Genomic DNA, 57,671 nt, shown 5'->3' with positions numbered 1-57,671 from the left:
ATAAAATCACTCTCACCACCGGTGATTTGAAACTCGACATTTTCCTTTCGGCATGCAGCAACAATTCCTATTATTGCATTGTAACTCAATTCCCCTGTGGTAAAAATGACCTCTTCAATCCCCTTTTCCCTGATAACCCTGATAATATTGTCCAGACTCCCGATTACCTCAAAACCTTCTATTCTCTCTCCGATTTGCAGCCTTTTTGTCCCGATCAGCCCCGCAATACGCGAATATTCACCCTTCTTCTTCTGCAGTTTTTTTGCGAGTTTGATGGCTTCTTCACCTGTCCCGACCACAACTGCCCTTTTCCTCAGAGAAATATCACCTGATGCCCCGGCTTTAAACCACAATTTGGCAAAAATTCTCCACCCGCCGAGGGTAAAAGGAAGTGTAAAGTAGAGAATAAGCACTACACCTCTTGAAAAAGCATAATCCTTGAAGAAAAAAGTGAGTGAGGTGATAACAAAGAACCCTGCTATCACCGCTCCAAGAGTCCGTAACACCGACAGGCGGTCTTTTTTGTAAACCGAGAGCACGGCCGAAGTGAGAATATGCACCAGAACCGGTATCGAATAAATTACAGGTATTCCATAGGAGGGGATACCAGACTCCCAGTCCCGGTAATTTGTATAAATCTTTACAGCCAGGAACATAGTGAGATTGTAAAACAGCAAATCCATCAAAACGGAAACGAAAACCAGTTTTTTCTTCCCCAAAAATGCAAGCATCTCCCTTGCAAGTATTGCAGTACGAAGGAAAAGAAGCAGAAAAAATGATCCTGCATAATATTTCTTTACGAAAATGTGCATAGCCTCATAGAAGACCTTCACCTCGTTCAGATTGCTTCTTTTGGTGCTCTCACCTTTATAATGGATGATTTCGGTAGTATGAACATAATAAACTTTGTAACCGGCTTTGTTCACCCTGTAACAAAGATCGAGATCCTCACCATACATAAAAAATGTTTCGTCGAGTCCGCCAATTTTTTCATATACTTCCCTCCTGATCATCATAAATGCACCCGAAATGGCATCGACCGCGTAGGTCTCGTTCTCATCGAGATATGTCAGATTGTATCGGGCAAAAAGAGGGCTGCGGGGGAATAAAGTAGAAAGTCCGGTCACTTTTGTGAACGATGCCCACGGACCGGGGAAACCGCGTCTGCATGCAAGTTGAAGTGTGCCATCGGTGTTGAGCAGTTTACAACCCGCCATACCGGCGTCGGGAGTTGCTTCAAAAAATGATATCATCTTTTCGAATGTATCTTCCTTGACCAAAGTGTCAGGATTCAACAGAAGAAGGAATTTCCCTTTTGCAATTTTAAGTCCGAGGTTATTGGCTTTGCTAAACCCGAGATTCCTGCTGTTCTCTATCAAAGTAACTTCGGGATACTTCTGCCTGATTAATTCGATACTTCCGTCATCAGATGCATTATCAACTACAATCACTTCAGTGCTTATATTCCTTGAAGCACTTTTGATCGATTCCAGGAGATTCTGAATGAACTCCTTTACATTGTAGTTAACAATTATTATCGACAGATCGATCACAGCTACCGTGCCCTACAACGAGCCAAAAATACTTCCAAGTCTGAGTTTCCAGACCATGAAAACTGCTTCCTTAACTATCTTGTTCGACATTTTTGATGTTCCCTGAAAACGGTCGAAGAAAATAATTGGTATTTCAGCCAGCCGGAAACCTTTTTTCCACGCTTTGAAATTCATCTCTATCTGGAAGGCATATCCATTCGATTTTATGTTGTCAAGGTTGATTGATTTAAGTACTTCAACCCGAAAACACTTATAACCACCCGTGGCATCTTTTATCGGCAGACCTGTTATAACTCTAGTATAAAAATTCGCAAAGTAGCTCAACAACAGCCTTTTCATTGGCCAGTTGATCACATTCACACCGGTAAGATATCTGCTTCCGATCACGAGATCGGCATCAGCAATTTTTTCCAGAAACTTTGGAACAACCTTCGGATCATGAGAGAAATCGGCATCCATTTCAAAAACGAAATCATAACCGTTATTGATTGCATATTTGAAACCGTCGCAATAAGCGGTACCCAAGCCCATTTTACCCGGTCGTCGGAGGATGTGTATCCGTTCATCCTTTTGGGACAGTTTCTCCACATAGTCACCCGTACCATCCGGTGAATTATCATCGACCACAAGAACATCCAGACCCTCTATTCCAAGCTCAAACAGCACGGGAATGAGTTTTTGGATATTATCCATCTCATTGTAGGTAGGCACTATTATTAATGTTTTTTTATCCATACCACTTTCCATGTTTCGGGATTAATCGTAATGTCCTTTTCCGAACAGTACTACAAAAACTGTCCGGAACAATATTTTAATATCTGTTTTTAGCGACATGTTCTCAATGTAAAAAAGATCGAACTGAAGCTTTGTCTTCACATCTTCAATATTTTCATCATATTTATGTTTTACCTGAGCCCACCCTGTAATTCCGGGTCTCACCCTCAGTCGCCTTTTATAATAAGGTATCTCTTTTGCCAGTTGTTCAACAAAAAACGGTCTTTCGGGACGGGGACCAACAAGGCTCATTTCCCCCTTAAAAACATTCCATATCTGTGGCAGCTCATCTATTCTAACCCGCCTTATGAATTTCCCCACACGGGTAATTCTGGGATCATCTTTTTGCGACCAGACGGGTCCCGTCCTCTTTTCAGCATCCTGATACATCGAACGGAACTTGTAAACCTTGAAAACTTTTCCATTCAACCCGCTTCTTTCCTGTTTATAGATAACGGGTCCTTTGCTGTCAATTTTAATCGCAACCGCCGCTGCGAGAATTATCGGGGAAGCCAACAGTAAAATGATAAATGAAACAACAACATCTATCACCCTTTTTGCTCCCCTCTCCCATTCAGACATTAACTGCGGATTAATGTCAATAAGTGGAAATCCGTAAAGCTGCATCGTTTTTGCCTGACCACTTAGAATTTCGTAAAGATCAGGAATGATTTTCAGCCTTACTTCCTTGGTCTCACAACGGGAAATTATCTCTATTAGCAGGTCATCGTGGTTCCTGCTCACCGAAAGGATCACCTCTTTTATTCCGAGGCGGTCAATAATATCCTCAATCTCATTCACCCTTCCTACAACCGAAACCCCGTTATACTCCTTACCAATATTCTCTTCCTTTATGGCAACATAACCTGTTATGTCGAGTCCGAGTGCAGGATGAGAATTAATCTGGTCATGTATCTCCATTGCCCGCTCATTGAATCCGACTATAAGAGCCTTCTTCCTGCCAATACCTTGAATCAACAATTTCCTTTGAATCGATCTGAGGAGAAGGCGTCCGGTTACGGTCAACGAAACCATAAGTCCCCAATAGATAAATATCAGGAATCTGTTCCCTGTATTCTCGCCCGTCCCCGAATCGTCAATAAAAATCGCAAAAAAGAGGATGAATGTCCCCCAGAAGGTGGTTTTTACGAGTGTGAATATCTCATCGAATCGTGAGAGTGCAAACCATGTCCTGTACATTCCGAAAAATACAAAGAGCATAAACCAGTAGAAAAATATCACCAGCATCGGTATTAGAAATCCGGGCTCTGTAAATTGTGCAAACATCCCCGACTCGTTCCGGATATAAAAATATATTACCCAGGCGAGATTAATCGTTATAAAGTCAGCAGCAATTAATAGAAATTTTTCTTGTTTTTTGTTCAATTTGCTTAATATTACAGGTTTTTGTTTATTAAAGGTCTGCTTTCGTCAAGCTTCCAAATTTTTGTCATATATGCGAGTCCGGAAAAATAACCACTCCATATCGCTTTGAGAGTTCTTCCTTTTTCCGTGGCACCTTTAATTATTGCAAGCGATTTCAGAATCGTTATTGCCGTGGAATAAAGGAACACATAAAGTTTTTCGAAGAGATTATGATCTCTGAAAATAAGGAACCTGTTCCTTGTAAAGTAATAATGGTACAGTTTTGAGTACTGTTCAAATGATTTGCCTGCCCCCGACTGATGATACATCACTGCGTTGGGAGTAAACATAATTTTGAATTTTTTATTTACCCTCAGTGAGTATTCAAGGTCTTCAAAATACATGAAAAAGAACTCACTCATGAAGCCAGACTTCTCAAAAACCTCTCTTTTTATCAGCAGACAGGCCCCCTCTGCGTGTGTTATTTCCATCTCTGAATTACAGTTTTCGGAAGCTTTTGTTCCTTTCCCCAGTGAAACATTTCCACACCGCCAAAAAATGTAACGGCTGCCGGCACAGTATATTTTATCCCTCTCATCAAGGTAGAGAACCTTCGGAGATACTATCCCGATGGCAGAATCCCTTTCTGCTACTTTAACCATCTCCGAAATTGTATTATCCCCAAATTCGGTATCATTGTTTACATATAAAACAAAATCGGCACCATGGGAGAGAGCGTATCGGGCACCTGTATTCATTCCTCCGGCATATCCCGTGTTCTCTTCGTTCAGGATCACAGGCAGACTGGTAATTTCCGAAAAAAGCCTCTTGCCGCTGCCGTCTGGTGAGTTGTTGTCAACGATGACAGGGTACAACTCTTTGTAGTTTTCCCTTTGAAGACTTTTCAGACAATTCAGAGTATCATCATATCCATTATAATTAAGAATTACTGCAAATACTTTTTTCAATCGTCAGCCTTCAAGAATTCCTGTCAGGTTGGGTCCCCGTCCAGAACCCAGATTATGGGCGAAATAATCGTTCAACGCCGCCCGGGCTACTTTTGCAAAAGGTTTGTTTGTAAAAGACCAGACAACTATTTTCAACGATATCACAGCAAAAAAATAGATTGCTGATATTAGACGGACGATACCACTGTTCATCTTGTTATTAAGTAAAAAACGGTTCCTGACTGAATAATAAAGTTTTAAAGGACTCTCTCTTTCGCCTAAAACTTTGTGATAGATTACCGCAGCAGGTTGATATAAAAGCTTGAAACCATATTTTTTCAACCTCGCGGAAAATTCTATATCGTCAAGGTACATGAAAAAATCTTCATCTTCCAACCCGGCTTTTGCGAGATGATCGGTTCTGAAAAGGATCATGCAACCGGTAAGGAAATCAGTCTCTGTTACTTGATTGTGTGATTTCTTCTCTACGGGTAACCCTTTGTCTAAATGAATCGCAAGTCCCCGCCACTTTATCATTTTACCATTTCCAAACCAGATGGTTTTTCTGTCGTGTTCGGCAAGTATGAGCCCTCCCGCTGCGGCTGCCTGCGGATCTGATTCCATCGCATTTACAAGTTCAGAGAGAAAATTTGGCTCAACAATGGTATCATTGTTCAATACCAGCATATACTTAGGTCCAAATTTGGAAGCCTCCCTGAATCCTCTGTTTATTCCCCCCGTATATCCTAGATTTTTTTCGGTAACATAAAGATCAAGTGCAGGGAACCTCTCTCTGAAAACCTCGACAGAATTATCAGTTGAGCAATTGTCAACTATAAGAATTCTGTAGTTTTCATAGTCTATTCGTTGCACAGATTCAATACATTCCACCGTGTCTTTTGCCCCGTTATAATTCAGCATGATAACTACGGTAAGGGGTTGTGCCATCTTTCTCTTCAAAAATAATTATTTGTAAACTTTAAATATACTGAATTCCGTGAAGTCTTTAAGTCGGACCGGAATATCTTGAAATAGTGCGTCCGGTAGAATTGTCGGAAATTTTGCAACTGCCGCTGATAGTCAGATCAGATTAAAGAATATAATCCCTCCTGTTTTGTAAATTGCACACTCAAAAAAAAGAATTTACCAAGTTTGAAAAAAACATCGCTGTTCCTTTTTATTCTCTATATGCTCTTCCCGGCCGGAGTATTCTCACAGGGATTTGTAGTCGTGCTTTCTTCGGATGCGAACAGAAATGCACTGACTGAAAAATATGAAGAAGCAGTACATGATGGATTGAACCCTGAAATCCTCGATTTTAAGTTAAAATCGGGAATCGTTTACAGAGTATGTACAGGATTTTTTGATGATGTGAATTCTGCAGTAAATCTCTGGGACGATCTCAGACAAAAAGAGAAGTACAAAGATGTTTGGGTTCTTCCCGTTCCACCCGCTTTGATGACCAAAATGCCTGAAATAGACAAGGAAGAGTTTTCACGCATTTACGCTAACATTGCTCTGATGATCAACACCAAAGATTATCAAGGTCTCAACAGATACATCAATCCTGCATATGGATTCTATGTAATGATTAATCCCGGGTCCTCCTTTCTGCCTGTCCACCTCGACTCCATACCGACAAATCTGGAGGACATTTTTGCAACCGGAATTTTCATCTACTTTGATGACCAAATCAAACTGCAACCTGACAATATGACATTTGGTGAAGTTCCCGCCTACAATTGTGAAACAGGAGACTGGTCAAAGGAGGGGTGCTTCGTCCAGGGTGTGCGTTCATACAGCAGAATCTCCCGCTGGGAATATTCACTTCTTGAATACGATGACTGGGATGATGCTTCAGTTCAAAAATTGAGACTTGCAGAAAGCAAAATTGTCCTCAGAACAATAAACACACAAGGTTTCGAGATCGATTTCGCGTATGAAAACGGAAAGTGGTACATCGCCGCATTTGATCTCGCAACAGATTGTAATCAATAGTTTTAACGGATTTAATCATGACATTTAATTCTAATCTCAACCTCCTGAAAGCCATTGGCAGAACCCCGTGTGTCAAGCTGGAGAATATTTCAAAACTCACAAATCATGAAGTGTGGGCCAAACTTGAGTTCATGAATCCAGGCGGCAGCATCAAAGACCGCATCGCGATGTACATGATCGAAAAAGCGGAAAAAGAGGGAAAAATTAAACCGGGAGACACGATAATCGAAAACTCCTCGGGAAATACTGCGATGGGGCTGGCGATCGTCTGCAAACAGAAAGGCTACAAATTAAAGATCGTTATCAGAAACACCACTTCAAAAGAAAAAATTAAAATGCTCGAAATCATGGGTGTGGATGTAATTAAAGTAGATGCATCCCTTCCCCCTGAACATCCGGAGTCATACAACAATTTCGCTGCAAAACTCGCTTCTGAAGACCCAAATGTTTTTTATATCGATCAACACAACAACCTTGACAACAATGAGGCTCACTATATGTCAACCGGTCCCGAAATCTGGCAGCAAATGAACGGAAGAATCGACTATTTCGTTGCAGGTGTGGGAACTGGTGGAACATGCACAGGTGCCGGAAGATATCTGAAAGAGAAAAATCCCGACATAAAGGTTGTGGGCGTCGATCCAGTCGGTTCAATATTTTATGAATACTTTAAAACCAAAAAAATCGGGACTCCCTCCCGATACCTCATCGAAGGCCTTGGTGACGAGTTTCTTATTCAAACCGCCCAGCTCCATGTACTCGATGACATGATTCAGGTGACCGATAAGCAGGCTATAGAATATACTTTTCTGCTCGTGGCTGAAGAGGGAATTTTATCCGGTGGGTCATCGGGTGCGAACATTTTCGGTGTCTTGTCACTCGCAAAACAACTGAAGGAGCCCTCAGTCATCTGTACCGTCATCTGCGACTCAGGCTATAAGTATCTCTCCACCGTATATAACGATGACTGGCTAACTGCGAATAACCTGATATAATTCGTGTTTTTTTGCTTTAAAGCAAAAATGTTCGCGTGTTTTTTTGCTTTAAAGCAAAAATGTTCGTATTTGCAGAGGGATTAATTTAGAGCATGAAATCAGCCACCGCACTCGTCTAAGAACAAAAGATTATTGCATTACTGCATTATTGGATTATTGGATTATTGGATTATTGCATTCCCTCAATCTTCAAACGAGCTGATATCCCCGGCTCCTTCTCTGATAATTACGGGTTCATCACCACTTAGGTCAATAACACTTGAGGGCTGGTTTGGGACATAACCTGCTGAAAGCATAACATCGACTGCAAACCCCAAAACTGATTCAATCTCCTCAGGTCGTGTAAGAATGTCACCTCTTCTGTTGGTTGTGGAGGTACTGACGATCGGATGTCCGAGTTCCCTGGCGAGTTCAATCGCTATTGCATGATCGGGAACCCTGATACCCACTGTTTTTCTTTTCGACCACAATCTTTTTGGCACTTCCCTTGCCGCAGGAAGGATGAATGTGTATGGACCCGGAAGCAATTTTCTCATCTTTTTGTAAGCAAAATCGGAGACTCGGGCATGTGTGGATATGTCTTTGAGATCGGGAACAATAAAACTGAACAGCTTGTCCCTCGTTTCATTCTTGATCGAGAAAAGGCGCTCAAGTGCCCCTTTGGCATAAATACTGCACCCCATTCCGTAATATGTGTCAGTCGGAAATATCACTATTTCCCCTGCACGGAGAGACTCGGCAGCTTTTGTGATAAATCTCTTCTGCGGTGTTATCGGATGAAGCTCGTACAATTCCATCGGTTTCTGTTCCAAAAATCAAAAAAATGAAGAACAAATTAATGCAATTATTCAATAATGCAGAAATCCTGTAATTTTGAGCAGGAAAAATCCAGCTTTATAATAAAAAAGGCCACCCTTTCGAGCAGCCTTAAACACTAAATCTAAATCACTATCAGCTCATAGTTCATAGCTAACAGATCATAGCTAAATAAATCAGGTTCCTGCTGAATAATCGTCCATGTATTCAATCTGTTCCGGTGTCAATTTGTCGATTGAGTAACCAAGAGTAGAAAGTTTGATTCCGGCGATTTCCTGATCCTGAGCTTCAGGAATGTCATAAACTTTGTTGTCAAGTTTATTGCCATTCTTGTGTTCAGTTGCGAGGCGAACCTGTGACATGAACTGATTGGCAAATGACATATCCATAACTTCAGAGGGATGTCCTTCAGCAGCGGCGAGATTTACAAGTCTGCCCTGTGCAAGAAGATATATTTTTCTTCCGTCAGCAAGGGTGTACTCTTCGTTGTTTGGACGAACAGTTCTTTTCTTCACAGCGATTGCTTCGAGATCGTTGATATTGATTTCGCAGTCATAATGACCGGTGTTGCAGATAATTGCGCCATCTTTCATTACTTCGAAGTGTCTCTTTACAATGATATCTTTGATACCGGTAGCTGTAATGAATACATCGCCGATAGCTGCAGCCTGATCCATTGTCATGACGCGCATACCTTCGAGTGTAGCTTTGAGAGCTGCAGTAGGTTTAACTTCGGTAGCTATAACATTTGCACCCATTCCTTGGGCTCTCTTTGCAACACCACTTCCGCAGTGACCGTAACCGGCTACCACGAAGTTTTTACCTGCAAGCAGAATTGATGTAGCTCTGAGAATACCATCGATTGATGACTGACCTGTTCCGAACACATTATCAAAATCCCATTTTGTTTCAGCATCATTTACTGCAATTACAGGATATTTCAATGCACCTGCATCTGCCATTGCTCTAAGTCTGTGAACACCGGTTGTAGTCTCTTCTGTACCACCAATTATGGTAGGAATGAGTTCAGGGAATTTGTTGTGAACTGTGAAGATAAGATCAGCGCCATCATCGAGTGTAAGGTTTGGTTTCATGTCGAGTGTGCGTTCGATGCACCAGTAGAATTCTTCAACATTCATTCCGTGCCATGCATAAATTTCGGTTCCATTGGCGGCAAGAGCTGCTGCAATGTCATCCTGAGTAGAAAGTGGATTGCATCCGCTCCATGAAACTTTTGCACCTGCTGCAGAAAGGGTTTCGATGAGAACTGCAGTTTCTTTTGTAACATGAAGACAGCCGGCGATTTTGTAACCTGCCAACGGTTTTGTGACTTCAACTTCTTTTCTGATTTTCATCATTACGGGCATTCTTGACTCTGCCCACTCTATTTTCATTCTTCCCGCTTCAGCGAGGGAAATGTCTCTAACTTTGTAGTGACCTTGTTTGTGATCCATTAAATAAGACTCCTGATTTTCATATAATCGAGTGTATAAAACAAATTAATTAGCGTATTTCTTGAAAGTATCTACCAGGTCGAGTTTCTCCCAGGTAAATCCGTCTCCACTTCTGCCAAAGTGACCGTATGCTGCGGTTGCTCTGTAAACGGGTCTCCTGAGTTGAAGTCTTTCAATAATTCCTTTTGGTGTAAGATCAACTTCTTTTTCGATCATTTTTGCAATCGCTTTGTCTTCAATCTTTCCGGTACCATAGGTGTTAACAAATATCGAAACAGGCTGAGCGACACCGATCGCGTAAGCAACCTGAATCAGGCATTCTTTCGCAAGTCCTGCAGCAACTACATTCTTTGCGATGTGACGGGCTGCGTAAGTGGCACTTCTGTCAACTTTGGAAGGATCTTTTCCCGAAAATGCACCACCACCATGAGGAGCCCATCCACCGTAGGTGTCAACAATGATTTTTCTGCCTGTAAGACCTGTATCTCCGTGTGGTCCGCCAATTTCAAATCTTCCGGTCGGATTGATGTGGAATTTGGTGTTTTCATCGAGAAGATTTGCAGGTATCACCGTCTTTATTACATTTTCAATAACTTCATTTTTGATGGTCTCTTGATCGACATCTGCATCGTGCTGAGTGGAAATTACCACTGCATCAACGCGAAGCGGGGTTTTGTCATCAGAATATTCAACTGTGACCTGTGATTTTGAGTCGGGTCTCAACCATTTCATCAAACCATTGTTGGATTTTCTGATCTCTGCAAGTTTTGCCACCAGTTTGTGTGAAAGAACTATCGGCAAAGGCATCAATTCTTCTGTCTGATCGCATGCAAATCCAAACATAATACCCTGATCTCCGGCACCGCCTGTATCAACTCCCATTGCAATGTCTCTTGACTGTTCATGCATTACATTGACAATACCAACACTTTCAGCAGCAAATTTATATTCTGATTTGGTATAGCCGATCTCTTCGATTGTTTGTCTTACTACTTTATTAAGATCGATGTATGCATTTGTGGTTATCTCGCCACCTACTACAACAAGTCCGGTAGTGGCATAGGTTTCGCAAGCTACTCTAGAGTTGGGGTCCTGCTCGTATATGGCATCAAGAACCGCATCGGAAATAGCATCGCACAATTTATCGGGGTGTCCTTCAGACACCGATTCAGATGTGAAATAAAATGACATCTTGGTTTTTTCCTCGTTTAGACTGTTTAATTAAAATCAATTTCTGATGAATCACCGGTATTTACCCGGGTGTATTTTCCCCGCAAAAATGAATTTGCACCGATCAGAGAATCTTCAAAGATACATCTCTCCACCTCGGCATGGGGTCCTATAATAGAATTTTTTACTACCGACTCCGAAATTTTTACCCCCTCTGAAATGGTAACAAAGGGTCCGACAACGGAATTTATAATTACTGCGCTGGGATGTATGTAGCATGGCGGGTTAATAACAACTTTGCCACTCCCGTTTGAATCATGGTGCTTCGATAATAAAAACCTGTTTGTCTCCAATAAAGTTTCAGGTTTACCGCAATCATACCAGCCATCCACAGTGAATGGCACCATTTTCTCTCCCTGATCGAGCATCATCTGAAGTGCGTCCGTCAACTGGAATTCACCACGGGTGCGGATATCTTTGTCGATGTTGTGCTTGAGACACTCTGCAAGTTTTTCCGAATTCCTTATGTAATACAAACCCACAATAGCCATGTTTGAAGGTGGAACTTCCGGCTTTTCAACAAGCTGTTTAATTTCTCCGTCCTCAATTATTGCGACACCAAACCTGCGGGGGTCGTCTACATATTTAAGCCCTAATGCACTTGCTCCCAATGAGAAAACCTTATCCAGATCGACATCAAATATTGTATCACCGAGAATTATAAATATTTCATCGTTGCCAAAAGTATGCGCAGCCTGATATATCGCGTGACCGAGACCCTCCTGCTTCTTTTGCTCAACGAAGATAGAATCAATCATCGGAAAGTTTTTCTCGACATAATGTTTTATCATTCCGCCGAGATGACCCGTAACAAAGGTGGCTTCATGAATCCCTGAATCAAGCAGCTTCTGCAGGATATGACCAAGAATTGGCTTGTCACCTACGGTAAGAAGCACTTTTGGAATCGTATTGGTATGTGGTTTTAATCGGCTGCCGATGCCGGCTACCGGTATTATTGCTCGCATGAAGAATTTTTTTTAAATGAACAACAAAGATATTTATTTTTTTGCTTTGTAACCAAATTTCTGATCGCTATATTCAGGCTTTCTCCTTTTTCGACCAAAATGATATCAGGGGGAAAGACTTGATCATTCCAACTGCAGCAATAATCAGGTAGAAGGGAGTAATCGGCACCTTGAACCTGACACTTCCACCTAAAGGACCAATTATTAAAGTAAAATAGAGAATTGTCAGGAGTAAAAAGAAAAGAATCTCCTTCTGTCCATCTTTGTACATTACCAGGATTCCGCGAAGAACAAACGAATATATAACAGTCATATACAACAAAATAAAGGCACCCGCTACCACCAAAGGAGTTGCCTTTCTCTCAAGAAATTCATCTATATGATTGTAAGCAGGGCTTCCTTTCGGCTGAACGAGAAGCTGATCCTTGATATGCAATATTTCTGCAAGAAGATTAGTTGAAAGTGAGAAGTAAATATTTGTACTGCCAAAAAAGTGATTAACAAGGTACTCCTTCGGATGGGATTTTATAACTTGCCAACCGACTTCTGCCTCGACCTGATCCAAAATAAATGGATTGCTGAGGTCTTTTCCTGATTTTTGAACCCTGTCCTGAAGAATTGCGAGACTTGAATCCTTTGTCATCCCATACTGATTTTCATAGATCGAACTTGCGAATATATATGCGACATTGAATCCACCGTTAGTTGTATGTCCGAAGTAACCGTAAAGCACATAATTTCTTATTAACCAGGGTGAAAGAATAAGTAGCATTACTCCGGCCAAAATTGAAGCCGCCTTCCCCCCCTCCTTCCACTTTTTGCCAAAATGATACAGCAGAAATCCCGCCCAAACAATGACAAGGTAATTTGCTGCGGGTCTGATATAAACACATAATGCCAGGAAAAAAGCCGATAATATCAGTTTGTTGATCTCTGATTTCTCGACATAAAGCAGTAAACAGAAAGCAGAAGCCAATAATAGCGGAATAAACAAATTCTCTGTATAAAACATCTGAGAGTACATTATTTGATGAGGCTCAATCGCCATCAAAAGAGCTACGAGAAGTCCGGTCTTCTTTCCGAAAAACTTTGTTCCCATTTTCTCAAGAAGAAAGACTGAAATTAACCCAATAAAACAATTTAGCATCAAAACAGCCCAAGGTTTTGGACCAAAAATGTGGTAGACCAGGGCAGCAAAAAATGGATAACCAGGCGCCCAAAAAGCGTTTCCCTGATAATGTCCCTCGGTAAGACTTACTGCCAGTGAATGATATTGAGCAGCATCGAATCTGAGAACAACTTCGTTTTGTGTAATCGGGTCCCAAGGCTGAAACGAAAAAAACGCTCCCAACCTCAAAACGAGAGCCAGAACAAGTATCAACCAGATGTAATTATCCTTGTTTTGAAGGAATTTGAGACGCATAAAGAAAGAAGGAATGGAGATCAGTCCGATGATATCCTCGTATTTGAGAATAAATATTATTTTAACTAATAAATTTCGTAAAATTCCTTGAAATAAAATGACAATTCAAACAAACATCACAAAACTTTTTAACATCTCTCTCCCCATAATCTCCGGTGGCATGGTTTGGGTCTCCGGCTGGAAGCTCGCATCCGCAGTATCAGAAAACGGCGGACTCGGTCTCATCGGTGCAGGCTCAATGAAACCTGACCTTCTGAGAGAACATATTCGAAAATGCAGGGCCGCCACTTCAAAACCTTTCGGAGTTAACCTCCCGCAACTCAGAGAGGATATTTCAGCTCTTGTGGATGTGGTGCTTGAAGAAGATGTGAAAATTGTCTTTACTTCTGCGGGTCACCCAGGGCGACATATCGAAAGATTGAAATCAAATGGCGCCAAGGTTATCCATGTGGTTTCTAACATAAAGCAGGGACTCAAATCCCAGGAAGTCGGTTGCGATGCCGTTGTTGGTGAAGGAGTGGAAGCCGGAGGGCACAACGGACCAGATGAAATAACCACTCTCTGCCTGATTCCACAACTGGTTGATGCGTTAAAAATCCCTGTTATCGCTGCAGGGGGAATTGCTGACGGTCGCCAAGTAGCTGCCTGCCTAGCTCTCGGAGCATCCGGTGTGCAAATTGGGACTCTCTTTGCCGCATCACTTGAATCTTCTGCTCATCCTCTTTATAAACAGATGGTGATTGAAGCTTCAGATAACGGAACAATCCTCGGACTCCGAAATGCAGGACTCGCAAGAATGATCAAAAATCCGTTTTCACTGCAGGTTCTCGAACTCGAGAAAAAAGGGGCTACCAAAGAGGAAATCATCGAAGCTCTCGGCAGGAAACGGGAAATGCTGGGAATCTTCGAAGGGAACTACGAAGAAGGACAGTTCGAAGCCGGGCAGAGCTCCGGTTTGGTTAAGGAGATTCTGCCCGTTCATGAAATTTTTCAGAAGCTTTTACAGGAGATTTCTCTCGCCAAAACTTCTCTTGATTACTGCTTAGTTACAAAACCGGAGATATAGTCGGGAAGTCCTGACTTATAATTATGCCTTCCGGTCAGCAGAAAATAAAGAGTTTCGGGGGCAATGTCATAACCGTTGTCCCAACAGATGGTCCCCAAATCCTCATTGACCGAAAATGTCTTAAAATATTCAAAACTTTTCAGACTTTTAGACATTTCGCCTTTCCCAATAAAGATTCTCAGGTCAACAACCCCTGAAGTTCCGTCTTCAAATTCAATGTGAATTTTGTACTCATCAATATATTTGGCAATTTTTACATCGTAATACATGGCTCCTCCTAAACTAATGGGTCGATTCTAAAGACAGGTTTTTCATTTCTAATGTTATCCCAGTTTTCTTGTAGCTTACTTTTATTTTTCTTTGCCCATTCCAACACCATATTAGACGCTCTACTCGGAAAATTTCCTTCAATAATTTCCAAATCTTCGATTGAAATCAGAACAACGTCATCTCCATATCTGGCATGAAAATGTGGGGGATTATGATCATTATAGTACATGGTTATAATGATCCCATAAAAGCGAGAAATTTCAGGCATATTTAGTTACTCCCAATCTACTCCAACCCTCTCGATTTTAGCAGAGCATCAACTTTTGGTTCTCTGCCTCGGAATTTCTTGTAATTTCCCATTAAATCGACACTTCCAAGAGGTTCAAGGATATATTTTCTGTAGTCTGATGCAGTTTTTTGATCAAAGATCCCTTTTTCTTCAAACGCTTCGAAGGCATCTGCATCCAAAACAGCAGCCCAAAGATAACTGTAGTATCCCGCCTCATATCCCCAAACAGCGATATGAAGAAAGTTTGTAGTCATGTATCTTGGAAGAAATTCGGGTAGAATGCCCATTTTTGCCAAAGACTGTTTCTCAAAAGCAGCTACATCTTTTTCAGAAGGATCGGTGAGGGTATGCCAGTCGAGATCAAGAATCGATGCGGCAATATATTCACCTGTTTCAAAGCCCTGATTAAACTTTCCGGCTTTATCAATTTTCGTAATCAGGGAATCCGGTATCGCCTTCCCTGTGGAGTAGTGCTTCGCATACATCCTTAACACCTCAGGTTGAAGAGCCCATTTCTCCATAATCTGTGAAGGCAATTCAACAAAATCAGCAGGAACAGATGAGGAACCCGGATAAGTTACATTCGCAAGAAGGAAATGCAGGGCATGACCAAATTCATGAAACAGCGTCCTGACCTCATCCAGACTGATTAAAGCAGGTTTGTCCGCAGTTGGCTTTGAGAAATTCCCTACATTATAGATAACAGGAGCAATGAAATTCCCGTTAATGTTGCTCTGAAGCCTGAAATTCTCGCACCATGCACCGTTTGTCTTGCTGTCCCTTGGATAGTAATCGGTATATAAAATTCCGATATGCTTTCCCGAGGCTTCCCTTACTTCGAATGCCTTTACTTCAGGATGATACACTTCAATATCAGGTCTTGGTACAAACTGAATTCCAAAAAGCTTTGTGGAAACAGCGAATACGCCATTGAGAACATTTTCCAGTTTGAAGTAGGGCCTCAGCATTTCCTCATCGAGATCATATTTGGCTTTTTTTACATTCTCGGCATAAAACCACCAGTCCCATGGCTGAAGTTTGAATTTACCACCTTCTTTGTCGATGATTTTCTGCATTTCATCAACCTCGGACTGAGCCCGTTTCAGCGTCGGTTTCCAAACATCATACAAAAATTTATACGCATTTTCGGGCGTTTTAGCCATTTTCTTCTCGAGAACAAAATCAGCCCAGTTTTTGTAACCGAGGAGGTTTGCTTTCTGCACCCTGAGCGAAACAATTCTGGAGAGCACTTTCTTGTTGTCGAGTTCGTCGTTATTGTTTCCTCTGTTCACATAGGCTTTATACATCTTTTCGCGTAAATCCCTGTTTTGGGAAAACTGAAGAAAAGGGAGAAGTGTCGGTTTGTCAATCGTAAATACCCATTTCCCCTTCAATCCCTTGGCATTTGCTTTTTCAGATGCAGCGGAAATCATATCCTGTGACAAACCAGCCAGATCAGCTTCTTTATCAACAGTCAGGTTAAACTTGCCATTCTCTTTTCTGACATTGTCACCGTAAAGTACATTTAGTTTTGAAAGCTCCTCGTTGATCGCTCTTAGTTTTGTCTTCTGGGCTTCATTGAGGTTGGCACCACCTCTTAGAAAATCGAGGTAATAATTTTTAAGGAGGATCGATTGCTCTTCAGTCAGCTTTTCTTTATCGCGATTGTCATAAACAGTCTTGATTCTCTTGAAAAGTTTATCATTCAGATAAATATCATCCCTGTGTTTTGCAAGCATAATCGCAAACTTCTCCGATAACACCTGCATTTCCGCATTTGTAATCACTGAGACGAGATTTTGAAACACACGGTCAACTTTGGAAAGAAGTGAACCTGAAAGCTCCATAGCCTCGATTGTGTTCTTAAAAACAGGTGTTTCCCTGTTGGATACAATCTTCTCAATTTCAATCGTTTGTTGTTTTATCCCCTCCTCATAAGCGGGAAGGTAATGTTCGAGTTTTATCTCTGTAAAAGGTGGAGTGCCAAAAGGGGTTTTCCACTCTTTGAAAAAAGGGTTGTCCGCGTTATTCAAATTGTTTTTCTGTCCATTATTTGTTTGAAACATCATAATCAGTATTGCCAGACTTAAAATTGCTGTTTTCATTTTATTGCTGTCGAATTGTTTTGGAATCTGTCTGCAATCAGCAAACCTTAACCTCAAATATATCAATTTTTCTTCACCTGAATTATCCGAATCGACTTCACACACTGAATGCATGAGATATATAAAATTTAATTGGAGTCGCACCAATTCACTCAACCAAATCATACATCATAACTAATAATTAATAAGTCCCGTTTTCCCTCTTTGCAGTTTATTCCCCCTGATTTCATTAATTTTAATGTTGATATTTTTTAAATTCTATATAACACAGGCACAGCCACAATGAAGACATTTGAAATTTTCGATAAATTTGAAAAACGACATATCGGACCCAATGAACATGAAATAAAATTGATGTTGGATGAAACAGGAGTTGAATCAGTTGACCAGTTGATTGATGAAACCATCCCCGCTCATATCAGACTAAAAGAACCACTTCCCCACTTTGATGCCCTGACTGAAAACGGATACCTTGAGTACTTAAGAAATGCAGGTAAAAAGAACATAATTGCAAAATCATACATTGGTATGGGATACTATCCGACTGTAACTCCCGCGGTTATTTTAAGAAATATCCTCGAAAATCCGGGCTGGTACACACAATATACTCCATATCAGGCTGAAATCGCACAGGGCAGACTCGAAGCTCTAATGAATTTTCAGACAATGGTCTCAGATTTAACAGCTCTCCCGATTGCTAACGCTTCATTATTGGATGAGGGAACTGCAGCATCCGAAGCTATGCTGATGCTTTTTGCCAACAAAACAAACAAATCCGCGACTAAATTCTTTGTCGATATCGACATATTTCCACAGACTCTCGAGGTTTTAAGAACTCGTGCAATTCCAAAGAACATCGAACTCGTAAGCGGTGATTTTGCTTCAACTTCTCTCGATGATTCTTATTTTGGATTGATACTCCAGTACCCTTCAGGTAAAGGTGAAGTGAAGGATTACTCAGATTTTATCAGTAAAGCAAAAGCTCTGAATATCTCTTCTGTCGTAGCAACCGATCTGATGTCCCTCGCACTACTGACACCTCCCGGTGAATTTGGAGCCGATGTAGCTGTGGGTTCGTCTCAAAGATTTGGCGTTCCGATGGGTTTTGGTGGTCCACACGCAGCTTTCTTTGCCTGTTCAGACAAGTATAAGAGAGTAATCCCCGGTAGAATTATCGGTGCATCCACTGACTCAGCCGGAAACCTCGCCTTCAGAATGGCGTTGCAAACAAGAGAACAGCATATCAGAAGAGAAAAAGCAACAAGCAACATCTGCACAGCTCAGGTTCTTCTCGCCATAACTGCTTCGATGTATGCTGTTTATCACGGAGCTGAAGGCATTCGCCAGATCGCTTCAAGGATACACAGCTTTACGGGTTTGCTGGATCTTGCGCTAAAGGATCTCGGATTCAAACAAACCAATACAACCTATTTCGATACACTACATATCGAAATGACCCCGGCTCAGGCTGCGAAACTTAGAACTGAATCAGAAAGCCTCAATCTGAATTTCCGCTGGTTTGAAAATGGAAATGTAGGTATCTCTCTACATCAGACCACCAAAATTATGGATCTGATAGAGATTATCTCCGCTTTCACAACAGCTTTCGAAATGAACGATTTCAAACTCAATCTTTCTGAATTGAAGGATCTGGTACCTGAAGAATACTCTGCTCCGTTCGCAAGAACTTCAGAGTACCTAACTCATCCTGTATTCAAAAAATATCATTCGGAAACTGAGTTTCTTCGCTATGTAAAAAAACTCGAAAACAAAGACCTTTCCCTCGCTCATTCGATGATTCCACTCGGATCATGCACGATGAAACTGAATGCAACAAGTGAAATGATCGGAATAACTTTGCCTGAATTTGCATCGATTCACCCGTTTGCTCCGGCTTATCAGGTGGAAGGTTACAGGCAAATCATAGATGATCTTTCCGCTCATCTTGCAGATATTACAGGCTTCCCGGGCGTTTCGCTTCAACCAAATTCGGGTGCACAAGGCGAATATGCCGGACTCATGGTCATCAGGGAATATCATCTAAGCAGAGGCGATTTACAAAGAAATGTGGTACTCATTCCTTCCTCAGCCCACGGTACAAACCCCGCAAGCGCTGTAATGGCAGGCATGAGTGTTGTCGTAGTAAATTGCGATGATCACGGCAACATCGAAATGGAAGACCTGAAAGCCAAAGCTGAACAAAACAAGGATGTGCTGGCTGCACTCATGGTTACCTACCCCTCGACGCACGGCGTATTTGAGGAATCGATTATCGAAATTTGCGAAGTGATTCATAAATTTGGCGGTCAGGTTTACATGGACGGTGCAAACATGAATGCACAAGTGGGACTGACTTCACCAGCAACCATCGGTGCTGATGTATGTCATCTGAACCTGCATAAAACATTTGCCATTCCTCACGGTGGCGGTGGTCCCGGTGTCGGACCTATCTGCTGTGCAGAGCAACTGAAACCCTTCCTTCCCTCCCATTCTGTCGTCAAGACAGGCGGAGAGAACGGCGTAACGGCAATTTCTGCAGCTCCATTTGGAAGTGCACTTATACTCGTAATTTCTCTCGGATATATAAAGATGCTCGGTTCCGAGGGTATCACAAATGCGACAAAAATCGCAATTCTGAACGCCAATTATATCAAATCGAAACTTGACGGTTACTACAAAACCCTCTATTCAGGCAAAAACGGAAGAGTCGCCCATGAGATGATCCTCGATATGAGGGAGTTCAAACACTCAGCACATATTGAAGTGGAGGACATGGCTAAAAGACTGATGGACTATAGCTTCCACGCACCGACTGTTTCCTTCCCTGTAGCCGGTACTCTTATGGTTGAACCTACGGAAAGTGAGTCACTCTACGAACTCGACAGATTCATCAACGCGATGATCGCCATCCGTGAAGAAATAGCGGAAATCGAAAAAGGCATCGCTGATGTTAACGACAATGTTCTGAAGAACTCTCCTCACACCCAACTGGAATTGATGACTGACGATTGGAACCATTCATACAGCAGAGAAAAAGCTGCCTTCCCGATTCCGTCTCTGAAAGCGGGAAAATTCTGGCCAACCGTAAAAAGGATAAACTCCGCCCTCGGTGACAGAAACCTTGTTTGCACATGTACACCGATTGAAGAATACATGTAATCTCTTATGAAGCACTTTAGAAGGCTGTCTCAAAAAGGCAGCCTTCTTCTTTTTAATAAGAAAAACTCATAACCAATAACTCATAATTCACAACTCTCTTTTCTGTTAACAACTATTTACACCTCTTTAATGATCCACAATTATTATATTTGGATTTTAATTAATGGTGAAGCTAATGGATATCTGTAATCTTCTTAAGACATCAAAACACATCTGCATAGTCGGAATCTCCGACAAACCGGGAAGAGACAGCGGACGCATAGCGCTTATGCTGAAAAACGAAGGCTACCATGTCTCCGGAGTCCATCCGCATTTGAAAGAGATGGCAGGAATAAAAGTCTACCCTTCTCTCACGGATGTCCCGGGTGATATCGATATCGTGGATGTTTTTATGAATTCGAACAGAATCCCTGAAATCATGGATGATGTCCTTGCCGTAAAACCGAAAGCTCTTTGGCTACAGCTTGGAATCAGAAACGACGAGGCAGTTGCCCCTGCAGCGGAAGCCGGTATCATAACGATACAGGATCAATGTATAGCTATAGAATATCGTTTTTGCAAAAGCAATCAAAAAGTTGTGCAATCATTTGGTGCTATCGGTTGATTAAAGCCTCGCTGACACTTTTTTTTGTTTTCCTCTTTTCCGGGTCCCTGTTAAGTCAGGATACTTCGGCCACAGGTATCTTCAGAGTTGATTCCATTTCAATTACAGGAAATGATATCACCGACGACGATATCATCCTCGCCGAACTCGGGTTTGGTCCCGGAGATGAAATTGATTCCCTGATACTGGAGTACAACCGGAAACGAATATACAGCCTGCAGCTCTTCACTTCCGTTGACATGATTCTGACAAAACAGGATTCCCTAAATCTCCTCACAATTGCAGTGAAAGAGAGCTGGTATATCTACCCGATCCCTTTTGTCGACAGAAACGACAAAGACTGGACAAAACTCTCTTTCGGTCTCGATGTAAAGATTTTCAATTTCAGGGGAAGAAACGAACTCCTCTCGGGCAGGGCTAAACTTGGCTATGACCCCGGTTATTCGCTCAACTACAATATCCCTTATTTTCTTCGCGATCAGCAGATTTCCCTCCAAACGGATGTCAGTTATACCACAAGAAAAAACAAAAGCGATGTTGCGGAAATTGTCTATGGCGAGTCCTTTAAACAACAGGTGCTTAGAGCTGCAGTTTCTCTTGGTAAAAGATTCTCTCTTTTTCACAGGGTTTCAGTCACCGCAGGTTACAATTATATCGAAACCCCTCTTTATATACCAGGAATAAACGCCTCCTCTTCCAACATTGACCGTTACGGATTCATCTCCTTCAGATATAATTATGACACCCGAAACCTGAATATCGCCCCGACGAGTGGTTTATGGTTTGGTACCGATTTCACTTATAAAGGAATCGGCAACAGTGAAGTCGATTACAGTATCCTTTCTTTCGATGTAAGAAATTACAGACATCTAAGCGGAATTTTCTACGGGAAGTTGCGGCTGGCGATGAGGGAAGCATTCGGGAAAAACATCCCGTTTTACGATATCTCTATTCTTGGTGTCGATGACCGGGTCCGCGGTCACTACAATGACCATCTTGAAGGAAACGGACTGATAACCGGCTCTTTCGAAACCTGGTTCAATGTTCTCGAGGATTTTCCGATTGAGTTCAAACTGCCCGTTATACCCAAGAGCCTGACCCGTTACAGAGTCAGCGTTGGTTTTCAGGCATTTGTAGATCTTGGAATATCCCGACCCTCCGGAAGCGGATATCTGCTCGACAGAATGCAAAAAGGGTACGGTTTCGGTGTCACCATCTCGGTGCTTCCTTATAATGTCGCTAGAGCTGAAATAGCTTTCGATGAAAATGGTAAATCACAACTGATACTCGACATTGGACTCTCTTTTTAACAAATCGCACCCTTACGATGAAATCCTCCTCGCAAAATGTGATGAGATCGCGGCACTTCTTGCCCTCGAAATTGAGGATATGGATTTGCCTGTAACCCTGTCGTCCGGACTGAATCCCAAAAACATCTATCACGCCTTTCTAACTCTGGAATCAGGTGGAAAAAGAATCGGCGGCGTAAGCATCTGGTTCAGCCCTAAAAAAGGGACATTCAAAATTACAACCGACAAAACTTCTGACCCCCTTGCTAATCAACTCTACCAAACGATTATTGAACCGCAGTTGAATGAAGAAGTGGTACCCGATCTTGCAGGCTGGCACATCTATACAGACGGCTCTTTCAATGGTACTTCTGCTGCCTGGGCATATGTTATTCTGCAGAACGGGGAGAAAAAATTTGAAGCCGCCGGGCTCGTAACAAATGAGGAACATACATCCTCATGGCAGATAATCGGTGAATTTACTGCTGTGATTCATGCACTTGTCAAATGCGACTCAATGAACATCAGTGAGGCAACACTTCATTATGATCTTGATCTCATCGGGAAAATAGCTACAGGCAGATACAACGCCAAAGCCCCTGTCTCACAGTTTTATCTCCAGTCACTCAGTAAGACAAAAGTTGCCGTGAACTGGAATAAAGTAAAAGCTCATTCGGGCGTCAAATGGAATGAGTATGTGGATAAACTTGCAACAAAAGCCCTCACAAAAAAATCAGACCTGGACCTGGACTCCCTCTTCCTCATAGAGTTCAGCCAATAGTTTTTTACCCTGATTTAAATCTCCCTGATTTTTTGGGAACTTTTTCCCATCTTATTTGGTCTAATACATTACAGACCGTACGAGTGATGTGACAGAACTAACATTTATGTGTTACAACTTCTTTTTTTCGCCAAATATTTTGGTAAATTGAAAAAAAGCCGTATTTTGCAAGAGAAAAATTTGGAGCCTTTATAATTTCTTAGCTACACCTTTAATTAATAACGACAGGACTGCCACACCAGGCGTTGATTGTTACTTTTTGCGTTTATTAATATTTATTCACTAATTCATTGGAGTAGCGATGAAAAGCGTAGTTGCAAAAATCGAAAACCCGTTATCTGATCTTATCTCAGACGAAATTTACGAACTCCTTTCGAGCCACAGCTTGATTGATGAAAAATCGGTTCGCGATTATCAGATCAGAAAGAAATTTAAACAACTTAGAGCTGGTAAAGTTTCTGCCGGTGATGCTATCGATACCATCCGTGAGGAATACCCTTACTTGCAATTCGATACCATCCGTAAAATAGTTTATCAGATCACTAAATAAGCTGTAATTAAATAGTTTGCATAGTTACCCCAACTTGCATATATTTCCGGGGCAATTAGAATTATTTATCTAACGGATTTGTTCACCAGTTCTTCCCCTGACTGGTGAACCAGTTAAGTTGCCCGGCGATCCCCCTTGCCGGGCTTTTTATAATTTAGGATTCAATCATGGCAAAAAAAATTCAAGGAAAATCTACTTCAAGCAGATCTTCTTCAAGGCAGGTTCCTTTATGGAAAAGCCCTTCCCCCTTTAACATCTATTTCGATACCGTCAACTATCTCCTTCTCGCATCAGGTATTGTGGCTCTTATTATAGGTTTTGTCCTCCTTTCACAAAAACCGTGGGATAATCCTGCTTCTCTCGTCTCTGCTCCCCTTATCCTCGTGGCAGCTTATGTTCTTATTCTTCCCGTTGCCATTCTTTTTCGCAAAAAGGGCAAAGCAGAGAACGAAGTTAAAGAGTAGCCCTTAGATGTTCCTCGCAAAGGTTCATGGAAATGTAGTCTCTTCAGTTAAAAATAAGGAACTGACGGGTCAAAAACTCCTCCTTGTCCGTAAAATTGACCTCGAGGGGAACTTCATGGACAACAAAGACATCATCGCCATCGATTATGTTTCTGCCGGTCCCGGTGATATCGTGATGGTCACTCAGGAAGGCGATGCTGTACAGCAAATTATTAACAATAAAAAATCCCCCGTCCACACGATAATCGTTGGTGTTGTCGATAAAATCTCCGTAACAGTTTGACACAATAATGAAATCAATCCCGATTGAAGAATTCATTGCTCTTCGAAGGTTGCTCAACTGCAAACAAATCGGGATCGTTACTGTAAAGGCGATGCTCGATATCTATGGCACCGGAGTAAAAACAATAGAAAGCCCTGCTAAAGAAGTTGCCAAAAGCGTCAAACTCTCCGATTCAGCTTATAAAGGTTTTCTGGAAGGTGTAAAAACCGGCGATTTCGATTCCGGTTACAAAAAAGATTACGATTATGTAACTTCATTCGGCTGGATAGCAGCTTACGGCTCAGAGTCGTATCCTCAGCAGCTTGTTAATATTTACGATTCTCCAATTCTTATATATGTAATCGGCGAAATTCTCGAGCAGGATAAAAAATCCCTCGGTATTGTCGGCACAAGAACCCCAACCCCTTACGGTTTAAAGGCAACATCTGACATTTCAAAAGGTATCGTGAAGGAAGGTTTTACCGTGGTCAGCGGTCTTGCACGGGGAATCGATACCACTTCCCATAAATCCGCCCTTTCGGCAGGCGGAAGAACAATCGCTGTCCTCGGAAGTGGATTCAAAAACATCTATCCCGCAGAAAACAAAAAACTTGCGAAAGAAATCGCCTCATCAGGTGCGATAATAACCGAATATGCCCCCGATACTAAGCCCGATGCCATCAACTTCCCCGCAAGAAACCGTATTATCAGCGGTTTTTCACTCGGTACTCTCGTCGTCGAGGCTGCCGAAAAAGGGGGAGCACTCCTTACCGCTGAATTTGCCATTGATCAGGGAAAAGCAGTTTTCGCAATCCCCGGCAATATCAACTCTGCCAAGTCGGGTGGAACTAACCGCTTGATCCAACGGGGTGAAGCCAAACTTGTAATCGAAGTCAAAGACATCCTTGACGAATTAAACATAAAACCCCTCAACGCAGCGGTAACGCCAAAGAGTGAACCTGTTTTGGAGGAACTCTCGATGTTTGAAGAGAAACTCTACAGTTCTATCGAATTCCAGCCGCTCCATATTGATGAAATTGCATCCCTTACAGGCTTGAATGTTTCAGAATGCCTAATTAACCTGCTGCAACTCGAATTCAAGGGATTGATCAGGCAGTTACCCGGCAAAAATTTTGTCAGAATATGAAGTACAACCATGATTGAGCTCGACAATATTTACAAGAATTTCGGTGACAACCAGGTTTTGAAGGGACTTAGCCTCAAGATCAACAAAGGAGAGGCACTCGCAATTATCGGCAGGTCAGGGTGTGGAAAATCAGTACTGCTCAAACACATTATTGGACTCTTGAAACCCGATTCAGGCACCGTGACTGTCGAAGGCTACGATATTAATAAAATCAAAGAAAAAGAACTTTACGAACTCCGCAAAAAGTTCGGCTTCCTTTTCCAGGGTGCTGCCCTTTTTGATTCAATGACCGTTGGTGAAAATGTCTCCCTCCCGCTCATCGAAGGAAACAGAAAATATACAAAAGCTCAGGTCGACGACCTTGTTGCAGAAAAACTCGAACTTGTCGGCTTGCCCGGAATAGAAGCACAAAAACCCGCGGAACTCTCCGGTGGCATGCGAAAAAGAGTCGGACTTGCCCGTGCCCTCATCACTAATCCTGAATATATCCTTTACGACGAACCCACAACCGGACTCGACCCCATCATGAGCGAGTCAATCGACAACCTCATCAAAGACCTCAGCGTAAAACTGAATGTAACCTCCATCGTCGTCACCCACGATATGATCAGTGTAAGAATCGTCGCCGAGCGCGTCGCGATGGCACACGAAGGCAAAATCTACTTCACCGGCACTCCCGCCGAGCTCCTTGCCTCCGATGACGAGATCATTAAAGAGTTTATAGCAAGAACGCTATAGTAGAACTTCAGAGATTCAGAACTTCAGTACCTCAGAGTCGCCGAGGTTCCGAAGTTCCGAAGCTCCTCAAAGAAAAGATTTATTTTTCTTTTTGCGTTTCTCGTTTCTATCCCGTATATTACCAAACTGTTTTTCAATTTTTATGAGCAAGAGCCAGGAGTCTATAGTTATGTCAAGAACATGCCAGGTTACCGGAATAAAACCAAAGTACGGCAGCAGCATTTCGCACGCTCACAATCACACCAAAAGAAGATTCCTTCCAAATCTCCAGAAAAAGAGAATTTGGGTTCAGGAACTTAACAGGTTTGTTACAGTGAAGCTCACCGCTAAAGCAATCAAAACCATTGCAAAAAATGGTACTGCTGTTATCGCACAGCTTGTCAGAGAGAAAAAAATCGCTGTAAGATAATTTCTCTTTTAAGAGTTTTAAAAGGCTGGATCGCAAGATTCAGCCTTTTTTGTTTGTTTTTGTGCCCCCGGATTTAAATCTAAAAAATAGTGTAAATAATAAATGTCGTTATCATATATTTATTGCATTTTAATCTAACCGATTTTCCATTATATTATACATCGTAAAACAAATTAATCTTAAGAAATTTTAATTTGACCTTTTACAAAATAAAGATTACCTTTTTAGACTGAATATTTTTATTTTTTCGAGATAAAATGAAGAGTATCGTACATACAAAGTGGTATCAAATCCTGCTGTTTTTCCTTATGGCTTATGTAATTGTTGCAGGAATTACATTTCCGATAGTTGCAAAACCCTCAGCGTGGTATGAATTCCCGTTCATTATGGGTCTTGGTGAAAATGCCAAGATAATTTTCTTCCATGTACCGAGTTCGTGGCTTTCGGTGGTTGCGTTTTTAATGGCAACCATTTACAGTATAAAATATCTTCGCAAGAAGAATATCGAAGACGATATGAAAGCTTACACTTCGATTCAGATCGGGATGGTTTTTGTAATTCTCGCTACGATAACCGGATCCGTCTGGGCAAAATTTGCATGGGGTTCGTTTTGGCACTGGGATCCCCGTGAGACCAGTATTTTCGCCCTCCTGCTTATCTATGGTGCCCTGTTTGCCCTTCGTTCGGCAATCGATAATGAAGAAAAGCGGGCAACACTTTCAGCCGTTTACAATCTGATTGTGTTTGTTACCGTTCCTTTTTTCATCTTCATTATGCCACGAATTATGGCAGGTCTTCACCCCGGAAGTGCTGACGATGACAACGCCGGTCCGGTAATCAACTTCAAGATGAATCAGAACATGCAGGTTGTCTTCTACATCTCACTCACAGCTTTCAGCATGCTTTATGCCTGGATGTGGGGAGTTGGCTCCAGAAGCATGATTTTACTCGACAAGATTAAAAAACAGAAACTTTACTAAGGATTTTTGGATATGGAATTTCTTGAAAAAAATGCAATTTATATCGTACTTATTATAGTAATGCTTACCTGGGGAGGGATTTTCTCTTACCTGTATGCATTGGACAAAAGATTAAAAGAACTTAAAAAAGAAGTTGAGGAGAAATAATATGTCAGACCAGACATTTATGCAAAAAAACGGCAGGTTCGTCATCGGTGGTGCAATCATCGTGGTGTTCCTCGCTTTCATGGGCTACTTCTTTACCCAGAGCAGTATCGGGTATGAAGAAAGCCTCGCAAAAGTGAAAGAATCGGGTAAAATGATCCGCGCAACCGGTTCATGGGTTAAAGAGAAAAATTATGTCTATAAAGACAAAATTTTCACTTTCTACATGAAAGACGCTCAGGGAAACGAAATGAAGGTGCTCTATCGCGGTGCAATCCCCAACAATTTTGAATCCGCTACAAGTGTAGTGGTCACCGGAAAATATGTTGGTGATGTTTTTGAAGCTAAAGACATCCTTACCAAATGTCCTTCAAAATATCAGGAAGGTGCCCCCGAAGGTGCCACTCACCCTGACGGTGTAAAGAAAAAAGATTCCTGATAATTAAATTTTGATGAACCCTGTGAAAGGAGACCCACTATGGCCGGAAGTATAGTACTGACTCTCGCCCTGGTATTTTCTCTCTTCTCGATGACCATGTTCTACTTTGGTTACAGAAGAGGGGAACAAGTGACATTCCTGAAATATGCCCGTTTGGGATATCATGCAATGTCAATGATGGTAATAGTTGCCTCAACTTTACTGTTATATATCATTCTTACCCACCAAAACCAATACAGCTATGTCTTCAACTACAGCAACGACGACCTTCCTCTCGGCTTGCTCCTCTCAACTTTTTGGGCAGGACAGGAAGGCAGCTTCATGCTCTGGATATTGATGACTGTACTTATTGGTATCGGTCTGCAATCTTACACCGAAAAAAGAGGTGACCTCGAGCCCCGAGTGATGATGGTTTATACACTTGCCACATCGTTTCTGCTCATGATGGTTTCCCCTCTTATGAAAAATCCCTTTGCCCTAATCTGGCAGGGTGACAATCCTTTTGTTGAATTAAAATACTTCGATATGAACCTGCTTCAGGCGCAGGCAATGGGATTCGTTCAGAATTTCCTTTTTGGAAATGAAGGCGGAAGCCCGACACATATTAAAGTGGATAAAGATTTTGTTGCAAATCTCACAGGCGCAGGTTATCAGCTTTCTGATGTGCTGATTCACGGTAAAGGTCTGAATCCTCTCCTCCAGAACTTCTGGATGCAGATTCATCCTCCGATCCTTTTTGCAGGATTCTCCGCAACTACAGTTCCTTTTGCTTTTGCAATCTCGGCTTTGATAAAAAATGATTACAAGGACTGGGTGAAACAGTCTCTTCCCTGGATTCTCGGTTGTGCAGGCATACTCGGTCTCGGAATTATGCTCGGTGGTTACTGGGCTTATGGTGTTCTCGGCTGGGGTGGTTACTGGGCATGGGATCCCGTTGAAAACTCAAGTCTTGTGCCATGGATTGTCAGCGTAGCCGCAATTCACACAATGCTGGTTCAGATCAGAACCCAAAAGAAAGACCCGAACAGTGGAAGATACCTTATAACAAATATCCTTCTCTCCATTCTGACTTTTGTTCTGGTTGTTTACAGTACATTCCTTACAAGAAGCGGAATTCTCGGTGATTCCTCCGTTCACTCTTTTGCTGAACCCGGAAAAGCCGTTTACATTTTCCTCGTAATTTTTGTAGTATTCTTCACCGCACTTGGCATCGGCATGGTGCTTTTCAGACTGAAATCACTTCTGCAAATATCAAAAACTGGCGAAGAATCGACACTCTCAAGAGAACTCGCCCTTTTCATGGCAGCTTTCTCTCTCGGAATGTCTGCGATTATAGTCTTTGTCGGTACCTCGGCTCCAATCTTTGGGGTGAAGGTTGAAATAGACTTCTACAACACAATGCATGTACCGCTTGCGATAATTCTTCTGGTGATTAACGGATTGAGCATCATCCTGAAGTGGAAAACCACCGATAAAGACATGCTCAGAAAAGATCTGTTAAGAACCGGAGCAATTACCGCTGTAATCAGTGCCGCTGCCATTTTCATCGGCGGCGTCGACAAGGTTATGATGATTATTCTCCTTGTTGCATCCGTCTTCTCACTCGTTGTGAATGCCGAAGTGATGTTCAGAGTGATTAAAGGGAACCAAAGCAAACTCGGTGCCTATGTTGCTCATATCGGTCTGGCACTCTTCGTTCTCGGTGTTATCGGTTCATCCGCTTTCAGTTCTGAAATGGAAATTGACCTCGAAAAAGGAAAAACTGCCAATGTTCTCGGATACGATGTCACATTTGCAGGTCTCGAACCATTCCAGGAAAATGGACACACCAAATATCATTGCAGACTCGATGTGAAATCAGGTTCGGCAACTACAGTTGTAAGACCTGTTATGTACATCGCCGATTTCAATCAGTCCCTGATGAAGGAACCTGATATGAAATACGGTCTTCTTTCCGATTTCTATGTGGCTCCTGTCGGTTTCGACGATGGATCACAGGATGCGGGCGCTGAAGGTATCACCATTTCCGAAGGAAAAGAGATTTCCACTTCGGGTGTGAAGATCAAATATAAAGAGTTCATAAAACCCGATATGTCTGCCATGTCAACCGATGCTGATTTCAGTATGGGCGTCAGAGCAATCGTTTCGAAAGACGGTAAAACCCTCGAAAAGGACCTCCTTTACTCCAGAATTGCCGGTAAAATGCAGGCAAATCCTGTTATCGTCGAGGAATTCGGAGTTACTCTTACCCTGAAAACCGTAAATCCCGGTGACAGAACTGCCACTCTTCTTGTTACAGACCAGAATGGCAATGCAGCCAAAAAGGCTCCAAAAGAGGTTCTTACAATTCACGCATCCATCAAACCGATGATCAATCTGGTTTGGGCAGGTGTTTTGGTTGTGGTTTTCGGTTTCGTTATCTCAACAGTCAGAAGATTAAGAGAAGCTCAACACTGATCTTTCATCCCTTAATTTGATTATTAAAGGCTGCCTCAAAAGGGTGGCCTTTTTTTATGTCCGGTTGTTTTGTATTTTTGGATGTCATGGTCAGGGCAAAATCACTGAATGTGACAATGCGAAGATAAAATCAGGCATCCATTGTTATTAAGAATAATATTACTATTTTGTCTCATCACTTTTAGAAAAGTGTTACTTCAAAACAGCAGGTATTGTTATGTTAAAATACATTTTAACGGCTTTCATCTTTATGGGCAGCTCTGCATTTGCTCAACTTACACCTCTGCAGAGGTTTCAGGATATCCATGCCGTCCGGGCGATCATCGTCTCAAACAGCAGAATTCTGGCTGCAACAGGTCAGAACATACTCCTTACCAGCACTGACTTCGGTGTGACATGGGATGAAATAAGCAACCCTCTCCTGACGGGGATAAACAAACTGACCGTCACCGGCAATTCGCTAATCTTCGGCTGCGGCGAAAACGGTAAAGTTATCCGCTCAACGGACAACGGACTTTCGTGGCACCAGCTTGCCACCGGCACTTCTGCCAACCTCATCTCTATTACGACACTCAATTCAAATACCATTCTCGCGTGCGGTACGGGAGGAACTGTGATAAGGTCAACGGACAATGGCGAGACCTGGAATGTTACGACCCACGGCATCAGTAACCTGAACGACATAAGTTTCTCAAACCAGATGAAAGGGTGGGTGGCTGGAGATAATGCCACACTGCTCGGAACAACCGATGGCGGTAATTCCTGGTCTACCGTACAGGTCTCCACCTCCGGATTCGACATGGCTGTGCTCGCTCTCCACTCCGATACCATGGTCACGGTTTTTGGGAGGAACGGTATGGTGCTTGCTTCCACGAATGGCGGTCTCGATTGGAAAAATGAAGTGCAGGCATATTACATGCAAGGAGATACAGTTATTGCCGCCTGGCACAAGAGCAGGGATTCGGTTCTCTTCGCTGATGATGGCGGTTCGATCGTTCTCTGCGTCATACGGCCCGATACCATTTTCTGTAAAAAATACGGCGGACAAACACCGCCACCCCGGAAATACCTTGCCGCATTTAAATCCGTGGACAACTGGTTCTATGTCGCCGGGGTTGGCCCTTCCATTGCGAGAGCATTCAACAAAAGCGCTGCGTGGGAACAACTGCTGTTGACAACAAAAGGGATCGAGCTGTGGAAAATGCGATTCGCGGATTCTAATGTCGGCATCGTCTGTGGCAAAATACCTGATGTATCATTCTGGACCAAGGGATTCGTATTCACTACCACCGATGGCGGACAAAGGTGGAAACAATCTGCTGATGTCCGGCCCTTGTTGAATGTTCATGCTATCTCGCCACAGAGGTTAACAATGATCGACTTCGCGCTCTGGTTCAGCGACGACAGCGGCAAAACCTGGCAAAGGCAATACTCCGCAGGCACTTATCAAAGTGATGTTGTCTTTCTGGACTCCAACAATGCATATTTGATCAATTATGTTGAATTCCCGGGACCTTACGATATAAAATCCCGGCTTTACCGGTCTACTAACGGAGGTACTTCCTGGACACTGATCAGGCAGACCAGCGAATATTGGTACGATGAGATACTTGTGGGAAGCGGGGGACTGGTGTGGTTATGGGACGGATCCCGTTCACTTCTTATGGTTAGTAAAGACCATGGATACAATATTAACGCCTTGCATATCCTGTATGGTGGAGATTTAGTCGGCGGACTCGCCCTTCAACGGGGCTACATGGCCTTAAGTTCAGGCAGGATCTCTTTTACTTCCGATGCAGGTATAAGCTGGACAACAACCTACAATTCTCCCGGGGCCATTTTAAATGGCGGATCAAAAAGCATCGATGGAAAGTCGATTGTAGTCGGAAACAACGGGAAGATCATCGCAACGACTAATTCGGGCGAAACATGGCAGCAATTGAACAGCGGCATTACTGAACATCTGACCTCGGTTGCTCTTCTCCCCGATTTCTCCTATGTGGTCGGAACGGTTAAAGGAGAGTTTTACAAAGGTAATCCCCCCGAAATTTTCACCGGCATTGAAGATGAAAATATCGAACTTCCCGTTGCTTTCACTCTCGGAAACTACCCGAACCCCTTTAATGGCTCAACTGTTATTCACTTTACACTACCTGAAGATTTCAACTGCCGGTTGGAGGTTTTCTCATCACTCGGATCACTCGTTTTTTCGAACGACATCAAAGGCAGCAGGGGTGAGAACAGATTCAATTACGATGCAGCCGGGCTCGAATCAGGCGTTTATTTCTACCGGATCAAGGCGGGAGGCAAATACCTCACCGGGAAGATGTTACTCTTAAAATAATGCAATAATGAAAAGGCTAAGTATGAATCTCAGATTAATCTCTAAATTATCCGGTTCAACCATTGGGACAAAACCGGGAAAGTTCCCGGGGAACAGTACTTACGTACTCTCCCTCTTATGCTTGATTCTCCTGCCTGCTTTGCTTCATGCTCAAAAGTTCAGGGTGGAACAAACGGAGGTGCATATTAATGAGAGCTGGGTCTCCACGCCCTTCGAAATGATCTCTGACATGGGCTTCATCGACAGTTTGAGGGGATTCATGATTTCAGATTCATACGGCATCCCCCTGGCATTAACAACCGACGGAGGTCGAACATGGAAAACAAAAAATGAACTCTCAGGGCAGGGTCGCGATGCAGAGCTTATAATGTTTTCCTCCGACACACTTTTCTATATCTCAGTCAATAAAAAGATAATCTACACTTACAATGGTGCACAAAGCTGGAGCATCACTGACGATGCCAGAGGAATTTCAGGTGATATTGCCTCTGTTGTGTTTTATGACCGTTTAAGGGGAGTTTGCACAACCACTGATGGTGCAACCCGTCTTACCGTTGATGGTGGCTCCAACTGGACGGTTCTTCCCAATGATTCGGCGGGATTAAACAGCAAGTTAAGAGTCTACGGCGATTATACCATCGGTTACGGAAGCAGATCGGGATTTGTCCTCTCCCCCGACAAAGGAGCCACATGGAGAAAAATCCGGTTTACTGACTCAATCAGCACCCCCAATTTTATGAAAATAATGAACGGGAAAGTGTATATAAGCACGGCCGCAAACAGATGGTATATATCCGGTCTCGATGGTCAAATTTTGCAGCAGGAATACCTCGGGACAGGTCCTGATGTAAAAAGATTCGCGTTTCCTTCGGAAAATGAAATATGGGCTGCTGACTTGTCGCAGGGAGTCAAAATTTCTGTTCCCGGTTCGGGAATTTGGGTTTATTCAGGCTTTCCTGAACAGCGAAGAGTTTCAGGCGTCTATGAATCATATAATGGACTTGTTCTGGTTGGAGTTTATGATGTTGATCAGGGGTGCGCAATGATGCAACAACGGAGTCCCGGTAAACTCTATAGCGTCAGAAACGGCAAACTGCCCGGCAACTTCAGGCTCTCTGCCGTAAAAATTGTTAACCCCGGTCTTACTCTGGTTGGAAGTTATGATGGCATCATTTTCAAATCATCGGACATGGGTTTAACTTGGGAATCCACGACCGGCAACAATATCTATCCGGCAATCACAGACATAACATTTAAGGATGCTTCACTCCTTTTCGCCGGTTGTGATGGAGGTTCGATTCTTAAGTCCACAAATGGGGGTTCTTCCTGGACTCTGATAAAAACCAATATCAGTGAAAAAATTACAGGTATTGAATACAAAAAAGTCGACTCTCTCTTTATTACCACCGAAAGCAAGGTTTACACTACCACCATCTCTAATCCTGCAAATCTTGTACCGCTGAATCTCAATACATCATCTTCCGGGCAACTCTATAAAGTCCAATTTTGGGACAGAAATACCGGATATATTGGTGCAACAAAAAGCAGTTTTTACACAACAAATGGCGGAAAAAGCTGGACTTCATATGGTTCTGCCAGTTTGCCCCGTGGAGATGTCTCAATTCTGCCGGGAGTTGCTTCATACCAAATCTCAGGTAGCACGAAGTTACGGTTTCATCATCAGGTGTTGCCCCTTATTTTTGACGCCGATTTCAGGGGCATCTTTGAACTGATAGATAACGATTCTACTTCCGGCTACATAATCGACACTTATTACGGTTCCATTGTACCGGTCTATCCACTTGAATCCCGGTTCGAATATTTCCTCGCAGGTGGACCGAGGGCTTTGAACGATTTCGACTATTACAACAATGATTATTCGCTTGGAACAGGCGATGCAGGTGAGTTATTGTTCATTTCGCGAAGAAGTTCACAGGAACCTCCCTCAATTTGTTACGGACTCACACCAAATCGCAACTCCACCATATCAGGAAGGGAGATTTCTCTTGACTGGACTGAGCCCAATGTTCTGGTTCCAACCGGTGAGTACCAGGTAGAGATTGCTAAGGGTGATACTTCCAATATTGTCGTCTCGCAAACCGGAATCGACTCAACATGGTTTAGAGTAACCGGACTCGAGGAGGAGAAAACATACCACTGGCGTGTTCGCGGTAGAAACGCATTTGGCTGGGGTAAGTTTACCGATTGGGTGACATTTTTCCTCGGCAGGGAAATCTATACCTTCAACCAGTACCAGCTTCCCGTTTCAGCAACTGTTAATTCGATCGCTGAATCTTCAAATGGTATCCTTTTTGCTGTGGGCAATTCCGGTTTTATTGCAAAATCCTTTGATTTCGGAATATCATGGCAAGTGCTGTCCGTCCCCTTTTCAGATGATTTAAAATATTGCACAGTAAATCCTTTTTCAAATACAGTTTTCGTCGCCTCGGCTACAGGCGACCTGCTTTCCTCTTCCGACAATGGAAATTCATGGCAAAGGACTCCGGCAATTCTAACAGGCTCGATAATTAAAGCTGTTACTTTCCCCAATGCAATGGACGGATATTTATGCGGTTCCAATGGCCTTATAGCCCGTACCTCTGACGGTGGTGCAACATGGTGGCTTTCAAGTATCCCGGTCTCTTCCGGTAATATGAATGCCTTACATGCAGAAAATGGAGGACTGGTACTCGTGGCTTCAGATAATGGCAAATTGTTCAGATCCGAAGACTTTGGATACTATTTTGACTACATTGAAATCTTTACAGGTGACAACTACAAAGCTATCTTTAAATTCAACAATAAATTGATTATGCTTACAGAATCGGGTTCAGGACTGACCTCAACCGATAGCGGCATAAGCTGGAGTGAGCTGAATTTGCACTTGAATGGTACTCCCCGGGTGACGGATGTTTCCGGCGGAAGATTCAGAATTCTGTCCTTTGGTAACGCCCTTTTCACATCCACTAAGGATGGTTCTGCACTCTCATACCAGCTTTTGCCCGGAACTAACTCAAAGAATGCAGTATATTTGACTTCGACCGGCAATCTCATTGTTGCGGGTAGCGGATCCAATATTTTTGTGGGAAGGGATACCTCCACTGTTTATACTTCCCTTGCCGGTGATGAAACCGGTACTACCCCGGGAAGCCATCAACTCTTCCAAAATTATCCGAATCCCTTCAACGGCTCCACGGTTATCCCGATTTACTTGAAAACGGAAACTGAAGTGTTGGTTGATCTCTATAATTTGCTCGGCGAAAAGGTTTTATCTATATATAATGGTGTTTTGGGTGAAGGCAATCATCTGATTCCGCTGGATGCTTCCGGAATGGTTAGCGGAGTTTATCTGTATCGCCTGAATGCCGGTGGAACCGTGTTTACTAAAAAACTTGTACTGTTAAAGTAGGGAAAATGACGATGAAAAAATATCTGCTCCTTATTCTGTCAATATCATATTTTTTGGCTGAAGCTCAACTGACTCCAACTCAGCCGATGCAAGAAATTAATGCCTTTACATCGGTTATTGCAAACGGACAGTTCATTATTGCCTCCACAGATAAAAATAAAATTGTAAAAAGTACCGATGGAGGTACGACATGGCAAACAGTAACAGGGAATGTACCCGCGGGAATTAATAAACTTTACTCCCCCGCTCCCTCATTAATTTTTGCTTGCGGAAATGGTGGTGTCATAATAGAATCAGACGATTTTGGAGATACATGGTCTCCCGTTAACTCAGGTACCACAGTCGATCTCCTTGACCTCACTTCAGTCAATTCATCCATCCTTTTCGCCTGCGGTAAAGCCGGCACAATTATCAAATCAACTGATGGTGGAAGCTCATGGACTGCCATGAATCCAACACAATTTAACATCAATTCAATAAAATTTGCAAGTCAGCAAACAGGGTGGGCTGCCTGCGATAACGGAATTATTCTGCGTACTCTCGATGCCGGCGCCACCTGGGCAAGGGTTCCGGGAGCAAGTGCACCTTGTGATTTCGGTGTAATCACCCTGCATGGTCTCGACGGTATATTCGTTTTCGGACGGGAGGGACAGGTTGTTGCTTCCACTAACGGGGGAGTTGATTGGAAATATGGAGATGAGACCTACTACATGCAAGGAGATACGGTTATTGCAGCCTGGAATTATGGAAGGGATACCGTCGTATATGCAGATGATCGTGGAGCTCTAAGTTTGGTCATTATGAAACCTGACAGACTTGGCTTCGGTAGATTTGGCGATCAGGCTCCACTTGAGGCAAGATACAACGCGGCTTTCAGAACCGGGGACAAAATGTTTTTCGTTGCGGGTTCTGGACCAAATCTCTCGAAAGCATATGGCAGCGGTAACAATTGGACTCCTCTGATTCTCCTGTTAAAAGGGAAAAATTTGAGACTCTTAAAATTTGCCGATGATAAAGTCGGGATTGTGTCCGACTTTGATGACCAGTATTACTATTCAGAATCGGATGTTTTTGTCAGCACTGATGCCGGTGCCAACTGGAGATTTGCAAAGCGGGGTACCCGACTTAGAAGCCTTCAGGCACTTTCTCCTGAAAAATTATACATCACCGAAATGTCAGCCTGGATGAGCCGTGACAGTGGTAAAATCTGGACCACAAAAACAAATATTGATGGCTATTTCAGAGATATGCTCTTTTTAGATTCTTTGAATGGCTATTGCCTGAGTTACTATCTTTACCCGACTCCGCCGGGTTTACCACGGGGAAGACTCTATAAAACCAATGACGGCGGTTATACATGGAGCCAGCTTCAGATTTTCGAATCCTGGTCAGTATGGGATATTTATGCTGACAAGGCAGGCAGAATGTGGATTTCTCAGGGTGTAGCCGGTGATATTCTTGTGAGTAATAATGGCGGAACCGGTCTTTCATCGAGCTATGTCAGCACTAACGCCATGCCAGTGGGGGCAAACATCGGTGAACGAGGCTACATGGCGTTTGGAGATGGTAAAATTGCATTCTCCTCCTCAGGTGGTTTTAGCTTTACCCTTAAGTATAACCAACCCGAAGTCACTCTGAATGCTATTTCCAACAGCATTGACGGGAAATCCCTCGTTGTCGGAAATGCAGGCAAAATGCTCGCTACAACAAATGACGGCGAATCATGGCAGGAAATAAACCTTGGAACCGGTGCAGACTTTACAGCAGTCTCGCTTATGTCTGATTTGTCTTATATCGTCTGCACAGGGTCGGGAGAGGTTTTCAAGGGTGAACGACCTTTTATCTTTACGGATGTAAAAGCTGAATCACCCGAACTTCCCGTTACTTTTACTCTCGGGAACTACCCTAACCCCTTCAACGGCTCAACTGTCATACACTTTACACTGCCGAATCATTCAGATTGCAAGCTTGAAGTATTTTCCCCAATCGGGTCAAGGGTGTTTGAGTCTGAAATCAAGGGTGTAAAAGGCACCAACACCTACAATTTTGATGCTTCATCACTCAATTCCGGAGTTTTTCTGTACCGTCTGACAGCCGGTGGAAAAGCCCTCACCGGGAAGATGGTACTTTTAAAATGACCTTTCCCTTAAACCCGATAACCGAATCAACTGTCAAACACTTTTACGTACGGATTTATCGGATAGAAGAATGAAAGAAAGATCGATTACTGCTGATGTGCTAAAGGGGCTTGCGGTTTTGTTTATGATTCAGGTTCACATTACCGAGGTTATTGCTGATACTTCGATATACAACAGTTGGATCGGAAAGATATCACTCTTCCTCGGAGGACCACCTGCTGCCCCTGTATTCATGACGGTAATGGGTTATTTTCTTGCTGCTTCATCCAAAGACTGGCAACACACCATAATTCGCGGCCTAAAACTTATTGCCGATGGAATTGCTCTAAATATTGCTATAAATGCCCATCTCCTCTACCATATCGCAACGGGACAATCCACGGTAAACCCGCTCGACTTCATTTTTGGAATAGATATTCTCGTTCTTGCGGGTGTAACGACAATCCTGACTGGACTCTTGAAAAAAATCCTTGATATTAATTTTCTGATTCCTTTGGTCCTCGCGGTTGCAATACTTCTCCTTACACCTTTCATCAATTCCTGGTTGAACGGTGGAAGTAAAACCATGGCATATTTTGCCTCGGTATTGGGAGGAGATGCCCCCTGGTCATACTTCCCCGTATTTCCCTGGAGCGCCTATCCCCTCTTTGGTTATGCAGCATACCTTTTCCTGAAAAGCGAGTTCTCTGAAAAATATCTCACAGTTAAAATTTCGTGGTTCATCATAGCTGTGTGGGCTGGTTTTGTTTCCCTCACCATCGAATATGGAATTGAAACAGCCGCAGCACTTCGAAGCTATTACCATCATGGAATCGAATATGCCGCCTGGGCACTCGCTTTTACTGCGGGATTTGCCATCCTGATTGATATGGCAGTTAAATATTCAAAAGAGAACGCATTCCTCGAATATTTTGCCATGACCGGCAGGAATGTCACTCTCGCCTATGTTGTGCAGTGGGTAATCATCGGTAACCTTGGAAGTGCTGTTTACAGAAGTGTCAATCTGAGAGATTCATATATTGCACTTGTAGCGGTCGTTTTGGTTACTTCCATTGTAATAATGGCTTACGAAAACCGCACCCGCCTTCGTTCCTTGTTTATTTGAATAATATGTTTATTTTACAGGTGTACTTTTGACCGTTTCTTCTCTTGCCACGGGAATGGGTAATCTGTAAGATTCGTTCGCAAATTCAGATATTGCAGGCAATATATGAAATATATTATAAAAACTGCGGTTTTGGTGCTGTTAATGTGTTCCGGTCTAATTCCGCAACAACTGTCTCCTGCAGGTACCGAAGTGGTGGTACCTTGGTCAACCACTTACTATGCGGGTCTGGGTGCCGGACGGCTTCAGTTTATCGACTCACTCAACGGTATCACAGCCAACACTCAAAACGGTTCCTTTGCTCTGACAACCGACGGAGGTGCCACATGGATTGAGCGGGAACCCGCCCCGAACCTCACTAAATTCCTCTCAATTTTTCTACTCGCCAAAGATACCCTTGTTGCTGTAAGAGACAGTCAGTATATTTTCCACAGTTACAACGGCGGTCTGAGCTGGCAACTTAAGTATGAGATGGGAAGCAGTGAACACTTCTCGAATTGCCTCTTCTTCAATAAAAAACACGGTGTCATTTTCCCCGCCACTGGTGGAATAAGAATTACCAGTGACCGTGGCTTGACATGGTTCGACCTCCCATGGGAATTTGGGCCGGTCAAAAAAATGCCATCCTGGTCAAATGGATATCTCTTTGTTTATGAACAGACTACCTCAATCCCCGGTATCGTTTTCTCAACGGATAATGGGATTTCCTGGAAAAAGATTAAACATAACCTGAGTGGAATAACCCGGGCTGAGAGAATCAGAGACGGCTTTGTGGTAATTGGTAATGATCAAAAATTTCACAAACTCTCCGATTCAGGAGCAGTTCTGGCTTCCGTCATCAGTCCCAATCAAAAATACAATTTCGACTACTGCTATATCAGTGACACCGAAGTATGGGCTCTCGACAACACCGGCTGGGCGGCAGATAATGGTTACAGGTACCTCACGAAAATGTCTTTCAAGGATACTGCAAAAACGGGTTACAGACTTGAAATAACCTCCAACTATATAAACCAGATTGTTCCGACCACATATGACAAGCTTGTCCTCGGACAGACCGGGATGAGTCTCGATGACGGTGTTCTTACCTTCCACAAGTACAACGATAAAAGGATCAGGATCGAATATTTGAAACTCCCGGGTAATTACGAGGCGGTAAAACTCTTTTTCCTTAATGAATCCTTCGGATTTGTCGCCACCGGATCGGGTGATATCCTGAAAACGACAGACGGAGGTTTGAACTGGAGAAAAGTAAATACCCCCGGAATTTACTCCCAAATTAATTGTTTTGCTGCACGAAGTGAAAACGAATTTATTGCGGCGGGAATGGCGGGTATCGTGCTCTTCTCATCCGACGGGGGTGAAAACTGGATCAGAAAGGAATCAGGATTCCAAAAAAACATTGTTTCAATCTCATACAGCAATCGCGATAATATCTATTTCTGCACTTCCGACTCGTTATACGGAACCGATCATCAATGGCAGCAAATCAAACATTTCAGAATCGACCTCCCGGCGGGCAGATACACGGGTGTTCAGTTCTTCGATAGTCTCAACGGCTCTGTCACCTATGAAAATGAATATTTCGCAAGCCATTTGATAACGAGCACCAACGGCGGTTCATCCTGGTGGAAGAGGAGCATGACATCCCGCCTTGCCACATACGATCCTGCAAATTTTGGCATTTACTGGAGATTCTCCGCCGGATTAGCATGGTACAGGAATAATGTTCAGGGATGCATTATGTCACTAAAAGGAATTATGATGGGTGCCCACCAGAATAAAAATGGGGTGGCTGCTGCATATACCAACAGGGGCAATTTCCTGATGACTTTTGGAGACAAATTCAACTGGTCGCTTGTCACTCTCGGTGAACCTGTCACAGTCAGACACATCTTTGCGGCGAGTGACAAGGCAATCTATCTGGCAGCCTCAAACGGGAGGATATTTAAATTTTCCCCCTCAAATCTTCCGAATACACCGTCCCTGGTTCTCAGAGTGTCACCGGAAGATGGAGCAAAATTTGTTCCAAAAAAAACTGAGTTGAAGTGGGACGAGCCTTACTCTCACTCCCCAATCCGGAATTATCAGGTTCAGGTCGCGCTTGGCGACACTTCCAACATCATTGTGGACGATGCTTCGATTACTTCACCAAAATATGCTATCAATCTTAATTCAGATACCTCCTTCTTTTTCTGGCGGGTGCGTGCCCGGAATGGTGAGGGCTGGGGTGAGTTTAACTCCTGGTACAAACTCCGCACCTCTGCCGAAGTTCTTTCATTTTCCACAGTTCAAACAAATTTTACTAACAATGTAACAGCCGCAACAAAAACTCCTGCCGGCAAATACTTCGTTGGCACTGAGACGGGTATGATCGGCTACACAGACAACCTCTCCGGACTATGGACACAGGGCAATTCAGCCACGACTTACAAAATTACGAAGTTTACCGTCAATAAATATTCTTCCGTAATTTATGCATTCAGTACAAACAATGAGTACTCGTTTTCGACGAACAACGGAAGAACCTGGACAAAAGTTGCTGACCCTCTGAGAGGGAAAATGATTTATTCCCTTGCTTTTACAAGCGCCACAACAGGTTATGCAGTCGGAGGTTACGGAACAATATTTAAAACCACCAACGCCGGCGAAACCTGGAACAACATCTGGTACTCCCCCGACACAGGCGATAACCTTGACATTAAAACCATCGATTCAACAATTATTATCGCAGTCGGATATCAGGGAAGTTTCACCATTTCCACCGATGGCGGTGCTACATTCAGACAGAAATCCCTCGCCTACCCCGAAAATTTCACCCGGTTTGAAATAGACGAGGGGCAACGAATCATTATCAGAAACAGCAAGGGTGAAAGACGGATATCCACCGATTTGGGCAATACCTGGACTTATGAAAGGCTCGCATTCGACGCCCCTTTGAAAGGCTTTCAGGACTGGCGAAACAATTCGATGATGATTGATACTCTCGGCGGTGTGTTCACTATGCCATTCAACTCAGGCGAATATTTCTATCAGACACTCCCCGAAAACCGAATTGCGAACGGACTCCAACTCGTAGATAATGAAGTGCTGATTCCTTCATCAGGCGGTAAACTGTTTCTAGCTCCACTCCCCTCACCCGGCTCCAATGCGCCATGGCAGTATGTTGTCAATCCGGGTGTTGCATCTTTGAATCAGTATATTTTTACCGGAGCAAAATCTTTGATGGGAATCGGGAGAGGCGGCATGGTTATGGTGTCGGATGATGAAGGAAGAATTTGGAAGGCCGTCGCCTCTCCCGTGGCATCCGATCTGTTCGTAATTACACAAAAAACAGGGGGTGAAGTTGTCATCGCAGGCGACTCGGGGCGTGTACTTGTCTATAACAACGGCGCGTTTTTAACCGGTGGTTCTGGAATCCCTGCGGACAAAAAAGCAACGGCAATCTCTTTCCTGGACAAGTTCACAGGATTTATTTCATGCCGTGATGGATCACTCTTCCGGACGAATGACGGCGGAAGAACATGGACACAAAAAACAGAAATCAATCCGGCTGTGGCAGGTCTGGAGATAACTGCAATAAAAGCAGGAAAAAACAAGCTCTATATCCATCTTGAATCTTCAGTTAACAACGAGGCCACCAGATCGGAAATAAGAGAGTATAATCTGAATCTGACAAACTACAGGACAATCTGGTCTGCAGCATCCCTTTCGAGCATGCCCGCGATCATTGTACCGGGGAAATTCTTCGCTGTTCTGCTGCAAGGAAACAGAATTGTGGCAGGCAGAGGTCCACTGATGGACACACTCGTCGAATTTTCGAATGATACTCTGAACATCTCGGCTCTTTTCACTTCAAATGGCAAGAATTTTTGGGTCGGTGACAACTCGGGTAATTTGTACAGACTGGATGAAGACGGCAGGATATCCTCAACATTCACGGGATTTGCCCTTGGAAGCATCAAATCAGTCATCTTCTCTCCTTCAGGAAAAGGAATTATAGTTTCTGAAGCCGGTAATATCTACTACGGTTCCTCAAATGACGAAATTCAACCGGAAGATCCATCCGTCGAAATCCCCGATGAATACACCCTTTTCCAGAATTTCCCTAATCCGTTTAATCCTTCGACAACCATCGGATTCCAAATTACTGCTTCTGCTGCCTACACCCTTGAGATTTTCAGCAGTACCGGTGAGAAAGTACAAACCCCCCTGGATGGTTTTGTGGAACCCGGAAAATATCAGATCATATTTAATGCATCAAAACTCTCGAGCGGACTCTATTTCTACCGGCTCCGAGGGAATGGTGCCTCTTTTACAAAAAAAATGATCTATTTAAAGTAGGGGGACATGATGAAATATTTTGCATTTTTTACACTCCTTTTTTCGATAACTCTACGGCCTCAACTGGTTCCTGTGATAAATTATTCAGACACCAGTGCATTTATTGATGTCGAATTTGTGAATGAATATTACGGTTTTGTCGTCACAAACAGAGGGACACTCCTCAGGACAACAAACACGGGACTTGCGTGGTCGGATGTCCCCGTTCCCGGTAATACGGGTGTTCTTGCCATAACTTCAGGGCCCGACGGAATACTCTTCATTTCGGGCAGGAACGGGATGGTAAAGAAATCTACCGATGGCGGCTCAACCTGGTCTGATGTATCAGTAGCCTCTCTGCCGGATGCTGATTTTTCGTTTGTGAAAAGAATTGCGACCTACAGCCTGGTTGTTGCCGGCAGACAGGGCTGGTTCGCCCGAAGCGATGACAACGGGTTACACTGGCAGACAGTTCGAATCGGAATGGAGGACATTAACAGTGTTGTGTTTACGGGATATTTCACCGCGTGGGCGCTTATGGACAAAGGAGTTGTGGCCACCACTACCGACGGTGGACTTACCTGGTCACCTTTCTACGCCGAAACACTCGGAAAAAGCGTCAAAGGGATGCTTCAGAATGGCAGTTCCATCATGTTTACAGGTGACGGTGGTTTGATCACCTCGTCCGGTAATAATGGAGTCACCTGGACTCCGGTCCTCACCTGGGAACAAACTGATATCGTGGAGACCAAACAAACAGGACAAAACAGCCTCTTAATCATGGACACAACGGGTAAAATGAGAACTTTAACCCTTACGCCCACGGGAGTTACTGTAACCAATATCAACACTCAGAAAAAACCACAAAAGAGATATTACGGCTTCTGGTTAAAGTCAAACATCCTTTATGCAGTTACCGACGGCCCAAATATCTATTATTCAGCCTCAACAGGGCAGCAGTTTACTTCTCGCATAGTCTCTTTAGGAGGCAGAAAGATATCCTCGGTAACAGTCGTCTCGGAAAATGATTATGTCATCTCGTGTAATTCACCATTCATAAACGGTGCTTCATACGGATACATCGCCAGAACAACCAATGGAGGTGAATCCTGGAAGTATATTTACGACGGTGGCTGGGTGAACAGGGAGTATTATCTCTCGAACGGAAGAGGTTTCAGAGTTCTCGAAAAATCCGAACTCTACTCATCAAATTCGGGGGCGACATGGTCCGATCTTATAGCAAATACCTCGGGAGTCATAATCAGTTCTCAGTCATTGAGCGAGCAGACAGGTTATTTTATCCTCACCGATTCCCTGACAAAACCCCGCGACAAGTCTTCGAGCATTATCTATAAGCGGACAGGTTCGACTAAAACGCAGCTCAGAAATTTTGCATATACCCGGTTGACACATCTCAATTTCATCGACAATCTGAACGGCTGGGTTCTCCGCGACAGCGCTCAGTTCCATTTTACGACTGACGGAGGTGCCACCTGGATTCAAACAGCGGCTATTACACCATTCATCTCCTCGTATCTGAGATTTGGCAACTCGTCCGGCATTCTCGTTACTCAAACAGGGAGAATCATGAAAACAACCAACAACACCGGTTCATGGTCGCTACTCTTCAAAGATACCGTTTTAAGATTCAACTCAATAACAGGTATCGATTCCACAAAATTCATTGTCGCGGGTGACTCGGGTGTTATCTACACATCAGTCGATGGTGGTCAGTCGTGGAAGCTGCTAAAAACAGGGATGCTGGCTGATTTCAATCATATAAAGATGATCGATTCACGGAAATTTATCGTCACTACCGCTACAGGTGGTGTTTACAAAGGAAATCTCGACGACTCCTGGTACGCGGGATTAGAGGAGATCAGTCCACTGCTCCCCGAAAACCATATTATCGGGAATTTTCCGAATCCCTTTAACAACAGCACGGTCATTGAGTTTTTCACAACTGAAAGCAGGGATGTGCAACTGACTCTCTTCGATATTTCAGGCAGAGAGGTCTTTTCAGATATCATTAACGCCCAAAACGGAGTGAACAGATACAACTTCAACTCCCAAAATCTGAACAGTGGCGTCTATTTTTACACATTGAACTTCAGCGGAAAAAGGGAGTATTCCAAAATGATCCTGCTGAAATAGAGTTTCAGAGATTCAGAACTTCAGTACTTCAGTAGCTCCGAGGTTCTGAGGTTCCGAGGTTCAATTAAATTTACAAACTAAACACTATAATGACATGAAATTTTTTACACTTGTTTTCGTTTTTTCTCTTTCCCTGTTTATTCAGGCAGGAGCACAATCAACATCCCCGGGTGGAACCGAAGTGGTTATTCCCTGGGCAACGAGTTATTATGCAGGACTTGGAGTCGGGAATGCGAATTTTAGCGATTCCTTAAACGGTATTGCATATACACAGAACAGTCCTGACTACAGCATCACCACGGATGGCGGAAGCACCTGGCGGACCGGAAGAAGGACAGGCCAGCTCGACAGGATCATGTTCATGTACTCCATCGGCAGGGATTCTCTCGTCGCCGTGAGGGACAGTCAGTATATCTACCACAGCTTCAATGGTGGAGAAACCTGGACTCTTGCCAACACCCTCTGGTCAGGTGAAAAATTTGGATATGGTATTTTCTTCAACCATAAATATGGTCTTATCTTCCCGCCTGAAGGAGGTTTCCTCACTTCTTCAGACCTTGGGTTGACATGGAACGCAAGAGAGTGGGGTTATACTGCGGTAAAGTCACCTCCCCGGTATGAGCGGGGATACCTCTTCGTCAGGGAGCAATCCACTATAACACCGGGCATTATTTTCTCATCCAACAACGGAATGTCCTGGGAAAAACTCATGGTCCCCTCCTCTCTCTCAGCATTCAGTTATGCCGGGAAAAGTGAAAATGGATTTTATATCGTTACTCAGGACAAATGGTTTCACCTCATCTCCCCCACAGGTGAGATCATTAAATCATTTCCACCGGGTGGTACTCAAAACACCTATGTGGGTCATGCCTATGTGAGCGATAATGAAATCTGGATTATTAATCATCAAGGCACCGGGAACAGAGAGCTTCGTCGATACTCCTTAAATGATACAAATGTTACGGTTATACGCCTTGGAAATAATTCAGTAACAACCAATTCGATTGTTCCAACAACCTGGGATAAACTCGTAATTTCCAGTACCGGCGTGAGTCGAGGCAGTGCGATCATGACCTTCCATAAGAATGGTTTTCAGGATGTCAGAGTCGAACAGCTTTTTCTGCCCGGAAGTGCAGAGGCATCAACCCTCTTTTTTGTGAATGGTTCAAAGGGGTTCGCAGGTCTGACAAACGGGAAAATAATAAAAACAACTGATGGCGGAACCACTTGGAGCGATTGCACAATGCCAACAACAACAGGAGTTGTTCAAAAATTTGTTCAACGAAGTGAGACGGAATTTATTGCCCTCTGTGGCGCCGGACTGATCCTCGAAACCGGCGACGGGGGCAATTCATGGAGTTCCATTATTACTCCCGTGCAAAAACCGATTCGGGGGGCGGCTTTCAAGGGGCATGATACGATATATTTTTGCACTACCGATTCCCTCTTCAGGACTACACCTCTTTGGCAACAAATTACCCCTGTGAATACCGGCCTCATCGGTGGCAACTTCACCAACCTTGACTTTTATGACGAACTGAACGGTTCGGCTATTTACCACCTAAACTATTACGACAGTAAAGCATTCTTCACCACAAATGGTGGCAATTCATGGCAAACTAGTGTGTTTGTCGATAGAATACTGACGCTGGATCCGTCTTCCCTCGGGATTTATTATCCTTCATCCGGCAGATTTACAACCTGGTATAACGACAACAGTGGCGGATCAGTGTTTCAGGATGGTGATCTTAAGTTCGTTAATCAAAGACCAGGCGGACTGATTGCAATCTCCTTCTCAAAGGGCGATTTCTTCTACAATTTCGGTAAATTCGCCAATTTTGCAAGAATCAGCCTCGGTCAGACTTTCTCAAAAATGGACCCCGTTGCAGCCGATGCTAATACTGCATATTTACTGACCAACGGGGGAAGAATTTTCAAAATCTACAAAACCACAGAGACTCCGGTACCGTCTGCAGTACTTAAAATTTTACCCCTCGATGAATCACCGTATGAGTACCACAATATTTCGTTTAAATGGGAGGAACCCTGGTCAATTGCCCCAATACTGGAGTATAACTTTCAACTGGCTATCGGCAATCCCTCTAATATTATCGAGGATGTTAACGGTTTTACAGGCACCACTTTAGACAGGATACTGACTGCCGACTCAACGATGTATTACTGGCGTGTCCGGGCAAGGAACATCCACGGCTGGGGAGATTTCAACAGATGGTACAGCTTCAGGTCATCCATCCTGGAGTCGGAACCCAAAATGTGGCAAACCGCTCTTACAAGCAATCTGATGTCAGCTATAATTCTGCCGGATGGATGTGCTGTTGTTGGTGACAGTCTGGGGAAAATAACCAGAACCGATACACCTCCCGACAACTGGTCGATACTCGATGTCCAGACGACTTACCCTTTCCTGAGGTTCTGGCGACCCCCGGGAACCAATAATATTATTGCTTACACGCTCGAAAATCGATTTCTTATATCAATCAATAAGGGTTTTAACTGGTATGCCAACTACGACCCTTTTGGCGGAAGCACCATGTTTTACGCACTCACCTCGGCTCCCCCGGATCGTTACTATGGAGCCGGTCAATATGGCACCATCTATAAAGGTGTTTATGTTTACCCCTATCGATTTGTCTTCTCAAATATCTGGTTTTCTCCCTACACAGGATCCAATCTCGACATTGCCACATGGGGTGAAACCAGAATTGCTGCAGTGGGCGAACTTGGAAGTGTAACCCTCTCGACTGACGGTGGAGTCTCGTTCAGGCATCTTGTACTCAACGGGAATGAAACACTCAAAAAAGTGAGTTTCGCACCCGACGGTACACTCGTTATACTCAACGACAAAGGCGAAAGACGCATTTCGACTGATATGGGACAAACCTGGACATTCGAAGTTTTCGAAACCCGGGCTCCGATCAGAGAATTATTTACTCTCGACGGTGTCAGTGCGATTGTTGATTATAAAGGAGGAGTGTATACTGCACCCACTCCAACATCGAAATGGTATTACAGGAAACTGCCCGAATTCTTTCATGCAAGTGGAGTAAATCTTGCTGATAACAAAATTCTCCTCCCATCACAGCAAGGCAAACTGTTTTACATGTCTGTGACAGGTGGACTCCCTACAGGAGTGAGGGATGAAGGAGTTATCTCCCAATTTGAGCTGACTCAAAACTACCCAAACCCTTTTAATTCGTCAACATTTATTGAATTCAACACTCCAAACGAAGGCCCTGCTCATTTAACAGTTTATGACATAACGGGCAGAGCGGTAAGATCAGAAGTGATCCAGGCAAGCATGGGTAAAAACAGATTCCGTTTTGACGCTAATGATCTGCACAGCGGGGTTTATATCTATAGCCTCGATTTCGGAGGAAAAAAGAAATATTCGAAGATGATCCTTTTGAAATAAGTTGTTTGACAAAATTTAAATCAGCATGAGAAATAGAAAAGACACTAAAATGCGATCCGCGATTATACTTATAGCAGCCATCTTTTTAATGATGGTAAGAGTTGAGGCACAACCTGTTCAGGCAGAGAGAACAGAAGTAGTGATCCCCAACGCGTTCAGTTTTTATGACGGGAAGGGAGCCCGCAGGATCCAGTTCGTTGATTCACTTAACGGGATATCCTACTCACCCAACACACCCCACTTCGGCATAACCACCGATGGAGGTCAGACTTGGAGGGACGGAAGTCTCTCAACCCAGATCCCCGCCATAATGAAGATGTTTTTAATGGGGAAGGACTCGATGGTAGTGGTCCGCGACAGTCAGTATATCTACCACAGTTTCAACGCGGGTGAGACCTGGACATTGGCGGCTTCACTCTGGCCCGGAGAGATGATCAACAAATGCTTTTTCTTCAATCACAAGTACGCGATAAACCTGACCACTAACAACGAGTTGATGATATCCTCGGACCTTGGAGTTTCATGGATAACAATCCCCTGGCAACACAGGACGATAAAGCCTGATATATTCTACAACAACGGATATCTCTTTGTTACAGAAGTTCCACAGTCACCCAACCCTCAGTCGATAGTTTACTCGACAAACAATGGTTTTACCTGGGAGAAGATAAACCTCCCCACTTCGATAGGCGAGTACACTTACATAGCCAGAGGAGCCGGAAGTTTTGTGATCGGTACCAACAACGGGGTAGTTTACTCCATTTCGCAAACCGGCCAGATATTAAAGCGATTGACCTCACCCGGTAACGCGATCGCGCGGGGATATGCATATCTGAGCGACTCTGAGATATTCTCACTCGACAATGACTACAGTTATTTTTCGAGGGGAATAGTGAAATATTCAATAACCGACTCTTCAACCTCGTATATCCCAATAAATTATCACGAGCAATACCTTGATCAGATAGCGGTTACCACCCATGACAAGGTGGTGATGGCCTCAACTTACCAGCCCAGCCACTCGGCCTTGATGGTATTTCACAGGTACGGTTTCCGGGACATACGGGTTGAGCGGTTCAAATTTCCGGGGAATCTTGATGCATCGTGCCTCTATTTTGTGAATGACGCGATGGGGTTTGCCGCCACTTCGAAGAACCAGATACTCAAAACGAGCGACGGTGGAGAGTCATGGCAGGAGACGACGGTGCCGGCACAGTTGGCATTAGTGACGGGGTTCGCGCGGAGAAGCGAGTCGGAGTTTATCGCCATCTGTGAAGGAGGGGCGATACTTGAGTCGAACGATGCCGGGAACAGTTGGCAGAGCATTCCCTCTGCATTCAAGGGCTCAATAATAAGGGCGGCATTCGCGGGACGGGACACGATATTCTTCTGCACGAAAGATTCACTTTATATGACCACATCGGGCTGGCAGACTGTAATTCCGATGAATACAGGGCTGACGGGAGGGTACTATAAGGATCTGGATTTCTATGACGGCTCGAACGGGGCCGCGACATACGAAAAGACGAGTGATCTTGTAGGGAGGGCATTTGTGACAACCGACCGTGGCGCTACCTGGGAATTGCAGAACTTCCCTGACAGGATGTTCACATACGATCCCGGTTCGCAGGGATTGTTCTACAGAAGTGACGAGGGATTCGGCACATGGGATGCCGGGGCTTCGGGGCAGAAGATCTACATGGAGAGTTATCCCGCAAATGTGGACCAGAACAGGGGTGGAGTTATTGCTCTTACCGCGGGGACGCAGAATATTTTCTTCAATCTGGGAATCAAGCGGAATTTCAGGCATATCAACCTGGGATCAAATATCGTGAAGAGGCAGATAGTCGCGGCAGGTGGGAACAGCACTTATCTTCTGAGTGCAGACGGTGTTTACTGGAAGTTCTCGCGAAGTGACAATACAGCCCCGACCACAGTCATTCGCAATTACCCTGTTGACGGATCGCCTTACGAATTTCACAATCTGACCTTCAAATGGGAGGAGCCTTGGACAATCGCACCGATAACGCAATACCATTTTCAGCTCGCTCTTGGCGACACTTCAAATATTGTTGAGGACAGGACCGGACTGGATTCCACATCGATCAATGTCAACCTGACGGCGGATTCGGCACTCTATTTTTGGCGGGTAAGAGCCGAGAACAAATACGGTTGGGGAAGTTTTAACCAGTGGTACTCGTTCAAGTCTTCGACGGTGGCACTGCAACCAAAATTATATACCACGCCCCTGACAGGTGACCTCACCGCAGCGATCATCCTGCCGGGTGGCAGGCTTATCGTCGGGAACAATTATGGTGTAATAGCGAGAACCGATCAGTTGCCGGGGAACTGGACGACGGTTGCTTCGGGTACGGTTTACCCGATAAACCGGTTTTACTACGACGCGAACAACAACCTGACATTTTACCTGACAAACGGAAACTTTCTGGGGTACTCGAGCAACAGGGGTTACACCTTCGGAAGAAAAGAAGCCCCGTTAGGCAGCACCATGATAACATCGATCGCCCCGCTCGCGCCAAACCTGCTGTTCGCCTCCGGCTATTACGGAAGCATTTTCAAGGCGGCAGGCGGAGTAGCCACCTGGTCGAATGTCTGGTTTGCACCAAATTGGGGTGATTTCAGGCATATCGCGACCGATGGAGTCGCCAAAATAGCCGCGGTTGGCGATTTTGGTAATATCACCCTCTCCTCTGACGGGGGGCAGACCTTCAGGTATATTGCCCACTCACAGACAGAAATGTACAGAAGAGCGGGATTCGCACCCGATGGAACGATAGTGGTTCTGAACAAGAATGGTGAGAGGCGGACGACCACCGATATGGGCAACACATGGAGCTTTGAACTCTTCGAGATCCGGAAACCGATAAGGGATATGGTCACCAAGAACGGGGTAAGCGTGGTGATCGACACACTCGGCGGGATCTACACTTCACTTACTCCCACGACGCCCTGGAGGTACAGCAGACTGCCCGTAGGAGCCTCGCCGATGGGAGTAGAAATCTCGGGAGATACCATACTTATAACAGCACGGGCGAATAAACTCTTCTATGTACCCCTTCACTCGGGGAACCCCGTAAGTGTGAAGGATGAAGGCACGATTCAGGGATTTTCACTCGCGAGGAACTACCCGAACCCGTTCAACGCTTCCACAGTGATCGAGTTCTCGATCGCCGAGGCGGGCAACTACACACTTGAGGTGTTCAACACGATGGGTGAAAAGGTTGCCACGCTTCATGAAGGCTGGCTCGATGGCGGGAAATACAGGGAGCACTTCGACCCCGGTTCCCTCTCCAGCGGCATCTACCTGTACCGCCTGAGTGGCAGAGGAGTTGCATTAGTCCATAAAATGATTTTAATGAAGTAAGGGTACTGAGATGAAAAAAATTGCCATATTGTTAGTGTTGTTGTTTACGGTTTCCCGTCCGCAATTAACGGATGTATTAAAATTTAATGAGATAAAGTCATTCATCGCGGTTGACTTTTTCGATGTTACGACGGGTCTGGTTTTGGCGAGCAATGGTGAGATATATCGCTCGGCGGATGGCGGATTGACGCTCACGCGCGTCGCTATTCAGGGTAACAGAGGGATCACCAACCTGCACATCTCGCGACCTGGAGTTGCTTACATCTGTGGCCACGGCGGGATGCTGATGACCTCTAGCGACCGGGGGCAGACATGGAGCGATATTTCACTTTCCGGTTACCCGGGGTTGAAGCTGAACTTCGTATCAACTCTTTCCGCTTCCACCCTGATAGTTGCGGGAGAGAATGGATTTTACGCAAAAAGTGAGGACAACGGAGCTAACTGGAGCGTAGCGACCATAGGTACCGGAGACATAAGCAAAGTGGTTTTTACGGATCAGAACAGGGGTTACATCCTGTACCAACACGGCGGGGTGTACAGCACTTCCAATGGTGGTGTTTCCTGGAACGGCCACTTCCTGCCATATTCAGGCTCGCCCATAGTAGCTGTTTTCAGTTACGGAAGCAACCGGCTTTTCCTCGCGCGGGACTACAGGTTGATCTTCTCAATTGATGGCGGGCTCACCTATTCACTCTCGGCGACTTCGGCCACCACAAAGATACTGGCGGCCGTAGAAGTGGAGCCGGGAAGGGCGTTCGGACTGACCAGCACCTTCAACACCTTCAAGATCGATTACACGGGAAGCGGCGCCGCGATTGATTTCTACACCCTGCCGACTAACAGAATCTATACGGGATTTTGGATCAAGGGGTCGAAACTCTTCCTCACCGCCGAGGGTCCCGATCTCCTCTATAAGGACCCTGCAAACAATCCAACCTACAGCACAGTTGTTTCGTTCGCTGACAGACCTTTGCACACCATAAATGTGACCGGTGAGAATGACTGGACCATAAGCGGCAGCGTTTACAGCACCTGGAAAGGGAGAATAGCACGAACCACGAATGGCGGCACAAGCTGGTCTTATCTGTATGATGACAAATGGACAGGAAACTGTACCTTTCTTACGAGTGATCAGGGAGTGAGGGTAAGAGACAAGAGCATCGACTACACTTTAAACGGTGGAGCGACCTGGCAAACGGCTCTTACATTCTCTTCAGGAGTGATCATCTCGGAGAGATCGTTCACATACGACACCGGATTTTATATCGTGACCGACTCATTGGAAAAGCCCGTTTCAACAGCCAGAAGTACAATTTACAGACGCTCGGGTACATCCAGTACCCAGCAGTTGAATCTGGCGGGAGCGAGGCTGACCCACCTAAACTTTACTTCACCACAAAACGGCTGGGTTTTACGGGACAGCACCCGATTCTACACAACTGAAAACAGCGGGTCGGTGTGGAACCTGAAACCGGTTGTGACACCATTGATCTCAGATTATGAAAGGATTGGTGATACCGCGGGAATACTGGTAACCAGAAAAGGTTTGATAATGAAGACCAACAACAAGGCGGTTAACTGGACCACCATTTTCTCGGATTCGACTGTTGCTTTTAACACAATGGACATAAAAGATTCGACTGTAATTGCCGCCGGTGATTCGGGCGCGCTTTACATATCACTCGACATGGGTAATACCTGGAACCGAAGAGAGACCAACCGGAGTTTGAACTTCACGGCGGTTAAATTTGCGACAGCCGATCAGTTCCTTTTAGCAACCCGGACAGGTGGTCTTTACAAGGGGGGTGTCGCGGGGACGCAATCACATGTTTTGACGAGCGAGACAACGACTCCCGATACCTGGCTGATCGGTAACTACCCCAATCCGTTCAATCCAGAGACGGTTATCCGTTTCGTGTTGCCCGTTGCCGGTTACGCGAAGGGTGTGGTTTACGACTTTCTCGGTCGCGAAGTGGCTACACTGGTAGACGGTGAAACAAGTGCCGGAACTCATGAGATAAAATTTGACGCCAACGGACTACCATCGGGTGTTTACATTTTCCGGCTTGAGACGGGCAAAACCTCTGAAGCGATAAAGATGTTGCTGATGAAGTAGGGAGTTGGAACTTCGGTGCGCCGCGGCGCATTCGGTGCTACTGAGGTTCTGAGGTACCGGGGTGCCGAAGTTCTATCTCCCGAGTACCATCTTTATAGCTTTGGTCATTCCTCCGGCGGTAATGCGAAAGATGTAAACGCCGGGGGAGAGTCCTCTCCCGTCGAACTTGATAGAGTGTGTTCCTCGCGGCATTTCTCCGTCAACGAGGGTTGCCACTTCACTTCCAAGGAGGTCATAAACCACCCCTTTTACCTGACCGGCCTGTCTGAGTGTATAGTTGATAGCAGTCAGCCCTCCATCAGAACCATCTCCTGTTGAAAATGGATTCGGATAGTTTTGTTCAAGTTCATACCCGATCTCCGTCACGGGGTTGTCCTTGATTCCAACAGCCGGATAATTTACGGAGAAATAACCGTTCTTTGGAAGAGTGTCTGACTGAGGTATAATACTTCTGTCGATTGCAATGAAACGGTAATTAAACTCATAACCCGCCCGGAGTAGAGAGTCATTTAACTGATAATTAATCATTGATGAGTCCGCGAGAGGTTCGAATACCAGTCTTTGTGATGGGGCGGGGATTAAACTGAAACCATTTGAATAATACCCCTCGATAATCGCTGAATCTATAAAATTGTAAAATTTGGGCATCAGATTCCAGGTGTATTTTTTATTATAAGGATGCCGGATTTTAACTGATTTTTTTAGAACCGAAGTATCGATTTCAGAAGGAGGGCGAGTAAAACTTATTACCGGTTTGTCCGTCGGGGTATAATAGAGCGTAACTCCTGTATCATCATATATTTTAGCTTGTCTAAGACGATAATCTTGTCGAATAATATTTCCATGACCCCAGGATACAAAATAAAGATAATAAGCACCAATTCCTTTCGCATATTCTTCATCTGTTACAACTCCACTCGAACCGTAACCTTCATACCAAAAGGCGCGAACCTCTCTGGGTTCTCCTAACACTTCGATGGTGGCGGGATAATTGTGATAAAAATAACTACCCATATTACCATAAAAACTCATGGTCGGGTAAATTGGTACACCTGGTTTCTCTATTGAAAAGTCCGCAATTAATTGATCAGAATTATTGGCCCAACCGAATAGTTTTCGTTCAACATGATCGTATCTAATCCATCTGCACATTCCATAATACTGATACACCTTTCCCGACATCACCGTATCAGAAAGTGCATAATTGAGTTTCACATACGGAGTCGTTTGATAATCTGTTGTAGCCTCCCAGTACTGCCATATATTTCTTGGATCGGAGGGGAAAAATGCGCTGTCTTGCGAATAATTTTGGGAGGTTCCCGGAGGAAGGCCGGTTAATGGAATTCTGACTTTGACAAGGTTTGAGAGGTCAGCCTTCCCGCGCTGAGCGAGTACTGAAATTTGGATTATAAGTAATGTAAATAGAGATATCTTTAGAAAAAGAGATTTCATTTGGGACCACAACTCGAAAAGGAATAATTTTAATTACTAATCCTTAAAATAAGAAATTGCAGATTTCTGACAAATCTTAATCGGAAAGAACTTCTCCGGCGCTGAGGCGGTCCATTGCCATTTTGGCTGCGACCTGTTCGGCGGATTTTTTGTTGCGTCCTTTCCCCTCTCCAAGAACCTGGAGACCTACGGAGACACGAACAGTGAATACCCGTTCGTGTTCGGGACCCGTTTCATCTACAACATAGTAGCGGGGAAGCTCCACTTTCTTTTTCTGGATCAGTTCAAGGAGCTGGCTTTTGTAGTTCTCATCGGTTACATGTACACCTTTGGTAAGACCCGGCTCAAGGATGAACTTCGAAATAAAATCTTTTGCCGTTTGATATCCGTATTCAGTATAGATGACACCGATCAGTGCTTCGATGGCATCTGCAAGTATCGATTTGATCCCCTGCGACTGACTGTTAACGAGTTCCTCCTGAATAAACAGGAACTGGTAAAGGTTGATCACCTGAGCCACTTCGAAGAGGTTGTTTTTATTAACGAGGTTCGATCTCATTTTTGTCAGTGTCCCCTCGTTCGTTTGCGGGAACATAGCAAAAAGAGTTTCGGCAGTCACCATTCCAAGAACGGCATCACCGAGAAATTCGAGTCTTTCGTTTGAAACTTTGAATTTATTCTGGTCGAGAGCCGAACGGTGGGTAAGGGCTTCGATAAACTTGTCGGGATTTGTAATTTTCTTCCCGATAAGTTCTTCAAGCTTTTTAAAATCTTTCCGCTTGAGCAGTTTCTTCTGTTCAAGACGCCTGAAATAATCACGAACAAAACCGAACAAGTTTATGCCTCAAGTTTCTTAAACAGAAGTGAAGCGTTATGTCCGCCAAATCCGAATGTATTGCTTATGGCAAAATCGACTTTTCGTTTTACCGCCTGTTTTGGAACATAATAGAGATCGCATTCGGGATCAGCTTCATCAAGATTGATGGTCGGCGGAATTATATCGTTCCCTATCGTCATGATAGTGGCAACAGCTTCTATTGCTCCGGCGGCTCCGAGGAGATGACCGGTCATCGACTTGATTGATGATATCGCGAGATTGTAGGCATGACTTCCAAAAACCGCCTTTATCGCCTTGGTTT

The 57,671-nt window shown here is 44.0% G+C and carries 42 protein-coding genes (2 of these 42 cut by a window edge); 26 read left to right on the top strand and 16 right to left on the bottom strand.

The features are described 5' to 3' along the window. The 5 genes in view from J0L60_05625 to J0L60_05605 are tightly spaced (at most 21 nt apart) and all read right to left on the bottom strand, a layout consistent with a single transcriptional unit that may run on beyond the window. Window positions 1-1,553, bottom strand: the 5' portion of a protein-coding gene (locus tag J0L60_05625; GenBank protein MBN8545600.1) for a glycosyltransferase. 433 nt of this gene lie to the left of the window's left edge; only the first 1,553 of its 1,986 coding nucleotides appear in the window; the start codon lies at window positions 1,551-1,553; its stop codon lies beyond the left edge, outside the window. Between the two features lie 12 nt (window positions 1,554-1,565). Further along, on the bottom strand, window positions 1,566-2,288 hold the full coding sequence (locus J0L60_05620) for a polyprenol monophosphomannose synthase (GenBank protein ID MBN8545599.1): 723 nt from the start codon (window positions 2,286-2,288) through the stop codon (window positions 1,566-1,568). Between the two features lie 21 nt (window positions 2,289-2,309). Beyond that, window positions 2,310-3,713 carry an undecaprenyl-phosphate glucose phosphotransferase gene (locus tag J0L60_05615; GenBank protein ID MBN8545598.1) on the bottom strand — a complete coding sequence of 468 codons (1,404 nt, stop codon included), beginning with the start codon at window positions 3,711-3,713 and terminating at the stop codon, window positions 2,310-2,312. An 11-nt stretch (window positions 3,714-3,724) separates the two neighbouring features. Continuing rightward, window positions 3,725-4,660 (bottom strand): glycosyltransferase family 2 protein, encoded by a 936-nt coding sequence (locus tag J0L60_05610; GenBank protein MBN8545597.1) that lies wholly within the window; start codon window positions 4,658-4,660, stop codon window positions 3,725-3,727. A gap of 3 nt (window positions 4,661-4,663) precedes the next feature. Further along, window positions 4,664-5,587 (bottom strand): glycosyltransferase family 2 protein, encoded by a 924-nt coding sequence (locus J0L60_05605; protein MBN8545596.1) that lies wholly within the window; start codon window positions 5,585-5,587, stop codon window positions 4,664-4,666. 204 nt (window positions 5,588-5,791) lie between these two features. Here J0L60_05605 and J0L60_05600 point away from each other — a divergent pair, with 204 nt between their 5' ends. Both J0L60_05600 and J0L60_05595 read left to right on the top strand, forming a co-directional pair. Next, the gene (locus J0L60_05600) at window positions 5,792-6,637 is read left to right on the top strand and encodes a hypothetical protein (protein MBN8545595.1); all 846 of its coding nucleotides are present in this window, start codon (window positions 5,792-5,794) and stop codon (window positions 6,635-6,637) included. A gap of 17 nt (window positions 6,638-6,654) precedes the next feature. Beyond that, the gene (locus tag J0L60_05595) at window positions 6,655-7,632 is read left to right on the top strand and encodes a cysteine synthase family protein (GenBank protein ID MBN8545594.1); all 978 of its coding nucleotides are present in this window, start codon (window positions 6,655-6,657) and stop codon (window positions 7,630-7,632) included. 182 nt (window positions 7,633-7,814) lie between these two features. Here J0L60_05595 and J0L60_05590 read toward each other — a convergent pair whose 3' ends face one another. The 5 genes from J0L60_05590 to J0L60_05570 form a co-directional block, all read right to left on the bottom strand. Then, window positions 7,815-8,429: a threonylcarbamoyl-AMP synthase gene (locus tag J0L60_05590; GenBank protein MBN8545593.1), complete on the bottom strand. Its 615-nt coding sequence runs from the start codon at window positions 8,427-8,429 to the stop codon at window positions 7,815-7,817. A gap of 195 nt (window positions 8,430-8,624) precedes the next feature. Further along, window positions 8,625-9,902: an adenosylhomocysteinase gene (locus J0L60_05585; GenBank protein ID MBN8545592.1), complete on the bottom strand. Its 1,278-nt coding sequence runs from the start codon at window positions 9,900-9,902 to the stop codon at window positions 8,625-8,627. Between the two features lie 45 nt (window positions 9,903-9,947). Then, window positions 9,948-11,093: a methionine adenosyltransferase gene (locus J0L60_05580; protein MBN8545591.1), complete on the bottom strand. Its 1,146-nt coding sequence runs from the start codon at window positions 11,091-11,093 to the stop codon at window positions 9,948-9,950. Window positions 11,094-11,119: 26 nt separating this feature from the next. Then, on the bottom strand, window positions 11,120-12,097 hold the full coding sequence (locus tag J0L60_05575; GenBank protein ID MBN8545590.1) for an NTP transferase domain-containing protein: 978 nt from the start codon (window positions 12,095-12,097) through the stop codon (window positions 11,120-11,122). A gap of 73 nt (window positions 12,098-12,170) precedes the next feature. After that, window positions 12,171-13,520, bottom strand: a complete 1,350-nt coding sequence (locus J0L60_05570) for a glycosyltransferase family 39 protein (GenBank protein ID MBN8545589.1) — start codon at window positions 13,518-13,520, stop codon at window positions 12,171-12,173. A 103-nt stretch (window positions 13,521-13,623) separates the two neighbouring features. Here J0L60_05570 and J0L60_05565 point away from each other — a divergent pair, with 103 nt between their 5' ends. Then, window positions 13,624-14,586 (top strand): nitronate monooxygenase, encoded by a 963-nt coding sequence (locus tag J0L60_05565; GenBank protein ID MBN8545588.1) that lies wholly within the window; start codon window positions 13,624-13,626, stop codon window positions 14,584-14,586. On the opposite strand, the gene J0L60_05560 is transcribed toward J0L60_05565, so the two are convergent. The 3 genes from J0L60_05560 to J0L60_05550 are packed head-to-tail and all read right to left on the bottom strand — an operon-like array spanning window position 14,556 to window position 17,250. Next, entirely contained in the window at window positions 14,556-14,855 is a 300-nt protein-coding gene (locus tag J0L60_05560) for a DUF2442 domain-containing protein (protein MBN8545587.1), read from the bottom strand. The two genes, J0L60_05565 and J0L60_05560, sit on opposite strands and share 31 nt — an antisense overlap. 8 nt (window positions 14,856-14,863) lie before the next feature. Further along, window positions 14,864-15,124 (bottom strand): DUF4160 domain-containing protein, encoded by a 261-nt coding sequence (locus J0L60_05555; GenBank protein ID MBN8545586.1) that lies wholly within the window; start codon window positions 15,122-15,124, stop codon window positions 14,864-14,866. Between the two features lie 17 nt (window positions 15,125-15,141). Then, complete coding sequence (locus J0L60_05550) at window positions 15,142-17,250, bottom strand: M3 family metallopeptidase (protein ID MBN8545585.1); 2,109 nt, start codon at window positions 17,248-17,250, stop codon at window positions 15,142-15,144. A gap of 282 nt (window positions 17,251-17,532) precedes the next feature. On the opposite strand from J0L60_05550, the gene gcvP reads away from it, so the two are divergent. The 23 genes from gcvP to J0L60_05435 all read left to right on the top strand — a co-directional run bounded on the left by gcvP (window position 17,533) and on the right by J0L60_05435 (window position 55,080). Beyond that, on the top strand, window positions 17,533-20,409 hold the full coding sequence (gcvP, locus tag J0L60_05545; GenBank protein ID MBN8545584.1) for an aminomethyl-transferring glycine dehydrogenase: 2,877 nt from the start codon (window positions 17,533-17,535) through the stop codon (window positions 20,407-20,409). 163 nt (window positions 20,410-20,572) lie between these two features. Further along, on the top strand, window positions 20,573-21,013 hold the full coding sequence (locus J0L60_05540) for a CoA-binding protein (GenBank protein MBN8545583.1): 441 nt from the start codon (window positions 20,573-20,575) through the stop codon (window positions 21,011-21,013). Further along, window positions 21,010-22,323, top strand: a complete 1,314-nt coding sequence (locus J0L60_05535) for a BamA/TamA family outer membrane protein (GenBank protein MBN8545582.1) — start codon at window positions 21,010-21,012, stop codon at window positions 22,321-22,323. The genes J0L60_05540 and J0L60_05535 overlap by 4 nt, the downstream gene beginning before the upstream one ends. After that, window positions 22,307-23,083: a hypothetical protein gene (locus J0L60_05530; GenBank protein MBN8545581.1), complete on the top strand. Its 777-nt coding sequence runs from the start codon at window positions 22,307-22,309 to the stop codon at window positions 23,081-23,083. Before J0L60_05535 ends, J0L60_05530 begins: the two co-directional genes overlap by 17 nt. A 301-nt stretch (window positions 23,084-23,384) precedes the next feature. Beyond that, entirely contained in the window at window positions 23,385-23,633 is a 249-nt protein-coding gene (locus J0L60_05525; protein ID MBN8545580.1) for a hypothetical protein, read from the top strand. Between the two features lie 167 nt (window positions 23,634-23,800). Then, window positions 23,801-24,097, top strand: a complete 297-nt coding sequence (locus tag J0L60_05520) for a hypothetical protein (GenBank protein ID MBN8545579.1) — start codon at window positions 23,801-23,803, stop codon at window positions 24,095-24,097. 7 nt (window positions 24,098-24,104) lie between these two features. Further along, entirely contained in the window at window positions 24,105-24,380 is a 276-nt protein-coding gene (locus J0L60_05515) for a EutN/CcmL family microcompartment protein (GenBank protein ID MBN8545578.1), read from the top strand. Window positions 24,381-24,387: 7 nt separating this feature from the next. Continuing rightward, entirely contained in the window at window positions 24,388-25,506 is a 1,119-nt protein-coding gene (dprA, locus tag J0L60_05510; protein ID MBN8545577.1) for a DNA-processing protein DprA, read from the top strand. A 9-nt stretch (window positions 25,507-25,515) separates the two neighbouring features. Further along, a complete protein-coding gene (locus J0L60_05505; protein ID MBN8545576.1) occupies window positions 25,516-26,244 on the top strand; it encodes an ABC transporter ATP-binding protein in 729 nt (242 codons plus the stop codon). Between the two features lie 169 nt (window positions 26,245-26,413). Further along, window positions 26,414-26,653, top strand: a complete 240-nt coding sequence (rpmB, locus tag J0L60_05500; GenBank protein ID MBN8545575.1) for a 50S ribosomal protein L28 — start codon at window positions 26,414-26,416, stop codon at window positions 26,651-26,653. Window positions 26,654-26,910: 257 nt separating this feature from the next. After that, window positions 26,911-27,633 (top strand): cytochrome c biogenesis protein CcsA, encoded by a 723-nt coding sequence (gene ccsA / locus J0L60_05495; GenBank protein ID MBN8545574.1) that lies wholly within the window; start codon window positions 26,911-26,913, stop codon window positions 27,631-27,633. Between the two features lie 12 nt (window positions 27,634-27,645). Further along, a complete protein-coding gene (locus J0L60_05490; GenBank protein ID MBN8545573.1) occupies window positions 27,646-27,780 on the top strand; it encodes a CcmD family protein in 135 nt (44 codons plus the stop codon). A gap of 19 nt (window positions 27,781-27,799) precedes the next feature. Further along, window positions 27,800-28,216: a cytochrome c maturation protein CcmE gene (locus J0L60_05485; GenBank protein ID MBN8545572.1), complete on the top strand. Its 417-nt coding sequence runs from the start codon at window positions 27,800-27,802 to the stop codon at window positions 28,214-28,216. A 39-nt stretch (window positions 28,217-28,255) separates the two neighbouring features. Continuing rightward, a complete protein-coding gene (gene ccsA, locus J0L60_05480; GenBank protein ID MBN8545571.1) occupies window positions 28,256-30,673 on the top strand; it encodes a cytochrome c biogenesis protein CcsA in 2,418 nt (805 codons plus the stop codon). 217 nt (window positions 30,674-30,890) lie between these two features. Continuing rightward, the gene (locus tag J0L60_05475; GenBank protein MBN8545570.1) at window positions 30,891-33,017 is read left to right on the top strand and encodes a T9SS type A sorting domain-containing protein; all 2,127 of its coding nucleotides are present in this window, start codon (window positions 30,891-30,893) and stop codon (window positions 33,015-33,017) included. A gap of 22 nt (window positions 33,018-33,039) precedes the next feature. Beyond that, complete coding sequence (locus tag J0L60_05470) at window positions 33,040-36,426, top strand: T9SS type A sorting domain-containing protein (GenBank protein ID MBN8545569.1); 3,387 nt, start codon at window positions 33,040-33,042, stop codon at window positions 36,424-36,426. Window positions 36,427-36,437: 11 nt separating this feature from the next. Then, the gene (locus J0L60_05465) at window positions 36,438-38,564 is read left to right on the top strand and encodes a T9SS type A sorting domain-containing protein (GenBank protein MBN8545568.1); all 2,127 of its coding nucleotides are present in this window, start codon (window positions 36,438-36,440) and stop codon (window positions 38,562-38,564) included. 70 nt (window positions 38,565-38,634) lie between these two features. Further along, window positions 38,635-39,669 (top strand): DUF1624 domain-containing protein, encoded by a 1,035-nt coding sequence (locus J0L60_05460; GenBank protein MBN8545567.1) that lies wholly within the window; start codon window positions 38,635-38,637, stop codon window positions 39,667-39,669. A 105-nt stretch (window positions 39,670-39,774) separates the two neighbouring features. Continuing rightward, on the top strand, window positions 39,775-44,013 hold the full coding sequence (locus tag J0L60_05455; GenBank protein ID MBN8545566.1) for a T9SS type A sorting domain-containing protein: 4,239 nt from the start codon (window positions 39,775-39,777) through the stop codon (window positions 44,011-44,013). A gap of 6 nt (window positions 44,014-44,019) precedes the next feature. Next, the gene (locus tag J0L60_05450) at window positions 44,020-46,146 is read left to right on the top strand and encodes a T9SS type A sorting domain-containing protein (GenBank protein ID MBN8545565.1); all 2,127 of its coding nucleotides are present in this window, start codon (window positions 44,020-44,022) and stop codon (window positions 46,144-46,146) included. Between the two features lie 94 nt (window positions 46,147-46,240). Continuing rightward, a complete protein-coding gene (locus J0L60_05445; GenBank protein MBN8545564.1) occupies window positions 46,241-49,579 on the top strand; it encodes a T9SS type A sorting domain-containing protein in 3,339 nt (1,112 codons plus the stop codon). A 49-nt stretch (window positions 49,580-49,628) separates the two neighbouring features. Continuing rightward, on the top strand, window positions 49,629-52,964 hold the full coding sequence (locus tag J0L60_05440; GenBank protein ID MBN8545563.1) for a T9SS type A sorting domain-containing protein: 3,336 nt from the start codon (window positions 49,629-49,631) through the stop codon (window positions 52,962-52,964). 10 nt (window positions 52,965-52,974) lie between these two features. Further along, window positions 52,975-55,080: a T9SS type A sorting domain-containing protein gene (locus J0L60_05435; GenBank protein MBN8545562.1), complete on the top strand. Its 2,106-nt coding sequence runs from the start codon at window positions 52,975-52,977 to the stop codon at window positions 55,078-55,080. A gap of 72 nt (window positions 55,081-55,152) precedes the next feature. Here the strand turns inward: J0L60_05435 and J0L60_05430 are convergent, their stop codons facing one another. The 3 genes from J0L60_05430 to fabF all read right to left on the bottom strand — a co-directional run. Continuing rightward, window positions 55,153-56,532, bottom strand: coding sequence for a T9SS type A sorting domain-containing protein (locus J0L60_05430; GenBank protein ID MBN8545561.1), 1,380 nt, complete (start codon window positions 56,530-56,532; stop codon window positions 55,153-55,155). Window positions 56,533-56,608: 76 nt separating this feature from the next. Further along, window positions 56,609-57,367 carry a ribonuclease III gene (gene rnc / locus J0L60_05425; GenBank protein ID MBN8545560.1) on the bottom strand — a complete coding sequence of 253 codons (759 nt, stop codon included), beginning with the start codon at window positions 57,365-57,367 and terminating at the stop codon, window positions 56,609-56,611. A gap of 2 nt (window positions 57,368-57,369) precedes the next feature. After that, window positions 57,370-57,671, bottom strand: partial view of a beta-ketoacyl-ACP synthase II gene (gene fabF, locus J0L60_05420; GenBank protein MBN8545559.1) — the 3' portion only. 946 nt of this gene lie beyond the right edge of the window; 302 of the gene's 1,248 nt are visible here — the last part of the coding sequence; its start codon lies beyond the right edge, outside the window — the gene reads right to left on this strand; it ends in the stop codon at window positions 57,370-57,372.

This window comes from Ignavibacteria bacterium (assembly GCA_017302895.1).
Taxonomy (GTDB): domain Bacteria; phylum Bacteroidota; class Ignavibacteria; order Ignavibacteriales; family Ignavibacteriaceae; genus UTCHB3.
This window is presented reverse-complemented; position numbering and strand designations above follow the sequence as displayed.

What these genes read in the sequence shown, in the direction of transcription:
- J0L60_05525 (MBN8545580.1), top strand. Translation starts at nt 23,385, where the DNA reads ATGAAAAGCGTAGTTGCAAAAATCGAAAACCCGTTATCTGATCTTATC.
- J0L60_05605 (MBN8545596.1), bottom strand. Translation starts at nt 5,587, where the DNA reads ATGGCACAACCCCTTACCGTAGTTATCATGCTGAATTATAACGGGGCA.
- J0L60_05445 (MBN8545564.1), top strand. Translation starts at nt 46,241, where the DNA reads ATGAAATTTTTTACACTTGTTTTCGTTTTTTCTCTTTCCCTGTTTATT.
- J0L60_05520 (MBN8545579.1), top strand. Translation starts at nt 23,801, where the DNA reads ATGGCAAAAAAAATTCAAGGAAAATCTACTTCAAGCAGATCTTCTTCA.
- J0L60_05620 (MBN8545599.1), bottom strand. Translation starts at nt 2,288, where the DNA reads ATGGATAAAAAAACATTAATAATAGTGCCTACCTACAATGAGATGGAT.
- J0L60_05435 (MBN8545562.1), top strand. Translation starts at nt 52,975, where the DNA reads ATGAAAAAAATTGCCATATTGTTAGTGTTGTTGTTTACGGTTTCCCGT.
- J0L60_05485 (MBN8545572.1), top strand. Translation starts at nt 27,800, where the DNA reads ATGCAAAAAAACGGCAGGTTCGTCATCGGTGGTGCAATCATCGTGGTG.
- J0L60_05455 (MBN8545566.1), top strand. Translation starts at nt 39,775, where the DNA reads ATGAAATATATTATAAAAACTGCGGTTTTGGTGCTGTTAATGTGTTCC.
- J0L60_05550 (MBN8545585.1), bottom strand. Translation starts at nt 17,250, where the DNA reads ATGAAAACAGCAATTTTAAGTCTGGCAATACTGATTATGATGTTTCAA.
- J0L60_05505 (MBN8545576.1), top strand. Translation starts at nt 25,516, where the DNA reads ATGATTGAGCTCGACAATATTTACAAGAATTTCGGTGACAACCAGGTT.
- J0L60_05590 (MBN8545593.1), bottom strand. Translation starts at nt 8,429, where the DNA reads ATGGAATTGTACGAGCTTCATCCGATAACACCGCAGAAGAGATTTATC.
- J0L60_05575 (MBN8545590.1), bottom strand. Translation starts at nt 12,097, where the DNA reads ATGCGAGCAATAATACCGGTAGCCGGCATCGGCAGCCGATTAAAACCA.
- J0L60_05580 (MBN8545591.1), bottom strand. Translation starts at nt 11,093, where the DNA reads ATGTCATTTTATTTCACATCTGAATCGGTGTCTGAAGGACACCCCGAT.
- J0L60_05585 (MBN8545592.1), bottom strand. Translation starts at nt 9,902, where the DNA reads ATGGATCACAAACAAGGTCACTACAAAGTTAGAGACATTTCCCTCGCT.
- ccsA (MBN8545571.1), top strand. Translation starts at nt 28,256, where the DNA reads ATGGCCGGAAGTATAGTACTGACTCTCGCCCTGGTATTTTCTCTCTTC.
- dprA (MBN8545577.1), top strand. Translation starts at nt 24,388, where the DNA reads ATGAAATCAATCCCGATTGAAGAATTCATTGCTCTTCGAAGGTTGCTC.
- ccsA (MBN8545574.1), top strand. Translation starts at nt 26,911, where the DNA reads ATGAAGAGTATCGTACATACAAAGTGGTATCAAATCCTGCTGTTTTTC.
- rpmB (MBN8545575.1), top strand. Translation starts at nt 26,414, where the DNA reads ATGTCAAGAACATGCCAGGTTACCGGAATAAAACCAAAGTACGGCAGC.
- J0L60_05465 (MBN8545568.1), top strand. Translation starts at nt 36,438, where the DNA reads ATGAAAAAATATCTGCTCCTTATTCTGTCAATATCATATTTTTTGGCT.
- J0L60_05555 (MBN8545586.1), bottom strand. Translation starts at nt 15,124, where the DNA reads ATGCCTGAAATTTCTCGCTTTTATGGGATCATTATAACCATGTACTAT.
- J0L60_05595 (MBN8545594.1), top strand. Translation starts at nt 6,655, where the DNA reads ATGACATTTAATTCTAATCTCAACCTCCTGAAAGCCATTGGCAGAACC.
- J0L60_05430 (MBN8545561.1), bottom strand. Translation starts at nt 56,532, where the DNA reads ATGAAATCTCTTTTTCTAAAGATATCTCTATTTACATTACTTATAATC.
- J0L60_05540 (MBN8545583.1), top strand. Translation starts at nt 20,573, where the DNA reads ATGGTGAAGCTAATGGATATCTGTAATCTTCTTAAGACATCAAAACAC.
- J0L60_05490 (MBN8545573.1), top strand. Translation starts at nt 27,646, where the DNA reads ATGGAATTTCTTGAAAAAAATGCAATTTATATCGTACTTATTATAGTA.
- J0L60_05460 (MBN8545567.1), top strand. Translation starts at nt 38,635, where the DNA reads ATGAAAGAAAGATCGATTACTGCTGATGTGCTAAAGGGGCTTGCGGTT.
- J0L60_05570 (MBN8545589.1), bottom strand. Translation starts at nt 13,520, where the DNA reads ATGCGTCTCAAATTCCTTCAAAACAAGGATAATTACATCTGGTTGATA.
- J0L60_05470 (MBN8545569.1), top strand. Translation starts at nt 33,040, where the DNA reads ATGAATCTCAGATTAATCTCTAAATTATCCGGTTCAACCATTGGGACA.
- J0L60_05450 (MBN8545565.1), top strand. Translation starts at nt 44,020, where the DNA reads ATGATGAAATATTTTGCATTTTTTACACTCCTTTTTTCGATAACTCTA.
- J0L60_05560 (MBN8545587.1), bottom strand. Translation starts at nt 14,855, where the DNA reads ATGTATTACGATGTAAAAATTGCCAAATATATTGATGAGTACAAAATT.
- J0L60_05440 (MBN8545563.1), top strand. Translation starts at nt 49,629, where the DNA reads ATGCGATCCGCGATTATACTTATAGCAGCCATCTTTTTAATGATGGTA.
- J0L60_05515 (MBN8545578.1), top strand. Translation starts at nt 24,105, where the DNA reads ATGTTCCTCGCAAAGGTTCATGGAAATGTAGTCTCTTCAGTTAAAAAT.
- gcvP (MBN8545584.1), top strand. Translation starts at nt 17,533, where the DNA reads ATGAAGACATTTGAAATTTTCGATAAATTTGAAAAACGACATATCGGA.
- J0L60_05475 (MBN8545570.1), top strand. Translation starts at nt 30,891, where the DNA reads ATGTTAAAATACATTTTAACGGCTTTCATCTTTATGGGCAGCTCTGCA.